Origin of the sequence: Burkholderia sp. Cy-637, assembly GCF_011753175.1 — a bacterium.
In the GTDB taxonomy this organism is placed as follows: domain Bacteria; phylum Pseudomonadota; class Gammaproteobacteria; order Burkholderiales; family Burkholderiaceae; genus Burkholderia; species Burkholderia gladioli.
Genome location: NZ_VWWC01000026.1, coordinates 1 through 55662 on the forward strand (window position 1 = coordinate 1; position 55662 = coordinate 55662).

The following is a 55662-nucleotide window of genomic DNA, read 5'->3' on the forward strand; positions in this document are numbered from 1 at the left end:
TCGGCGCCGGCCGCCACCGTGGCGGCCGCGCGCGGCATCCTGCCGGCCTCGGTGCTGGCCGGCCTGCAGCGCGCCCACGTGCCGGCCTCCAGCATCAGCGTGGTGGTCGAGAAGATCGGCGCGCGCGCGCCGGCGGTGGCCTGGAACGCCGAGCGGCCGATGCTGCCGGCCTCCACCATGAAGCTGGTCACCACCTACTCGGGCCTGTCGCTGCTGGGGGCCGACTACCGCTACCGGACCAGCGCCTATGCCGACGGCACGCTCGATCCGTCCGGCACGCTGCACGGCAACCTCTACATCAAGGGCACCGGCGACCCGAAGCTGGTGCCCGAGGAATTGATCGACCTGGTCAACCGGATCCGGCGCGCCGGCATCGTCAACGTGGACGGCTCGCTGGTGCTCGACAAGAGCTTCTTCGCCAGCGCCACGCGCGACCTGCCCGCCTTCGACGACGAGACCCAGGCGCCCTACAACGTCGGCCCCGACCCGCTGCTCTACGCCTTCAAGTCGCTGTCCTTCACGGTCACGCCGACCGACAGCGGCAACGTCGCGATCGACGTGCTGCCGCCGCTGGCCAACCTGAGCATCGACAACCAGGTAAGCGAGGCCGGCGGCTCCTGCGCGATGGCCTCGGCGGCGGCGCGCCCGCGCCTGTCGACCGACGCCGGCGGCATGCTGACGGCCAGCTTCGTGGGCCGCTTCCCGCCGCAATGCGGGCCGGTCACCAGCAACATCGCCGTGCTCGATCATTCGCAGTTCTTCTCGCAGGGCTTCCTGGCGCTGTGGCGCTCGACGGGCGGCAGCTTCGCGGGACCGATCGTCGAGGGCAAGGTGCCGACCACCGCGCGCCCGGTCGCGACCCATCACGGCCCGGTGCTGTCGAGCATCGTCTACGACATCAACAAGAACAGCAACAACGTGATGGCGCGCAACCTGTTCCTGTCGCTCGGCGCGATCGTCGGCAAGCCGCCGGCCACGCCCGAGCAATCCGCGCAGGTGATCCAGTCCTTCCTCCACAAGAGCGGGATCGCCGCGCCCGAGCTGCAGCTCGACAACGGCTCGGGCCTGTCGCGCGACGAGCACGTCAGCGCGCGCACGCTCGCCGCGCTGCTGCAGGCCGCCAATGCCAGCCCGGTGGCCCAGCCCTTCGTCGAATCGCTGCCGATCGTCGGGGTGGACGGCACCATGGCGCGGCGCCTGACCAACCAGCCCGTGCTCGGCAATGCCCACATCAAGACCGGCACGCTGCGCGACGTGCGCGCCATCGCCGGCTACGTGGCCTCGGCCGACGGCAACAGCTACGTGGTGGTCAGCTTCATCAACGATCCGCGCGCGAGCGCGGCGCGCGCCGCGCACGACGCGCTGCTCGAATGGGTCTACTCGGGCCCGGGGCAAGCCGCCGAGTAAGCCGCCGAATAAGCCTGCCCGCCAAGCCGCCCTTGCGGGCCGCTCCCGCAAGCCGCGGCTAATCCGGGCGGGGCGGCCCAGGCGGCCCCCCGCACCGCACCGCCCGAGCCCGGCCCGGCGGGGCTTGCGGGCAAACCCTCCCCCGAACACTCCCTCTACTGAACTTGTCGCGCCGGGCGCGGCGATTGCGTACTCTTTTCCTCTCCATCCCACCCGGCCGGACCGTGACGAGCCGGGGCGATGGCCGACCAGACTCGAAAGGGGGAGACGCCCATGCAATTCAATGTCGAATTGCTGCTGCTCGCGCTGGCGCCCGTGTTCCTGCTCTGCATCGGTTGGGAAGCGTGGCACCTGGCCCGCACGCGACCGAACGATCACATCTACGCCTGGCGCGACACGCTCTGCAACGCCGCGCTCGCGCTGATGCACCAGGGCGCCGACAAGCTCGCCTGGCTGGTGGTGATCCCGATCTACGCATTCTGTTACGCGCACTACCGGCTGCTGGACTGGCAGGCCGGCTGGCTTTCCTTCGCGGTCCTGTTCATCGCGCAGGACCTGCTCTACTACGTGTTCCACCGCGCCAGCCACCGGGTGCGCTGGCTGTGGGCCGCGCACGTGGTGCATCACTCGTCCGAGCGCCTGAACTTCTCGACCGCGTTCCGCCAGAGCCTGATGTACCCGATCGCCGGCATGTGGCTGTTCTGGCTGCCGCTGGCCTTCCTGGGCTTCCCGCCGCAGCAGATCGTCGGCATCGTGCTGATCAACCTGGCCTTCCAGTTCTTCGTCCACACCCAGGCGATCCCCAAGCTCGGCTGGCTCGAGACCTTCCTCAACACGCCCTCGATCCATCGCTCGCACCACGCGCGCAACCCGCGCTACATCGACCGCAACTACGCCGGCGTGCTGGTGATCTGGGACCGCCTGTTCGGCAGCTACGTCGAGGAGGATCCGCGCGATCCGCCCGTCTACGGCATCGTCGAGCCGCTGAATTCGAACAACCCGCTGGTCGCGACCTTCCACGAATGGCGCTCGATGGCGACCGACGCGATCCGCGTCGACGGCCCGCGCAACAAGTGGCGCGCGATTTTCGGGCCGCCCGAGTGGGCAAGCGCTTATCATGCGCAGGTTACCGGCACGTTGCGACCCGCGACGGCCGCGGCCCGAAGGGGGCCGGACGACATGGGGCGACCTGCCGCCGTGCCGCCGGACATCGGGCACCACGCGTCCGACGACGCATAAACAAACTGGCCATATCTACGAGGAGATGCATGCATGAAGCCGAACCACACCGCCACGCCCCGCCTGCCGAGCCGTCTGAAGCGCAGCGCGCAGCTCGCGATCGCGAGCGCGGCGTTCGCGCTGCTCGCCGCCTGCGGCGGCGGTGACGACAACGCCGCGCCCGCCGCCCCGCCGGCCGGCGTGCAGAAGCAGATCGTCTCGTTCGGCGACAGCCTGTCCGATGCTGGCACCTATTCGCCGCAGATCCTGCTCGGCTTCGGCGGCGGGCGCTTCACCACCAATCCGGGCGAGGTCTGGACCCAGAAGGTGGCCGAATACTTCGGCGACACGCTCAAGCCCGCCTACGAAGGCGGCTTCGGGGTTCCGCTGCAGGCCACCGGCGGCCTGGGCTACGCCCAGGGCGGCTCACGCGTGACGCTGCAGCCGGGCCTCGGCCACGCCGACGCCTCGGTACCGAACGCCGATTTCGCCCAGGCCACCACCACGCCGATCTCCACCCAGGTGCAGCAGTACCTGCAAGCGCACGGCAGCTTCAACGCCAACCAGATCGTGCTGGTCAACGGCGGCGCCAACGACATCCTGTTCCAGGCGCAGGTCGCGGCCGCTGCCGGCAACACCCAGGCCGCCCAGCTCGCGGCGGCGCAGGCGGTCGGCCTGGCGGCCCAGCAATTCGGCCAGATCATCGCGCAGATCGCCAACTCCGGCGCCAGCCACGTGTTCGTCGCCAACATGCCCGACATCGGCACCACGCCGCTGGCGGTGGCCGGCGGCGCCGCCACCCAGGCCGCGCTGACCCAGCTCTCGGGCCTGTTCAACCAGACGCTGAACGCCACGCTCGCCGCGCTGCAGGTCGACACCAGCAAGGTCAAGGTGATGGACGTATTCACCTGGCAGGACGGCATCGGCGCGAACTTCCAGGCCAACGGCTTCACGGTCGGCAATACCGGCACGGCCTGCAACCTGACCGCCATGGCCGCGGCCGCCGCGAAGGCCGGGGTGGCCGATCCGAGCGGCTTCGCCTCCTCGCTGTTCTGCTCGCCGCAGACCTACACGGTGGCCAACGCCGACCAGACCTACATGTTCGCCGACACGGTGCACCCGACCACGCGCCTGCATGCGCTGGTCGCGCAGTTCGTCGAGCAGCAGATCGCGGCGGCCGGCGTCACCAAGTAAGGCCAGCCCGCCCCGGCCGCCCGCTCGCTGCATGCGGGCGGCCCGGCAGCGGAAACAGAACGCCCGGCGCGCGATGCGCCGGGCGTTTTTCCTTGATACGCCGCAATCACGCCGCCGGCCGGCGGAAGCGATCCAGGTTCTCGCGCAGCCAGTCCGTCAGCGAACGCGGCGGACGTCCCGTCAGCTCCTCCACCGTGCGCGTGGTTTCGCCGATGCCCGAGGCGCGCATCAGCCGGTCGAGCCCGACCAGCAGGTCCGCGACGAAGGGCGGCAGGCCGCCGGCCAGCAGCAGCGCGTGCTGCTCGGCCAGCGAGCGCTGCGCATAGACGACCGGGCGATCGAGCAGGCCGGAGAGCTCTCGCGCGATCTCGTCGACGGTCCAGGCCCGCGGCCCGGTCAGGTGATAGGCGAGCTGCGATTCCCCGTCGACTTCCTCGAACAGCGCCGCGCGCGCGGCCGCGGCCACGTCGCGGGTATCGATGAAATTGGTGCGCCCGCTGCCCACCGCGCCGCCCCACTCGCCCGCCGCCACCAGCGGGCCGGCGCGCAGCAGCAGCGAGGTGAAGGCGGACGGCCGCAGCACTGTCGAGGCGATCGGCTGGCGCGCCAGATGCGCCTCGATCGGCATGTGCCAGGCCATCGGATACAGGCGCGTGGCCGGCCCCATCGCCGAGAGCTTCACCACATGGCGCACGCCGGCCGCCACCGCGGCGTCGATCAGCGCGATCTCGTTGGCGACCTGGTTCGGCGAGCTGCCCTGCGCGACGAACAGGCGCTCGACGCCCTGCAAGGTCGCGGACAGGCTGGCCGGTCGCTCGAAATCGACGCCCACGGCACGCACGCCGGCCGGCAGCACGGCGGCTTCGGGACGGCGCGTGAGCGCGAGCAGCTCGACCGGATCCTCGGCCAGCAGGCGCGTCAGCTCGGCGCCGACGCGCCCGGTGGCGCCGGCGATGGCGAAGGTCGGCCGGGCAGCGCCGGAATCGGAACGGATGGACATGACGACTCCTTTCTAAACGATGGGGGAAAGGATCGATCCGGGATCTCGCACATCAGTCGCCGGAACGATCGTTCCACAAATCATGGAATGATCGTTCCGGCGTGTCAAGCATGGAATCGCCGAACCGCGCCAGGCCGCACGCGGGCGTCCGCGAAGGCGGCGGTGGATCGAGCAGGAAGGAATCGGCGCGGCGGCTCGAAGCGAGCCGCATCCGCGCGACGCGGGGAAGAGACGGGAGACCTGCCGGCGCGGCGGGCGAAACCCGCGCGCAACGGCAGCAGCGAGACGAGGCGCTGGCGCGCCCCGAGGCGGAAACTCAGTGCGCCTCGTCGGCGCCCTGCTCGAATGCCGCGGCGGCACGCCCGAGCCGGTCGTTGACGGCGACCCATTCGGCCGTATCCGGCAACTGCTCGATCAGGATGCGCGCGACCTGCGCCCGATCGAGCGCGCGCAGCAGGCTGTACAACTCGCGCGCATAGGCCTGGGGATCCTCGGGCGCGGCGACGAAGTGCACGCCGATCGCGGTGGACCAATCGCGCGCGCTCGAGGCCCGCGCGACCAGCGCGACCGGCTCGCCCGCCTCGGCGGCCGCATCGAGCAGCAGCTCCAGGCGATCGAACGGCAGCAGCGCCAGCGGCGTGCGCGGCGCGTAATGCGCCTTCAGCGTGCCGGAGGCGCGCGGCGCCGTGGCGTCGCTGCCGTCGGGCAGGCGCGGCACGGTGCCGAGCACGGCGGCGATCTGCTGCGGCGTGATATGTCCGGGCCGCAGCAGCGCCGGAAAACCGCGCGACAGGTCGAGAATCGTCGACTCGATGCCGACCTCGGCCGCGCCGCCGTCGAGCACGTGCACGCTGTCGCCGAACTCCTCGCGCACATGCTGCGCGGTGGTCGGGCTGACATGGCCGAAGCGGTTCGCCGAGGGGCCGGCCACGCCGCCGTGGCCGCCGCGCAGCGCGCCGAAGGCGGCCAGCAGGCGCTGCGCGACCGGATGCGAGGGACAGCGCAGCGCCACCGAATCCTGGCCGCCGCTGACCGCGTCGGGGATATGCGCGGCGCGTTTGAGGATCAGCGTGAGCGGCCCCGGCCAGAACGCGTCGATCAGCTTTTGCGCGTCGGCGGGCAGCGATTCGACCCAGTAGCCCGGATCGCCGCCGGGCGGCAGGTGCACGATCACCGGATGATTCGAGGGCCGGCCCTTGGCCGCGTAGATCCGCGCCACCGCCTCGGGGCTCTCGGCATCGGCGCCGAGCCCATAAACGGTTTCGGTCGGGAACGCGACCAGTTGGCCGGCCGCGAGCTTGGCGGCGGCTTCCTCGATCGCGCCGTCGGGCGGCATCGGCCAGGCGGCGGTCGAACGGAGGTCCGGGCTCATGATGGCGGGCTCCTCAGTCGAGCGGGATGCGCAGCAGGCTCGCGCAAGCCTGCGCGGCCTCGAGCGCCTCGTCGAGCGTGGCGGCCGTGAAGTTCACATGGCCCATCTTGCGGCCCACGCGCGCTTCTTCCTTGCCGTACAGGTGCAGATGGGCGGCCGGCATCGCGGCCACCTGGTCCCAGGGCGGCGTGACCGGCTCGCTCTCGCCCGCGGCATCGGCGAACCAGATATCGCCGAGCACGTTGAGCATGACGGCCGGCGAATGCTGGCGCGGGTTGCCCAGCGGCAGCCGCGCCATGGCGCGCACCTGCTGCTCGAACTGGCTGGCCGAGCAGGCATCGACGGTGTAATGCCCCGAGTTGTGCGGGCGCGGCGCCATCTCGTTGGCGACCATCGAGCCGTCCTCGAGGATGAAGAACTCCACGCACAGCACGCCCACGTAGTCGAGCGAATCGGCGATGCGCACCGCCGCCTGCCGGGCCGCGGCCGCGAGCGCGGCATCGGCGGCCGGCGCCGGCACCACGGTGAGCGACAGGATGCCGTGATGATGGGTGTTCTGCGCGAGCGGGAACACGGCCGAGCGGCCGTCGGCGCCGCGCGCGATCAGCGCCGACACCTCGTACTTGAGCGGCAGGCGTTTTTCCAGCACGCAGGGCACGCCGCGCAGCGAGGCGAACGCGGCGCGTGCCTCGGCGGCGTTCGCCACGCGCACCTGGCCCTTGCCGTCGTAGCCCATGCGCGCCGTCTTGAGGATGCCGGGCAGCACCGCGTCCAGCTCGGCGTCGGCCAGCGCGGCGAGCGCCTCGGCCGATTCGATCACCACGTGCGGCGCGACCGGCACGCCCGAGGCGGCGATGAAGCGCTTCTCCGCGATCCGGTCCTGCGCGATCGCCACGCAGCGGCCGGCCGGCGCGACGAAGGTGCTGCGGGCCAGGAAATCGAGGCTGGCGGCCGGCACGTTCTCGAATTCGGTCGACACCGCCTCGCAGAGCCCGGCGAGCTCGGCCAGCGCCGCCTCGTCGTCGTAGGCGGCGCGCAGGTGGCGATCGGCCACCGCGCCGGCGGGGCTGCTCGCGTCGGGGTCGAGCACGGCGACGCGATAGCCCATCGATTGGGCCGCGAAGCAGAACATGCGGCCGAGCTGGCCGCCGCCGACCATGCCGAGCCAGGCGCCGGGCAGGATCGGTGAAACCGGAGTGGAGTGTGCAGTCATGTCAGTGATCGGTCGCGGCGGGCATCGTGGGGTTCGCTGCCCGCCGCCGGGGTGATGCCGGAAAGACTTCGGGGCCGCGCCGCTTACAGCGGCGGCAGCACCATCGCGTGCGCGGCTTCGTTCTGGCGCACGCGGAACGCGGCGAGGCGGTTCGCGTAGTCGGTCGAGGTGCCGGCCAGCAGCGAGACCGCGAACAGGCCCGCGTTGGCCGCGCCGGCCTCGCCGATCGCGAAGGTCGCCACCGGCACGCCCTTGGGCATCTGCACGATCGAGTGCAGCGAATCGACGCCCTTCAGGTACTTGCTGGCGACCGGCACGCCCAGCACCGGCACGGTGGTCTTGGCGGCCAGCATGCCCGGCAGGTGGGCGGCACCGCCCGCGCCGGCGATGATCGCGCGCAGGCCGCGCTCGCGCGCCTTCTCCGCGTAGTCGAACATCTCGTCGGGCATGCGGTGCGCGGACACGACCTTGGCCTCGTAGGGCACGTCGAATTCCTGCAGGATCGCGACGGCATGCTTCATCACGTCCCAATCGGAACTGGAACCCATCAGCACGCCGATCAGGGGCGCGCTGTGCGTGTGGGCGGTCTGGACTTCACTCATCGTGGGACGTTTCCTTCGTTATCGACGAACGGCGCTCGCGGCGCGCTCAGGCCAGCGTCTGGCCGGTGATGCGCTCGAGCGCTTCCTGGTACTTGGCGCTGGTGCGGGCGACCACCTCGTCGGGCAGCTTCGGCGCGGGCGGTTCCTTCTTCCAGTCCTGCGTCTCGAGCCAGTCGCGCACGAACTGCTTGTCGAAGGACGGCGGGTTGGTGCCGACCTGGTATTCGTCGGCCGGCCAGAAGCGCGAGGAATCGGCGGTCAGCGCCTCGTCCATCAGGTACAGCTTGCCGTGCTCGTCGAGGCCGAACTCGAACTTGGTGTCGGCGATGATGATGCCGCGCGTGGCGGCGTAGTCGGCCGCTTCCTTGTACAGGCGAATCGAGATGTCGCGGATGGTGGCGCTCAGCTCGGTGCCGATGCGGCGCTCGCATTCCTCGTAGCTGATGTTCTCGTCGTGGTGGCCCATCTCGGCCTTGGCGGCCGGCGTGAAGATCGGCTCGGGCAGCTTCTGCGCATTCTGCAGGCCCGCCGGCAGCTCGACGCCGCACACCGCGCCGCTCGCCTGGTAGTCCTTCCAGCCGCTGCCGGCCAGGTAGCCGCGCACCACCGCCTCGACCAGGATCGGCTCCAGGCGCTTGACCACCACGCCGCGGCCGGCCACCTGCTCGACCTCGTCGGCCGCCACCACCGATTCCGGGGCGTCGCCCGTCAGGTGGTTCGGGACGATGTGCGAGAGCTTGTCGAACCAGAAATTGGCCATCTGGTTCAGCACGCGACCCTTGTTCGGAATCGGCTCGCCCATGATCACGTCGAACGCCGACAGACGGTCGGTGGTGACGATCAGCAGCTTGTCGGTGCCGACCGCGTAGTTGTCGCGGACCTTGCCGCGACCGAGGAGCGGCAGCGAACGGAGCGTGGATTCGTAAAGGGTAGACATCGTCGTTTCGCAGAAAATGGGGCCAAACAAAAAGGGAAACGCCGTTCCCCGTCGACAGGCGGGAACGGCGGCTGGACTTCCGGCCGGCACCGCCCGGAACCACCGGGCGGCAAACCGATATGTTAGCGCACGAGCTGGGCGAGTTCGCCGGCCTTGTAGCGCTCGGCGATCTTGTCGAGCGAAACTGGCTTGATCTTGCCGGCCTGGCCTTCGCAGCCGAAGGCCTGGTAGCGGGCGATACACACCTTCTTGGCGGCTTCGCGCGCGGGCTTCAGGTAGTCGCGCGGATCGAACTTCGACGGGTTCTCGAACAGGTAGCGACGGATCGCGCCGGTGATCGCCAGGCGCAGGTCGGTGTCGATGTTGATCTTGCGCACGCCGTGCTTGATGCCTTCCTGGATCTCCTCGACCGGCACGCCGTAGGTTTCCTTCATGTCGCCGCCGAATTCGCGGATTTCCGCCAGCAGTTCCTGCGGCACCGACGACGAACCGTGCATCACCAGGTGCGTGTTCGGGATGCGCGCGTGGATTTCCTTGATGCGCTCGATCGACAGGATGTCGCCGGTGGGCTTCTTGGAGAACTTGTAGGCGCCGTGCGAGGTGCCGATCGCGATCGCCAGCGCGTCGCACTGGGTCTGCTTGACGAAGTCGGCGGCCTGCTCCGGATCGGTCAGCAGTTGCTCTCGCGTCATGGTGCCTTCGGCGCCGTGGCCGTCTTCCTTGTCGCCCTTCATGGTCTCGAGCGAACCGAGCACGCCCAGTTCGGCCTCGACCGTCACGCCGATCGAGTGCGCCATCTCGACGACCTTGCGCGACACCTCGACGTTGTACTCGTAGGAGGCGACCGTCTTGCCGTCGGCCTGCAGCGAGCCGTCCATCATCACGCTGGTGAAGCCGCTGCGGATCGCCGCCAGGCAGACCGCCGGCGACTGGCCGTGATCCTGGTGCATCACCACCGGGATATGCGGGTAGGACTCGACCGCCGATTCGATCAGGTGGCGCAGGAAGGCTTCGCCGGCGTACTTCCGGGCGCCGGCCGAGGCCTGCATGATCACCGGCGCGTTGACCTCGTCGGCCGCCGCCATGATCGCCTGCACCTGCTCCAGGTTGTTCACGTTGAATGCCGGCAGGCCATAACCGTGTTCCGCTGCGTGGTCCAGCAGTTGACGCATTGATACGAGAGGCATTGTGGTACTCCATGAATGAAAACCGGTGCGCCCTGGTTGGCGGCGGCGGCCTGTCCCGGGCGAATTCACGGGGCGGCGCCTGCGGCCGAGCGTCGAGTGGGCGACATTTTATCGCGAAGCGCCCTGCGTTTAGTTCCGTTTCCGGGCGGATTCCGCAATTTGTTACGACTTCCGTTTCATGTACCACGAAAAAATGCAAAAAAAAGCCGCGCGGGGGCATCGAGCCCGCCGCGCGGCATTTCCCGTGCCCGGCCAGCCGGGCATTCATACAGGGTCAGGGACGAATCAGAAGCTCTCGCCGACCCGCACGATCTTCAGCGTGTTGGTGCCGCCGGCCTGCCCCATCGGCTCGCCGACGGTCAGCACCACCATGTCGCCGCGCACCACGTAACCCTGGCGGATCACGATCTCCACGGCGGCCTGCATGGCCGAGTCGCGATCGCTGTTGAAGTCGACGTGCAGCGGCGTGACGTTGCGGAACAGCGCCATCGCGCGCTCGCTGCCGACCCGCGGCGTGAGCGCGAAGATCGGCACGTGGGTGATGTGGCGCGACATCCACAGCGCCGTCGAACCCGATTCGGTCAGCGCGATGATCGCCTTGGCGCCCAGGTGGTGGGCCGTGAACAGCGCACCCATCGCGATCGACTGGTCGATGCGGGTGAAGGTGCGGTCGAGGAAATCCTTGTCGAGCTCGACGGTTTCCGACTTCTCGGCCTCGACGCAGATCGCGGCCATGGTCTCGATGGTCACCACCGGGTACTTGCCGGCGGCCGATTCGGCCGACAGCATCACCGCGTCGGTGCCGTCCAGCACGGCATTGGCCACGTCCGAGACCTCGGCGCGAGTGGGCACCGGCGCGTGGATCATCGACTCCATCATCTGGGTGGCGGTGATCACCAGCTTGTTCGACTCGCGCGCCATGCGGATCATGCGCTTCTGCAGCGCCGGCACGGCCGCGTTGCCGACTTCCACGGCCAGGTCGCCGCGCGCCACCATGATGCCGTCCGAGGCGTCGAGGATGTCCTGCAGCGCGGGAATCGCCTCGGCACGCTCGATCTTGGCGATCATCTTCGGCTTGATGCCGTACGGGGCGCCCGCGATGTTGGCGAGCTGGCGCGCCATTTCCATGTCGGTGGCGTTCTTCGGGAAGGACACGGCCACCATGTCCGCGCCCAGCGACATGGCGGTGCGGATGTCCTCCATGTCCTTGGCGGTCAGCGCCGGCGCCGACAGCCCGCCGCCCTGGCGGTTGATGCCCTTGTTGTTCGACAGCTCGCCGCCCACCTTGACGATGGTGTGGATCTCGTCGCCGAGCACGCGCTCGACGGTCAGCACGATCAGGCCGTCGTTGAGCAGCAGCACGTCGCCGGTCTTCAGGTCGCGCGGCAGGTCCTTGTAGTCGAGGCCGACGCGCTGGTCGTTGCCGAGCTCGCAGGTGGCGTCGAGGATGAAGGGCTGGCCCGGGTTCAGCGTGGTCTTGCCTTCCTCGAACTTGCCGACGCGGATCTTCGGACCCTGCAGGTCGGCCATGATCGCGATCTCGCGGCCGACCTTGCGCGCGGCCTCGCGCACCATCTCGGCGCGCTGGCGGTGATCGTCGGCCGTGCCGTGCGAAAAGTTGAGACGCACGACGTCGAGGCCGGCCTGGATCATCTGCAGCAGAATCTCGGGCGAACTGGAAGCCGGGCCGATCGTGGCGACTATCTTGGTGGCGCGAAGCATGAAACTCCTCTTGATGGTCTGGGTGGATGCGCTGGAGATACTGCTGCGAGAGCCGGAGCCGCCGGGCCCAGCGGCCGGTGCTCCGGTATGGGCGCCGGCTTCGTCGGCCGGCGTCGCTTTGTTCTGCATGTCCTTTTCCATCGCGGCCGGGCGGCCGGCCCCGGGGCCTTGCCGCCCGCCGGCGTGGGAGCCGGGGCGTGCCCGCGCCGCCCCGCCCGCCTGCCGGCGCGTCTTCGCGCGACCGTGCGCCGCCATCAGGCCGCGCGCGTTTCCAGCACTTCCACCGCCGGCAGCGTCTTCCCTTCCAGGAACTCGAGGAAGGCGCCGCCGCCCGTCGAGATGTAGCTGACCTTGTCGTGGATGCCGTACTTGGCGATGGCCGCCAGGGTGTCGCCGCCGCCCGCGATCGAGAACGCGGGGGAGTTGGCGATCGCCTCGGCGAGCGTCTTGGTGCCGTTGCCGAACTGGTCGAACTCGAACACGCCCACCGGGCCGTTCCAGACCACCGTGCCGGCCTTCTCGAGCTGGCCGGCCAGCGCGCGCGCCGTGTCCGGGCCGATGTCGAGGATCAGGTCGTCGGCCTCGATCTCGTTGACCTTCTTGACGGTGGCCTTCGCGGTGGGCGCGAATTCCTTGGCCGTCACCACGTCCGAGGGGATCGGCACCGAGGCGCCGCGCTCGCGCGCCGCGTCGATGATGGCCTTGGCCTCGGCCACCAGGTCCGGCTCGGCCAGCGACTTGCCGATCGCCAGGCCCGCGGCCAGCATGAAGGTGTTGGCGATGCCGCCGCCGACGATCAGCTGGTCAACCTTCTCGGCCAGCGACTTCAGGATGGTCAGCTTGGTCGATACCTTGGAGCCGGCCACGATCGCCACCAGCGGGCGCTTCGGGTTGCCCAGCGCCTTGCCCAGCGCGTCGAGCTCGGCGGCCAGCAGCGGGCCCGCGCAGGCGATGCCGGCGTACTTGGCGATGCCGTGGGTGGTGGCTTCCGCGCGGTGCGCGGTGCCGAACGCGTCGTTGACGTAGATATCGCAGAGCGCGGCCATCTTCTGCGCCAGCGCGTCGTCGTTCTTCTTCTCGCCCTTGTTGACGCGGCAGTTCTCGAGCAGCACCACCTCGCCCGGCGCGACCTTCACGCCGTTCTCGACCCAGTTCGCCACCAGCGGCACCTCGCGGCCGAGCAGCTCGCCCAGGCGCTTGGCGACCGGCGCCAGCGAATCCTCGGGCTTGAACTCGCCCTCGGTCGGCCGGCCCAGGTGCGAGGTGACCATCACCGCGGCGCCGGCGTCGAGCGCGGCCCGGATCGCCGGCACCGAGGCGCGCACGCGCGTGTCCTCGGTGATGTTGCCTTGGTCGTCCTGGGGCACGTTCAGATCGGCGCGGATGAAGACGCGTTGGCCGGAGACCTTGCCCTCGGCGATCAGGTCGGTAAGACGCTTAACTTGGCTCATGGGACTGATTGAAGGTTGATGAGGAAGGCGTTGCTGAAAAATCGCGCGCGGGCTGCCGTCGACAGGCGCCTGACGGCCGGGCTGGGCCGTGCGACACGCTCGAGATTTCCGGAAAGGGCCATTCTAGCCGATCCATCCCGCGGCCTGCCCCGCCGCACGGCGAATTCCCCCTATTTGGCCGAAGCCTTTCGATGTTGCTGTGCAGCATCGAAAGGCTTCGAGGCGAAGGGTCAAATGATCAGGCGCAGCGCGGTCGACACCAGCATGCCGACCACGATCGTGCCGATCATGCTGCGCCGCCACAGGAACCAGGCCAGGCCCGCGGCGGCCGCGTAGAAGTCGTGATTGGCCAGCGAGAAGGAGATGCCGGCCGGCGTCTCCAGCACGTCGGGCAGCACCACCGCCACCAGCGCCGCGGCCGGCGCGTAGCGCAGCGCGCGCTGGGCACGCTCGGGCAGCATGGTGCGCTCGCCGCCGATCAGGAACAGCGCGCGGGTGAGCGCGGTGACCACGGTCATGCCGGCGATGGTCCACCAGACCAGGGCGGTGTCGCTCATCGCGCGCCGCCCTCGCCGTCGCGGCCGGCCTCGCTCGCGTCGAGCGCATCGCGGGGCCGCACCTCGGCGCGCAGGCGGCGCCAGTCGGCCCGCTCGATGAAGACGTCGGCCAGCGTGCCGGCGGCCAGCGCGGCCAGCACCGCGAGCGGCAGGCCGAGCCGGTAGGGCAGCTCGATCGCCAGCAGCGCGACGATGCCGGCCACCACCACGGCGGCCAGCGTCGAGCGGTTGGCCACCGCCGAGACCATGATCGGGATCAGCGCGAGCGTGCCGGCCAGCCCCAGCCCCCATTGGTCGGGCACCACGCTGGCCAGCGCGATGCCGGCCAGCGAGGAGGCCTGCCAGGACAGCCAGCTGACGATCGCCATGCCCCAGAAATAGGCTTCCTTGCCCGGCACCTGGCCATTGGCGAAACCCTGGCGGATGAATAGCAGGTAGATGACGTCGCCGTTGAAATAGCCGATCAGCGCGCGCCGCCACATCGGCAGGTAGGAGAAGTGCGGGGCCATGCCGGCGCTGAAGATCACGAAGCGCAGGTTGACCATCGCGGCGGTCAGGAGGAGCGTCCAGAGAGGCAGCTTGGCGGCCAGCAGCGGCAGCACCGCCAGTTGCGAGGAGCCGCCGTAGACCAGCAGCGACATCCAGACCGCCTGGTTGGTGGTCAGCACCGACTTGCTCATCGCGATACCGGTAACGAGACCCCAGGACAGCATCGCGGTGAGCGTCGGCGCGTAGTCGCGCGCCCCCTGGACGAAGGAGAAGCGATCGGAGGCGGACAGGCGAGCGAGCATGGGACGGCGCCGGGCGGCGCGAGGAACCGGGGGCGCGCGCGGCCGCGTTGCCTCCCGTGTTGCTGGTGTTGAATGGTGCCGAGGATTATAGCGCCGGACCCCGCCGAGCAGACCGTTGCCGATGCAAAAGACGTTAAAATGCCGGTCCTGCGCGGCCCGCCACGGCCGGCGATCGACCCGGCTTGCGCGCGAACGCGCCGCGCCGCCGGTTTTTTCGCTATCGTGTCGGGCAACGGCGAGATGCGCGCCGCGCTCGCCCCCTTATTGCAACAAGAGACCGCCCCATGAGTGAAATCAAGGAACGACCGCTCGTCGAACTGTCGGCCAAGGATCTGCCGGCCTACTGCCCGAACCCGGCGATGACGCGCTGGAGCGCGCATCCGCGCGTGTTCATCGACATCACGCACGGCGAGGCGCGCTGCCCCTATTGCGGCACGCGCTACAAGCTGCGCGACGGCGAAGTCGTCCACGGCCACTGAGCGGCCCGCCCTGCGCGGCCGAGCTTGCAGCACGAGCGGCAGGCAACTCGGTACCGCATCGGGCACGAAGCGACGCGCGGCAGCATCGCGCCCGCGCCGCCTGCGCGCCTGGCGCGTCGCTGCCCTGCAGTTAGCGCCGCCCCGCCGCCACCGTTTCCCCCCCGCAACCCGAGCGCGGCGCCCCGGCGCCGCGTTTCAACAAGACACCGGATATCGACCTGATGCGTCGCGCGTTGGTAATCGCACCGAACTGGATCGGTGACGCATTGATGGCGCAGCCGCTTTTCGCGCTGCTGAAGAAACTGCACCCCCGCATCGTGATCGACGCGCTCGCGCCGAGCTGGGTCGCGCCCGTGCTCGAGCGCATGCCCGAGATCCACGAGGTGCACGCCACCGACCTGGCCCACGGCAAGCTGCAGATGCTGCGCCGCTGGCAACTGGCCAGCGACCTGCGCGAGGTCGGCTACGACGCCGCCTACGTGCTGCCGAATTCGCTGAAATCGGCGCTGATCCCCTGGCTGGCCGGGATCCCGCTGCGCATCGGCTACACCGGCGAGTCGCGCTACGCCCTGCTCAACGTGCGCCACGCGAACCCGCCCAAGGCACGCGATTCGCGTCCGCCGATGGTGCCGTTCTACGCCGCGCTGGCCTACGCGCCCGGCGCGAAGCTCGACGAGGCGCTCAAGTCCCTGCCGATGCCGCGCCTGGAGGCCGACCTCAACGAGAGCGCGCGCGTCTCGACGCGCTTCCACCTGGACACGCGCAAGCCGCTGATCGTGTTCTGCCCCGGCGCCGAGTACGGCCCGGCCAAGCGCTGGCCGCCCGAGCATTTCGCGGCGCTGGCGAGGATCGTCGGCCAATCCTTCCCCTATACGCAGATGATCGCGCTGGGCTCGCCCAAGGATGCGCCGGCCGCCCAGGCGATCGCCGATCAGGCCCCCGGCGTGCGCAACCTGTGCGGGCAGACCTCGCTGTCCGAGGCCTGCGCGCTGATCGCGCGCGCCAACGCGGTGGTCACCAACGATTCGGGCCTGATGCACGTGGCCGCCGCGCTGCGACGCCCGCTGGTCGCGCTTTATGGCTCGACCGATCCGCGCCACACTCCGCCGCTCTCGGATCTGGCAAAGGTACAATGGCTGCAGCTCGAATGCAGCCCCTGCTTCCAGCGCGAATGCCCGCTCGGCCACCTGAACTGCCTGCGCGAGCTGAGCCCGGAGCAGGTCTTCGCCGACCTGCGCGGCATGCTGGTCGGCCAGCGCTGAGGGGAGCCGGGCCGCGGCCCGGCCCGGCGCGCGTTCGAGACAGTCATTGCGGTACTTGCGAAGGCGGCCTCGCGGCCGCTGCCTTGTAATAGCGCGCCTTGCGCGAGAGATAAACCCGATGCCACGTTTTGCCCGCCTCTTCGAAGCCGCCGCCGACACGCTGAACGCCTACTACCAGTCGGTCGCCGACGCGAACCTCGACGCCCTGATGGTCCTGTGGATCGACGAGGATTTCGCGAGCTGCATCTGGTCCGACGGCGCGCACCTGCACGGCCTCGAGCAGATCCGCAGCGGCTTCGCGCAGCGCATGACGGCACGCCCGGTGACCATCGAGCCGCTCGACATCCGCGTCTACGACAGCCTCGGCACGGTGGTCTACACGGTCGCGGAAGCCCATCAGTACGCCGATGGCGGCAGCGAGCCCGACATGGTGTTCGCCACCTACGTGATGATCCACGAGCGCGGCGAATGGCGGATCGCCCATATCCACGCCAGCCCGATCCCGGACCAGGCCGCCAGCCAGTTCGCCGCCAAGATCCGCCACGGCCAGGGCCCGCTGCACTGAGGCCGGCACGCGCGCGATGAGTACCGATACACCGCCGTCGCCGCTCACCGGGCTCGCGCAGCCCGCCGCCGAGCTGCTGCGCTACGTGGCCCCGCGCTGGCTGCCCTCCAATCACGCCCAGACGATCTTCCCGGCGCTGTTCGGCCGCCGCCCCGAGGTGAGCTACCGGCGCGAGCGCTGGGACACGCCCGACGGCGACTTCATCGATCTCGACTGGGTCACCCACCCGCCCAGCGGCCTCGCCGGCGGCGAGCCCTCGCCCGAGGCGCCGCTGGTGGTGATGTTCCACGGGCTCGAGGGCAATTCCGATTCCCGCTACGCGCGCCTGCTGATGGCGGCCGCGCGCGACCTGGGCTGGCACGGCGTGGTGCCGCATTTCCGCAGTTGCAGCGGCGAGCTGAACCGCCTGCCGCGCTTCTACCACCTGGCCGACGCCGACGAGGTCGACTGGATCCTGCGCCGGCTCGCCGCCCGGCATCGCGGCCCGCTGTTCGCGGTGGGCGTCTCGCTCGGCGGCAACGTGCTGCTGCACTGGCTCGGCGAGCGGCGCGGCAACCGCTCGCTGGTGGCGGCCGCCGCCGCGGTGTCGACCCCGCTCGACGTGCACGCCGGCGGCCGGGCCATCTCGCAGGGCTTCTCGATGGTCTACACGCGCTCCTTCCTGAAGACGCTGAAGCTCAAGGGGCTCGCCAAGCTCGCCCAGCATCCCGGCATCTTCGATCGGCGCGCGATGCTGGCCGCGCGCACCATGCACGAGTTCGACGACATCGTCACCGCGCCGCTGCACGGCTTCGCGGGCGCCGACGACTACTGGACGCGCGCCACGGTGCGGGCCAAGCTGCCCGGCATCGAGATTCCCACCCTGATCCTCAACGCCCGCAACGACCCGTTCCTGCCGGCCACCGCGCTGCCCGGCCCGGCCGACGTGTCGCGCGCGGTCGAGTTGGACCAGCCCGAGCACGGCGGCCACGTCGGCTTCATGACCGGGCCCTTCCCGGGCCAGGCCGACTGGCTGCCGCTGCGCGTCTTCGGCTTCGTTTCCCGCTTCCTAGACCATGGATGACATCGTTCGCCAGGCACTGGCCAAATGGCCCAACGTCCCGCATTGCACGGGCTGGCTGCTGCTCGACCGCCGCGGCGACTGGCGCATGCGCGACGAGGCCGCCCAGGCCGCCGGCGCGCCCGGCACCGCGATCCGCCATGCCGCGCTGATCGCCTTCATCGCGCGCAACTACGAGCGCGACGAAGCAGGGCAATGGTTCTTCCAGAACGGGCCGCAGCGCGTCTACGTCGAGCTGGCCTACACGCCCTGGATCGTGCGCCTGGCGACCGACGAGCACGGGGTGCCGGGACTGACCGACCAGACCGGCCAGGCCTTCGAGCCGGCCGGCGCCTGGCTGGACGACCAGGGCGGCGTGCTGTTCTCCGACGCGTCGACGCCGCCGCGCGTGGCCGCCCTGCACGACCACGACCTCGGCCTGTTCGCCGATCACGCCACGCTCGACGAGCAAGGCACGGGCGGCCGCTTCCACTGGCGGCCCGGCGTCGATCTCTCGCTGGCCTCGATCGGCCGCGACGAGGTGCCGGCCCGCTTCGCCTTCGTCGCGAGCCCGGCCGCGCGCGCCGCCGGCTGAGCCGAAACCCGCCTCGAGCGCGGCACGTCTAGCCGCGCTCGTCCTCCTTGTCGTTCTGCTCTTCCTTGTAGCGCTGCTCGAAGTCGTGCAGCCGCGCCGTGATGATCGACTGCTCGTAGAAGCTCACCGCCTTGTCGTCGCGCGCATCGCGCAGTTGGCGGATCGCCGAGGGCCAGGCGCCGTCGAGCGCGAGCTTTTCCGCCAGCGCGCGCCGCCGCGTGATCGCGTCGCCGCTGCCCTGCGCCGCCTGGGCCAGGTAGCTCCACCAGTCGGGCTGGCGCGGATCCGATTCGGCCTGCGTGCGCGCCATGCGCTGCGCCTCGCGGAATCGCCCGGCCGCCAGCAGCGCCTGCAGATGCGCGATGATCGCCGCGTGCGAACCCGGCCAGCGCTGCTGCGCCAGTTGCGCGAGCCGCAGCGCCTCGTCGGTGCGGCCGGCGCGGCGCGCGATCTCGGCGCCCAGCACGTCCAGGCTCGGCGTGCTCGACGCGGTCGTGCCCTCGTCCTGCTGGATGCGGGCGAAACGCTCGCGCGCGCTCGCCAGCGCCGCGTCCGCCTCGCCGAAGTTGCCGAGCTGCAGTTGCCCCAGCGCGATGCCGTACCAGTTCGCCGCCACGCTCGGCGCGATCCGGTCGTCGATCTCGCTGCGCATGCGGCGCACCTCGTTGGCGACGTCGGACGGCGAGCGGTTCTGCAGGATCCGCAGCCGCGCCCGCGCAAACACGTATTCCGGCGCCTGGCGCGGCTGGCGATAGGGTACGCGACGCGCGCGGTCGTCCATGTCGGCGAGCCGGTCGATGGTGAGCGGATGGGTGCGCACGTACTCGGGCACGCCGGCGTCGCCCAGGGTCGAGCGATCGAGGCGCTCGAAGAAGCCCGGCATGCCGTAGGGATCGTAGCCGGCCGCCGTCAGCAACTGGAAGCCGACGCGATCGGCCTCGCGTTCGGCGCCGCGCGAGAAGCGCAGCTGGTTGTCGACCACGTAGGCTTGCCCGCCCAGCGCGATCGCGCTGCCGAGATCGCCGCTGCGCGCCAGCACGCCGGCCAGCACGCCGATCAGCATCGAGGCCAGCGCCGCGTAGCCGGTCTTCTCGCTGGCGCCGAGCATGCGCGCGATATGCCGTTGCAGCACGTGGCCCATTTCATGGCCCAGCACCGAGGCGAGTTCGGATTCGGTGCGCGTCATGATCACCAGCCCGCTGTTCACGCCGATGAAACCGCCGGGCAGCGAGAACGCGTTGATCTGCGCGTCGCGCATCGGGAACAGGTCGAAGTCGGGACGATCGCCGCCGATGAACTGGGCCGCGGCGGCGGCCGAGAGCCGGGCCGCGACCGAGTTCAGGTAGTCGCGCACCAGCCAGTCGTCGAGATAGTCGGGATCGCGCCGCACCTCGCGCATCACGCGCTCGCCGAGCCGGCGTTCGGCCTGCGGAGTCAGCGCGCCGCCGGAGCCGTCGCCGAGGTTGGGCAGTTGCTGGCTCTGCAGCGGGCTGCGCAGGCTGGGCGCCGGCGCGCCGGGCGTGCCCGCCAGCCGTGCGCGCTCGCCGCCGTAGGTGCCGAATACGCCCGGCGCGATTTCATCGGGGATGGCGGGCGCCGTGGAAATGCCGTCGAGCACGCCCGGCAGGCGCGCGGCGCCGGCCGCGGGCGAGGCGGCCACGACCGGCGACGAAGCCGCCTGGGCAGGCCGCGACGATTGCGCGTGACTGCCCGGCGGCAGGGCGAGCACGGCCGACAGCGAGACGGCGAGCAGGGATCGGACACGCGGCATGGACGGCATCGAACGCGGCGGACTCGGGCGTGGGTTCGGGTCTGAATCCCGGAATCTGGGTTGGCGATATCGGCTGACATTGTACTGGCGCCCAGGCCTCGCGGCGCGCGCTGCTATGATGGGCGCCCAGCTCAGGAGCGACTCATGCCAGGACTCACCCACTTCGACGCGGCCGGCCATGCGCACATGGTCGATGTCGGCGACAAACAGGAAACGCGACGCATCGCGATCGCGCGCGGCGCGATCCGGATGCTGCCCGACACGCTCGCGCTGATCCGCGACGGCCGCGCGAAAAAAGGCGACGTGATCGGCGTGGCGCGCATCGCGGCGATCCAGGGCGCCAAGCGCACGTCGGACCTGATTCCGCTGTGCCACCCGCTGGCGCTCACGCGCGTGGCGGTCGACTTCGAATTCGACGAGGCCCTGCCCGGCGTGCGCTGCACGGCCCAGGTCGAGACGCTCGGGCGCACCGGCGTGGAGATGGAAGCGCTGACCGCCGTGCAGGTCGGCCTGCTCACCGTCTACGACATGTGCAAGGCGGTCGATCGCGGGATGGTGATCGGCGAGGTGGGGGTGGTCGAGAAGAAAGGCGGGAAGTCGGGGGATTGGAAGGTGGAGGGCTGACAGGCCGTTGATGGACGAATGGCGCCGCAAGCGGCGCCATTCGTTCGTCCAGCCCGGCGATCAGAACGCCGTGCGGATGCCCACGCGCGCCACCGTCTGGTTGCGCGAGGAAGAGTCGGTGAGGTCGGCGATCGACGCGGGCTGGTTCCCCGAGGTGTGCTGATACAGCCCCTGCACATAGACCTCGGTGCGCCGCGAGAGGTGATACCCCGCCGTCGCGCCGATCTCGTTGAGGTGCGGATGGTTGTTGCTGCGCAGCACCTCGATCGATGCATTCGTGTACAGGTACATCATCGCCACGTACCAGGCCGAGCTGAAGTCATACTTCGCGTTGAATTCCACGTTGTCGAACCTGATGTCACGCAGCAGGCCGTCGCGCGGCGCCGCGTAGAGATTCGTGTGCGTATACACCAGGCCCAGCGTGGCCGCGCCGAACACATAGCTGGCGCCCGCGGCGGCCACCCGCTGCGTGCCCGCGTGGTAGATCGAGCCCACCACCGCGCCCGACGCATTCAGGTCTTCCCCGTCGACGTTCATGTAGGCCGCCGCCGCCGTGAGCGGGCCGCCGCTATAGCGCGCGCCGACGCTCCAGGCGCGATTGCCTGCGAACTGGCCGGCCTGGTTGCTGAAGCCGTACAGGCCGCCGAACTGCACGCCCGAATACTCGGCGCTGGTGTACTTGACCGCATTGTTGATACTGAAGCTCTGGTCGAGGTTGTCGGCGTCGAAGGGATGCCCGAACAGGCCGCCGCCCCAACTGCCGGCCGCGCTCAGCGGCGCGACGTAATCGACCACGGAATCGTACTGCCGGCCCAGCGTGATCGTGCCGAGTCGATCCGATGAAAGGCCGACATAGGCCTGCCGGCCGAATATCACGCCGCTCTGGACCAGGGCGCCATTATTGAGGCCGAAATCGTTCTCGAGCCGAAACACCGCATGCAGGCCGCCGCCGAGATCCTCGCTGCCCTTCACCCCCCAGCGATTGCCGAGTTGCCGGATATTGCTCGACAGCGTGTAATTCGAATGACCCGCTTCGTTGCTGATGTAATCGAAGCCCTCGTCGATCGTGCCATACAGCGTGACACTGCTCTGTGCATATGCCGCGCCTGCCGACATGGCCAGCAATGCCGGGACGAGCGTCCTTGCTATTTTCATGTATTCCCCGAATGGAGCGCTGATGCTTGGTGGAGTGGTAATGCGCTTCTCTTTCTGCTTCGGGGGCGATTCTAAAGATCGGAACTTTCGAGACGATTACCGATGTCGCCGCGCTACAACGCATTAGCGGCTTCATCGATCCGACTTGATTACAGGTTTAATAATCGGCGGCAACGATTTTCGAATTTCCATGCAATCGCTTTCCATCGACTTTCAGGAATGCGATTGCCCATTCAATTTTCCCGATCTCGATTTCGAGGACGATCGTCGGAATCGCGATGTGCGCCCGGGCCGCCTCGCCCTACTTCGGCTGCCCCACGTCGGGCTCGAATACGAACGGCTGCGTCAGCGTGAAGGGCGAGGGCTTGCCGCCATAGGCGGCCTTCTGCGTGCAACGCGCGCGCGACATGGCCGCCACGGCGGCGCGATCGGCGGCGGCATTGCGGCTGCTGGTGGTAATGGTGACGTTCTCGGGTTCGCCCGAGGCGGTGATCAGCGCGCGCACCAGCACCGTCACCTCGCGGTCGATGGGACGCGCATCGTCGGGATAGACGGCGACGGGAATCGTGCAGGACAGCGTATTGTCGTGCGGCAGGAACATCGCGCAGCCGGCCAGTTGCAGGGCAACGAGCGGCACGGCGAGCGTCTTCGCGTGGCGGATCATGGCGTGGCTTCCCCGGGTATTTGCGTCGCGTTGGTCGGTCGCGATCGGCAGAGCGGCGCCGATGCACGCGAGGCTGCCCGAGTTGCCGGACCGGCTCGCGCGCATCGGCGCCGCGTGGTCTGTTCGTGGCGGCGTGATGCCTTGCCGCGCCTGTCGAGCTTACAGCATCGACTTGGCTTGCGTCAGCACCTTGTCGCAGATCTGTTTGGTCAACTGCTGCTTGAGGCCGCCGCCGCTCAGGTCCAGCGTCTTGCCGTTGCCGCCGTCGAGGATGCCGTTGCTGCCGCTTGTGAAGCCGCTATCCGACTGCGGATTGCCGCCGAGCTTGCCCAGCAACTGGTCCTTCACCGAGCTCGCGCCGCCGCTGCCCAGATACTGGTTCTGGATGCAGAACTGCAGCACGCCGGCCACGTTGCCGAGGCTGGACGGCATCAGCGACGAACCACCGCCGCCGAGTGCCCCGCCCAGGCCACCGAGATTGCCGGCCAGGCCGCCGGAATTCTGCGTGGCCGAACCGCCGGCCTGCTTGAGCATGTCGCCCAGTTGCGCGTAAGCGCCCGTCGCCGTCAGCGACAGGCCGATCAGGATGCCGGCTGCCACGGCACGGCCAGTACGAATCTTCATCGTGATCCTCCCAGGTTATGAATGTCGGCGCTGCGAATTGCCGATCGTCAGCATAACCGAAGCGAAGCGACAGCTTCGGCCGAGGGGACCGAATCGGCGGCCAAGTTGACGATGTTTGTAGGAATCGTGCCGGAAAGCGGTGCAATGCGCTTCGATGTCTCGGCAACGGAAGGTTTCGCGATGGCGCTCGCCGGCGGAAACGAAGCGGCCCGCACCTGTCACCGCCGGGGTGATGGGTGCGGGCCGCTTCGGCTTGCCCTGGGTCGATTGGAGCGTCGCGCGCCACCTTCGACCGCCAGCCATGGACTCAGTCGTCGGAATCGTCGCTGTCGTCCTCGTCCTCGCTGGCCGTGCCGGCCGGCTTGCCGTAGCGCGACACCAGCGATTGCCGGAACCCGGTGAGCGACGGCTGCGCGTCGACGAGCTTGTAGAGCGCCGCCAGTTGCGCCGGCCAGTCGTGCAGTTCCTCCGCGAAGATCTTCAGGCGCGCGACGGTGTCGAGCGCATCGCCCTCGCGGCCGTCCAGCGCCTCGAGCACCGCGTAGCGGCGCAGCACCGTCTCGCCCGGCAGCAGCGCGAGCGCGCGTTGATGCGCGGCCAGCTTCGCGGGAAGGTCGTCGCGCGAGATCGGCATCAGCGTGGCCGCGCCGTATTCGCCCCAGGCGCCGAACAGGAAGGACGGCGCGGCGCGATACTGCTCGGCCGGATTCGAGCCGTAGTACAGCACCTCGGCACGCTGGTAGTCGCGCAGCACCGGGTACAGCGCCAGCAAGGCAGCCACCGACACGATCGCGAACACGCCATGCGCGATGCGCCCCGGCAGCATGCGCAGCGGCTGCGTCTCGAGCAGCCCGATCACGAACATCGCCGGCAGCGTGAAGAAGGTGTATTGCTGCGGATACTCGACCAGCGCATGCATCAGCAGCACGCCGATCAGGGCGAGCCCGTAGATCCGCTCGACCGTGTGCGGCACGCGCAGCGCGCGCACCAGCCACAGCAGCAGCGCGACCAGCAGCACGCCGAGCCCGAGTACGCCCGACTTGGCCAGCAGGTCGATGAAGATGTCGTGCGAATTGTTCGCGATCTCGACGCCGCCGAGCGTGCGCACCAGCTCGAACTGGTGCAGCGGGAACTCGCCCCAGCCCACGCCGAGCCAGGGATGCTCGCGGAACATGGTCAGCCCGTATTTCCACAGTGCCAGGCGCGGCGCGATCTGTCCGGCATCGCGCATGCGCTCGGCCGCCGATTCGGCGAGTCCGAGGTGATAGTGGACGTTGGCCCAGCGCACCACGATATTGACGATCACGAACACGGCCGCCAGCGCGAGCGGATAAAGCCAGGCCGCGCCGCGCCCCTGCCCGCGCCGGGCGGCGGCGAGCGCCGCCCACAGCCCCGCAACCACCATCACCGCCACCTGCAGCCAGGGCCCGCGCGAAACGGTGAAGGCCAGCCCCGCCGACAACAGGATCGACAGCGGCAGCCAACCCCAGGCCGGCAGCCGCCGCGACTGCGCGAGGTAGAGCGTGCTGGCCAGCGCGAAGGCGATATAGGTGGCGAGATGGTTCGCCTGGGCCATGTTGCCGTAGGGCCGGCGATCGGCGAGCACGCCGTAGCTGACCACGAAGGGCGAGAACGTGTGCTCGAGGTGCAGCAACTGGACCACCTGGCAGCCGACCGCGAACACGCCGCCCACGATCAGCGCGCCGGCCATCATGCGCGTGACGGTCTCGACCGAGTGGATCCGGCCGAGCAGGTAACCCGATTGCATCGCGACCAGCGCCGCCAGCAGGTAACCGAGCGCGAGCCAGTTCATCGACGGCTGCGACAGCGGCAGCAGCACGGTCTGCGCGATCAGCACCGCGCCGAACGCGAGCGGCGCGCTCCAGGCGCGCGGCGCGGCGAACGGCCGGACCGCTCGCTCGCCGCGCAGCATCAGCGTGACGATCACGCCGAGCAGCGCGTACAGGCCGAACGCCGTGAATTCGGAATAGAACGTCGGGATCGGATAGGTATGGTTGGTGACCGCGTACGGCAGGATCAGGGCAACGGCTAGCGCAATCAGCGATAAAGAACGCAGGACGGAAGAAGGCATGAGCGAACCGGATGTCAGCAACCGGCGCACTATACAAAAAATTTCCCCCGCTGAGTCGCCCGCGTGCGGATCTGTCGATACATCGACAGCCGGCGGCGGGCGGAACGCAGGTCCGCCCCCATTTCCCGGCCGCCGGCGCGCTCAGGGCAAGCCGCTCAAACAACCCTTCAGGCCAGCCATTCAGGCACGACACTCGGGCGGCGCGAACTTGCCGGCCAGCGTCGGCGCCTCGGCCGGTACCGGCCCCGAACCCGGCGCCGGCAGGGACGAGGCGCCCTTGCCCGCGGCGAAACACTCCCAGGTGATCGAGCCGGCCTGCACCGTGCCCTGCGCGAGTTCCACGCGTCCCGTGGGCGCCTCGGCATTGTCGGGCGCCGAAGGCACCAGCACCAGCGTATTCGAGCCGGCCGGGGCGACGCGCGTGGAGTAGGCGATGCGGATCTGGCCGGACGTGTCGTCCACCTCGATCGATTCGACATTGCGCGTGGCGGGCGGCGAGGCGTAACCGCCCGAGAAGGCCGTGCCGCTCGCCGCGTTCTCGGCCACCGCCAGCCGCGCCGAGGCGGCCAGCGCGATGCCCTCGCCCACACGGCTGCGGGCCAGGTAATCCTGGTACGCGGGAATCGCATAGGCGGCCACCACGCCGACGATGGCCAGCACGATCATCAATTCGATCAGCGTGAAGCCGCCCGGGCCCTCTCTCGTTCGTGCAAGGCCACGCGAGCGCGGGCGGATCCGCCTGGCGCAGAGGCGCCGCGACAACTGCTGGAACAGGGCAAGGGACAAGGCTTCGAACATGAATGAGAGGCTCCGGAAACGAAACAGGCCTGCCGCTTGGGCAGACCTGTCGATCCTAGCCAGCACGTCGCGCGCCGGGCAGTCGGCCGGAAGACCTATGCCGGATGGCTGCGGCAGCGCCACGCATGCGGCGCGCGAGGGCTCGCGCTCAGTGCGCCTTGGCGGCGCGGCGCCGCTTCCACCAGAGCCCGATCGCCACCACCAGCAGCGCGCCGGCGATGCTCGCGCCATGCACCAGGGCCGGCGCGTCGAGCTGCGGCCAGCGGTCGAGCGCGGGATCGCCGATGATGAGCCCGCCGCCGATCCAGCCGAGCAGCGCGGCGCCGAGGATCACGATGACGGGGAAGCGGTCGAGCAACTTCAGTACCAGGGTGCTGCCCCAGACGATCACCGGGATGCTGACCACCAGCCCGAAGATCACCAGCGCGAGCCGGTGCTGCGGATCGGCGCGTTCGGCCGCGCCGGCGATCGCGATCACGTTGTCGATGCTCATCACCGCGTCGGCCACGATGATGGTGCGCACCGCCGCCCACAGCCGGTCGGCGCCCTGGATGCCGTCGTGCCCTTCCTCGGCCGGCGCGATCAGCTTGGCGCCGATCCAGAGCAGCAGCAGGCCGCCCGCGAGCTTCAGGAACGGGATGTCGAGCAGCAGCACCGCGAAGCTGATCAGCACCACGCGCAGCACGATCGCGCCGACGGTGCCCCAGATCACGCCGCGCAGGCGCTGGTTGTCGGGCAGGTTGCGGCAGGCGAGCGCGATCACGACCGCGTTGTCGCCGCCGAGCAGCAGATCGATGATGACGATCTGCACGACGGCGGCCCAGTTGAGCGTGGCGAGGAATTCGAACATGGATGAAGGCTGGAGACAGAGGGCCCGCGAGGGCGAGGAGCGTACCGGGTGCGAACCGGCGGCACGCGCGACGACGCGGGCCATCGCCGGGCCGGTCATGCGAGGGCCCCACGCGCCGCGTCCAAATTACACAAGCCTTGCAGACTAACAAAAAAAACGCCGGCGCGAGGCCGGCGTTTCGACACGGCGGGACGAATCCCGCGTGCTCGCTTAGATCGCTGCCTTGAGCAGGCGACCCATTTCCGACGGATTGCGCGTGACCTTGATGCCGCACGCATCCATGATTTCCAGCTTGGCTTCGGCCGTATCGGCACCGCCCGAGATCAGCGCGCCGGCGTGGCCCATGCGCTTGCCCGGAGGCGCCGTGACGCCGGCGATGAAGCCGACCACCGGCTTCTTCATGTTGTCCTTGATCCACTCGGCTGCCGTCGCTTCGTCCGGGCCGCCGATTTCGCCGATCATGACGACCGCATCCGTGTCCGGATCGTCGTTGAACATGCGCATCACGTCGATGTGCTTCAGGCCGTTGATCGGATCGCCGCCGATACCGACCGCCGACGACTGGCCGAGGCCCAGTGCCGTGAGCTGGGCAACCGCTTCATAGGTCAGCGTGCCCGAACGCGACACGACGCCGATGCGGCCCTTGCGGTGGATGTGACCCGGCATGATGCCGATCTTCAGTTCGTCCGGCGTGATCGTGCCCGGGCAGTTCGGCCCGAGCAGCAGCGTCTTGCGGCCTTCGCGACGCATGCGGTCCTTCACTTCGATCATGTCGCGAACCGGAATGCCTTCGGTGATGCAGATCGCCAGATCGAGGTCGGCCTCGACGGCTTCCCAGATCGCAGCGGCCGCGCCTGCCGGCGGCACGTAGATGACCGAGACGGTCGCGCCGGTTTCCTGCTTCGCTTCCTTGACGCTCGCGTAGATCGGAATGCCTTCGAAATCCTCGCCGGCCTTCTTCGGGTTCACGCCCGCGACGAACGCCTCACGGCCGTTCGCGTACTCGCGGCAGGCGCGCGTGTGGAACTGGCCAGTCTTGCCGGTAATGCCCTGCGTGATGACCTTGGTGTCTTTGTTGATCAGAATCGACATGTATTGACCTCTGTTCGATAGGCGTCGCGTTTGATCGCGCCGCCATGCGTGTTCAATGCAACGATGCTTACTTGCCGGCGGCTGCCGCGACGACCTTCTGCGCGGCTTCTTCCATGCTGTCCGCCGAGATGATCGGCAGGCCCGACTCGGCCAGCATCTTCTTGCCCAGGTCTTCGTTGGTGCCCTTCATGCGCACCACCAGCGGCACGCCGAGGTTCACGGCCTTCGAGCCGGCGATCACGCCTTCGGCGATCACGTCGCAGCGCATGATGCCGCCGAAGATGTTGACCAGGATTGCCTTCAGGTCCGGGTTCTTCAGCATCAGCTTGAACGCTTCCGTGACCTTCTCGGTCGTCGCGCCACCGCCGACGTCCAGGAAGTTCGCCGGTTCGCCGCCGAACAGCTTGATGGTGTCCATGGTGGCCATCGCCAGGCCGGCGCCGTTCACCAGGCAGCCGATGTTGCCGTCCAGCGAGATGTAGGCGAGATCGAACTTCGAGGCTTCGATTTCAGCCGGATCTTCTTCGTCCAGATCGCGGTAGGCGACGATTTCCGGGTGACGGAACAGCGCGTTCGAGTCGAAGTTGAACTTCGCGTCGAGGGCGGTGACCTTGCCGTCGCTGGAAACGTTCAGCGGGTTGATTTCGGCCAGCGATGCGTCGGTTTCCCAGAACGCCTTGTACAGGCCTTGCAGGATCGCGCGCGCTTGCGGAATCGAGGCAGCCGGCACGCCGATCTTCGCGGCGAGGTCGTCGGCCTGTGCATCGAGCAGACCGGTCGACGGCTCGACGATGACCTGGTGGATCAGCTCCGGATGCTTTTCTGCCACTTCCTCGATGTCCATGCCGCCTTCGCTCGAACCCATCAGGACGATCTTTTGCGAGACGCGATCGACGACGAGGCTGACATACAGTTCCTGCTTGATGTCGGCGCCTTCCTCGACCATCAGGCGGTTGACCTTCTGGCCTTCCGGGCCGGTCTGGTGCGTGACGAGCTGCATGCCGAGGATCTGGCTCGCGTACTCGCGAACCTGCTCGATCGACTTCGCCACCTTCACGCCGCCGCCCTTGCCACGGCCACCCGCGTGAATCTGAGCCTTCACGACCCACACCGGGCCGCCCAGCTCTTCTGCCACCTTGACGGCATCTTCAACCGAGAACGCCGGCTTGCCGCGCGGGACCGCGACTCCGAATTTCCGCAGGATTTCCTTACCCTGGTACTCGTGAATCTTCATGCGTGATTCCTTCAGTCTGAGAGTTGGATTAAAAGTCGATTGACAGTCGCTTCTTTCTACTGATGTTTCCGATCATTCGTGCGCGCTACCCGCGCCGTCGGGCACGGGTGGGCTCGCGCCGAGCCATGTCGGGATGAACGGCCGGCCCGCCGTGCGTCGCGCGCCGCCTCGTGAGCACCGCGCCACGCCGCTTCGCGCCGCATCACGGCCGGCCGCCCGCGCAGCACGCGAGCCGACGGCGAGCACGCGATCCGGGGATCGGGGCGTGATGCGCGGGAAAAAAACGGGGGAGAGGTGAGCGAGGTGGGCTCGGCAGGCGGGAATGGCGGCTTCGCTGCGACCGGAACAGAATGCCCGGCCGGACGACGCGGCGGCGTCGACGACATGGGGTTCGCGATCGGAGGTCATGCTGGGCCTGGGTTCATGGATCGGCTGTCCGCCCGGCTGCGTGACCTTCATCGAACCCGCCGCGCAATGCGGCCGACACGATGGAACGGTGACGACACCTCGCCGGCCGCCGCGCTGGTCGGTGATCGCCGGGACTGCGCCTGGCTGGCGCAACTGGCGTGACACGGGCTCGAATGACGGCATGCGGAAGGTTGAAGCCGAGTTGGAAAACCGGAGGATTTTAGCATATTGGGTATTTGTCGCGATGCCACGAATATCCGGTGTGACCCGCATTGGCAAGCGGATGCAGTGCAGCATCACGGGTCGGACCCGCGTGAGCGCGGCGCCCCGGCGAGCCTCAGAACTCGCCGAATTCGTCCTCGCCGCCCTTGAGCAGCTTGACGATGGTGGCGCTCGTGAAGCCGCGCGCGGCCAGGAAGCGCGCCTGTTTGGCGCGCTCGGCCGGCGTGCCCGGCAGGCTGCCGAACTTCTTGCGCCAAACCGCCTGGGCCCGGCCGAACTCGGTTTCGCGCAACTGCTCGCTGACCGATTCGACCAGTTCCGAATCGACGGCATGGCGCTTGAGCTCGCCGAGGATTCGCGCGGTACCGAGGCGCGAGGCGCGCCGGTGCACCAGGCTTTCGGTGAAACGCGCGTCGGACAGCCAGCCCTCGCGCTCGAGCGCGTCGAGCAGCGCCTCGGGATCGTCGCCCTCCTCCACATAGGGAGCGAGCTTGCGCGCGAGTTCGCTGCGGCTGTACTCGCGTCGCGACAGATAACCGAGCGCGCGGCCCTTCAGTGAGCGGGTCGGGCGCTCCCGTTCGGTGCGGCGCGATTCGCCTGCCGATTCGCCGGCCGGTTCGGTTGCCTGGCCGGAGGAAGCCGTCGAGGCATCGCGCTCGTCGAACGGGCCGCGCGGGCGGCGCCGGTTGCGGCGCGTGGCGTGCTCGCTGGTGCGGGAATACTGGTCGCCGTCGGCGTTTTCGAAGTGGGTGGGCGCGGTGGGCGCCTCGAAGGGATCGGGGGCGGCGCGGCGACGGCTCGACGATGCCGGGCGGCCGCCGGTAACGGGGGCTTGCGAAGCCGCGGGCCGCGGGCCGGCGGCTGCGTCTACCCGGCCGGCCGTCGGCTGTCGACGAGGCGACGATGAGGCGCCGGCATCAGCCGGAAAAACAGCCGGCGCTGCCCTGCTCGCCTCCCCGCGCACGGCACGCACGCTGCGGGCACGGATGCCGCGCGCAACGTCATGCGCATCGAAGGATTCGTCGGCATCGACCGAGTCGCTCGCGTACACGGGATCGGCCGCTGCCCGCCGCGGGCGCTGAAACGAAACGAGGGCATCGTCCGATGCCCTCGTTTCCGGGCGACCTGCCGGCCGCCCTTCGCGCGAAACCGGCGCCGGCCCGGGTCGATCGGCCTGCCCGCCGTCGCCCGCGCGAGGCTCGCGCGGCGAGGAGGCTGGCGAATCGTCCGGGCGGCCCCGGCTTCGACGCATCACTCTTCTTCGTCCAGGATCTCGGCTTCCGACTGGCCGGCGGCGCCTTCCTGCGGCATGGCCGCCACGCCGAGCGATTCGCGGATGCGGTTCTCGATCTCGAGCGCGATGTCCGGATTCTCGCGCAGGAATTCACGCGCGTTGTCCTTGCCCTGGCCGATCTTGTCGCCGTTGTAGCTGTACCAGGCGCCGGCCTTGTCGACGATCTTGGCTTGCACGCCCAGATCGATGATTTCGCCCTGGCGCGAGATGCCCTCTCCGTAGAGGATGTCGAAGATCGATTCGCGGAACGGCGGCGAGACCTTGTTCTTGACGACCTTGACGCGGGTTTCGTTGCCAATCACCTCGTCGTTCTTCTTGATCGAGCCGATCCGGCGGATATCGAGGCGCACCGAGGCGTAGAACTTCAGCGCATTGCCGCCCGTGGTGGTTTCCGGGTTGCCGAACATGACGCCGATCTTCATGCGGATCTGGTTGATGAAGATCACCAGGCAGTTCGTGCGCTTGATCGTGCCCGTCAGCTTGCGCAGCGCCTGCGACATCAGGCGAGCCTGCAGGCCCGGCAGCGAATCGCCCATTTCGCCTTCGATTTCGGCCTTCGGCACCAGGGCCGCGACCGAGTCGATCACGATCATGTCGATCGAGCCCGAGCGCACCAGCGCGTCGGTGATTTCGAGCGCCTGCTCGCCCGTGTCCGGCTGCGAGATCAGCAGCTCCGGCACGTTCACGCCGAGCTTGGATGCATATTGGACGTCGAGCGCGTGTTCCGCGTCGATGAAGGCCGCCGTGCCGCCGAGCTTCTGCATCTCGGCGATCACCTGCAGCGTGAGGGTGGTCTTGCCCGACGATTCCGGACCGTAGATTTCGACGACACGGCCGCGCGGCAGGCCGCCGACGCCGAGCGCGATATCGAGGCCGAGCGAGCCGGTGGAGACCACCTGGATATCTTCCTTGGCCTCGGCATCGCCGAGCTTCATGATCGAGCCCTTGCCGAACTGCTTCTCGATCTGGGCCAGCGCTGCCGCCAGCGCCTTGCTCTTTTCCGCGGTCATCCCGGCGCCTTTCTTGCTATCTTCCATGAATCGTCCTTTGCTATGATGAGCAGCGTCTGATTGGGGGGCACCGGGCCTAACTAGCCGTTAGGTGCACGAATGCAGACACTGTATAAAAAAACAGTGGTTTGTGCAAGCCCGAGTTGCGGGTTCCGCACAAGCCCACCCAGACCTTCCGGAGACACCCGCGCCGGCGCCTCTCCAGCGCGCCGCCGGCCGACGGCCACGCACCATGCGAATCCTGATTGCCGAAGATGACAGCATACTCGCGGACGGCCTGACCCGATCACTCCGCCAATCGGGCTATGCCGTCGATCACGTCAAGAGCGGCGTCGAGGCCGACACCGCCTTGTCGATGCAGACTTTCGACCTGTTGATCCTCGACCTCGGCCTGCCGAAGATGCCCGGTCTCGACGTGCTGCGGCGCCTGCGCGCACGCAACTCGGTGCTGCCGGTACTGATCCTGACCGCCGCCGACAGCGTCGACGAGCGCGTCAAGGGGCTCGACCTGGGCGCCGACGACTACATGGCCAAGCCCTTCGCCCTGAACGAACTCGAGGCGCGCGTGCGGGCGCTCACCCGGCGCGGCGCCGGCGGCGGCCCGACCGTGATCCGCCACGGCTCGCTGAGCTTCGACCAGGTCGGCCGGCTCGCCTACGCCAACGAGCGCGTGCTGGACCTGTCGGCGCGCGAGCTCGGCCTGCTCGAGGTGCTGCTGCAGCGCGTCGGCCGGCTGGTCTCGAAGGAGCAATTGGTCGACCATCTCTGCGAGTGGGGCGAGGAAGTCAGCAACAACGCGATCGAGGTCTACGTGCACCGGCTGCGCAAGAAGATCGAGCCGAGCGGCGTGCGGATCCTGACCGTGCGCGGCCTCGGCTACTGCCTGGAGAAGGCGGTGGCCGAATCGGGCGCCGCGGTCGCGCCCGAGGTGCCGGCCGCGCCGGAGCATCAGGCGCCCTCCTCGCCGCTGCGCTGAGGGGCCGCGCGAGCGCGCCGCCATGGCCACGCCGCTTCGTTCCGCCCGCACCAGCAAGCACGCCGCGCGCCGCCCGGCCGACGTGCGCGACGCGGAACGCGACGCCCGCTACGAAAACCCGTTTGCCCCGCCCGACGAGGGCGAATCCGCCGACACGGCGCGCCCGCGCTCGCTGTTCGGCGAGATCCTCGACTGGATGCTCGCGCCGCTGCTGCTGCTCTGGCCGATGAGCATCGCCGTCACCTACCTGGTCGCCAAGACCATCGCCAACGGCCCCTTCGACCGCGCGCTGGAAACCGATGCCTATGTGCTCGCGCGGCAGATCACGCCCGTCAACGGGGTGGCCGAGCTGGTGCTGCCCAAGGCCACGCTCGACCTGCTGCGCGCCGACAATGTCGACAGCGTCTATTACCAGGTGCTCGGCACGCGCGGCGAGCTGGTGGCCGGCGAGGCCGACCTGCCGCTGCCGCGCGACGACGACCGGCCGCCGCCCGGCGTGGTGCTGTTCCGCGACGACCTCCTTCGCGGCAACGACATCCGCGTCGCCTACACCACCGTCGCGCTGGGCGGCTCGAGCGGCTCGCAGCCGGTGCTGGTACAGGTCGGCGAAACGCTGGACAAGCGCAACGCACTGGCCAACGACATCATCAAGGGCGTGATCCTGCCGCAGTTCGTGATCCTGCCGCTGGCCATCGTGCTGGTCTGGTTCGGGCTATCGCGCGGGCTCGCGCCGCTGACCGCGCTGCAGGCCCATATCCGCAACCGCCGCCCCGACGATCTCTCGCCCGTCGATCCGCAGCGCGCGCCGCCCGAGATCGAGCCGCTGGTCACCTCGTTCAACGACCTGCTCGGCCGGCTCGAACAGAACATCGCGCTGCAGAAGCGCTTCATCGCCGATGCCGCGCACCAGATGAAGACGCCGCTGGCCGGGCTGCGCACCCAGGCCGAATTCGCGCTGCGTCACGAGGTGCCGGACGAAGTCGCGCGCTCGCTGGAGCAGATCGCCACCAGCTCCGGGCAGGCCGCGCGCCTGGTCACCCAGTTGCTGGCGCTGGCGCGCGCCGAGAACCGCGCGAGCGGCCTGAGCTTCGAGCCGGTCGATCTCGCCGCGCTGGCGCGCGTGACCGTGCGCGACTGGGTGCAGGCCGCCTTCGCCAGGCGCATGGACCTCGGCTACGAAGGGCCGGACGACCAGGACGTTCAAGCGCCGGCGCCCATCATCGACGGCCATGCCGTGATGCTGCGCGAGATGCTCGGCAACCTGATCGACAACGCGATCCGCTATACGCCCGAGGGCGGCCGGATCACCGTGCGCCTGCATGTCGAGCCCGGCGTGCGGCTCGACGCGACGGGCGCCGTGGTGCGCGCCTTCGACAATGCCGGCGCCGGCCAGGCGGGCGTCGCGCATATCGAGGTGGAAGACACCGGCCCCGGCATTCCGGCCCACGAACGCGGCCGCGTGCTCGAACGCTTCTACCGGATCCTCGGCCGCGACGGCGAGGGCAGCGGGCTGGGCCTGGCCATCGTGCGCGAGATCGTCACCCAGCACGGCGGCGCGCTGGCGATCGACGATCACGTCTACCAGGACACGCCGCACCTGGCCGGTACGCTGGTGCGCGTCAGCTTCGCGCTGCGCGAGGCCGCCCCGGAATAACCCTGAGGCGAGCGCCGCCGGCCAGGCCTGCAAGGCGCCGTCTGCGATGTTTCCGGAACATCGCCTATCGATCGCCGACGTTCACCAAATTTTCGCCGAACAAGCGGGAATCACTCCCGACAAACCCTGATCCCCGCTCCAGTCAGACCTCCGTAAGTTTGCCCGCCAATAATCGACGCCAGTTCGTCAGGATGGCGAACCGACACCGATATCAAGATTCAGGAGACGACTCATGGCGACTGTAGGCGGGCACATCTCGCACTCGCCGATGACGAGCGACGAAAAACGCGTGATCTTCGCGTCCTCGCTCGGCACCGTGTTCGAGTGGTACGACTTCTATCTGGCCGGCTCGCTCGCGGCCTACATCAGCAAGAGCTTCTTCTCCGGCGTCAATCCGACCGCCGCCTTCATCTTCACCCTGCTCGGCTTCGCCGCCGGTTTCGCGGTGCGCCCGTTCGGTGCGATCGTGTTCGGCCGGCTCGGCGACATGGTGGGCCGCAAGTACACCTTCCTGATGACGATCGTGATCATGGGCATCTCGACCTTCGTGGTCGGGTTCCTGCCCGGCTACGCCACCATCGGCATCGCCGCGCCGGTGATCTTCATCGCCATGCGGCTGCTGCAGGGGCTCGCGCTGGGCGGCGAATACGGCGGCGCGGCCACCTACGTGGCCGAGCATGCACCGGCCAACCGCCGCGGCTTCTACACCGCCTGGATCCAGACCACCGCGACGCTCGGCCTGTTCCTGTCGTTGCTGGTGATCGTCGGCGTGCGCACCCTGGTGGGCGAGGAGAGCTTCGGCGCCTGGGCCTGGCGCATCCCGTTCATCGCCTCGATCCTGCTGCTGGCCGTGTCGGTCTGGATTCGCATGCAGCTGAACGAATCGCCGGTGTTCATGCGCATCAAGGCCGAGGGCAAGACCTCGAAGGCACCGCTCACGGAAGCCTTCGGCCAATGGCGCAACCTGAAGATCGTGATCCTCGCGCTGGTCGGGCTGACCGCCGGCCAGGCGGTGGTCTGGTACACGGGCCAGTTCTACGCGCTGTTCTTCCTGACGCAGACGCTGAAGGTGGACGGCACCACGGCCAATATCCTGATCGCCGTGGCGCTCTTGATCGGCACGCCCTTCTTCCTGTTCTTCGGCTCGCTGTCGGACCGGATCGGCCGCAAGCCGATCATCCTGGCCGGCTGCCTGATCGCCGCGCTGACCTACTTCCCGCTGTTCAAGGCGCTCACGCACTACACGAATCCGGCGCTGGAAACGGCCACGCAGAAGGCGCCGATCACCGTGATCGCGAACCCGGACGAATGCTCGTTCCAGTTCAACCCGGTCGGCACGGCGAAGTTCACGACCTCCTGCGACGTCGCCAAGGCGGCCCTGTCGAAGGCGGGCCTGAACTACGAGAACGTGGCGGCGCCGGCGGGCACGCTCGCGCAGATCAAGGTGGGCGACATCGCGGTGGACACCTACGACGGCAAGGCCGCGGACGCCAAGGCGAAGGCCGGCGCGTTCGACAAGACGCTGGCCGCGACGCTCAAGGGCGCCGGCTACCCGGCCAAGGCCGATCCCTCGCAGATCAACTGGCCGATGGCGATCGTGGTGCTGACCATCCTGGTGATCTTCGTGACCATGGTGTACGGGCCGATCGCGGCGATGCTGGTGGAGATGTTCCCGACGCGGATCCGCTATACCTCGATGTCGCTGCCCTATCACATCGGCAACGGCTGGTTCGGCGGCTTCCTGCCGGCCACCGCGTTCGCGATCGTGGCGGCCAAGGGCAATATCTACTCGGGGCTCTGGTATCCGATCGTGATCGCGCTGGTGACCTTCGTGATCGGGCTGCTGTTCGTCAAGGAGACGAAGGGCTCCAACATCTACTCGCAGGACTGAGGCTGGGCCGGGCGGGCGTCCCGGCCGCTTCGTGAAAATTCTTCGACAAAGTTGTTGACAGGGTTCTGAGCCTTCTGCATAATCTTTCTTCTGTTGGCGAATTAGCTCAGTCGGTTAGAGCGACGGAATCATAATCCGCAGGTCCGGGGTTCGAATCCCTGATTCGCCACCAAATGCGAAACCCCGGTAGATCTCTGATCTACCGGGGTTTTTCACTAAGGGCTCTGCGGCTTCGCTGCGAGCCCTTTTTCTTTTACCGGCCCCTCGCGGTGCAAATTCGGTGCAATACGCGGTGCAGACCTCAAGGAAGGAGCACCATGGCAGCACTGACAAAAACCCCCTCTGGTACCTGGAAAGCAACCATCCGCCGCGTTGGTTGGCCGACCGTCGCCAAGACGTTCCGCACGAAGCGCGATGCCGAGGATTGGGCCCGACGCACCGAGGACGAGATGGTGCGCGGCGTGTTCATTCAACGCGCGCCCTCGGAAAAGACCACCGTAGCCGATGCGCTCGACCGCTACGAGCGAGAAATCGTTCCCACCAAGAAAGCCAGCACGCAACGCCGCGAAGGCGCGCGGATTCGCGAGCTTAAGGAGCACTTCGGCAAGTATTCGCTTGCGGCGGTCACGCCGGACCTCGTGGGCCGGTATCGAGACGACCGATTGGTTCAGGGCAAGGCGAACAACACTGTCCGCCTCGAACTCGCCCTGCTCGGCCACCTATTCAACGTGGCGATCAAAGAATGGCACATCGGGTTGATCTTCAACCCTGTCTCGAACATCCGTAAGCCCAGCCCCGGCGAGGGGCGAAATCGCCGTCTGTCGGGCCGCGAACAAGCAACGTTGCTTGCAGCCGTCGATGAGCACACCAACCCGATGCTGGGCTGGATCGTGCGCCTGGCGATCGAAACCGGCATGCGGCAATCCGAGATACTTGGCTTGCGCCGTGGTCAGGTCGATTTGGAACGCCGCGTCGTGCGGCTCACGGACACCAAGAACAATGCAGCTCGCACAGTGCCGCTGACCAGGCTCGCGGCATCAGTCCTGCAAAACGCTCTCGCCAACCCCGTCCGGCCAATCGACACCGACCTGGTGTTTTTTGGAGAACCAGGCCGCGACAAGAAACGGCGCGCGTACCAGTTCACGAAGGTCTGGAACGGGATCAAGAAGCGTACAGGGCTGATCGATTTCCGTTTTCACGATCTGCGTCACGAGGCCGTTAGCCGGCTTGTTGAAGCCGGCCTGAGCGACCAGGAAGTGGCCTCGATCAGCGGGCACAAATCGATGCAGATGCTCCGGCGATATACACACCTACGCGCGGAAGACCTTGTTGCAAGGCTAGACAAGCTTCAAGCGATAAGATGACAGTGCAACCAGCCATGCCATGTGGCGAGCCATCCATGGCTCGCCCTCAACTGAATTCAACATCGCGAGAAACGGGTTTTCTACGTAACCCTGCACATCGAAGGGCTGCCCAGCCGAATACTGCGCCTCTATAGCGCTTACATAGTCGGGCTCTGACCAGACCCGATCAAGCTCGATGCCTATCACGTAAGTCGCCAGATCGTCCCAAATATCAATGGATCGGAACCATGGCGACAATTCGGCCATGGCCAACCTAATGCACTGATAAAGCGCGATACCGTCAGCCGGCTCTCCGGCGATGCCAGCCCGCTCAAGCCGATAAAGCGCAATGGCGCGACCGAGGTCCTCCGCTTCAATCCCCGCATCGCAGCGCGAATCGCACCATACCTTCATTTCGAGCTCGGCGACCACCTCGGCAAAGTTCGCATTCGGTCCCCATGTGCGCCCATCCATCGGGTAGAGGTCCCATAGCTTCAGCAACGCTCCTTCATGGCCCCATAAAGCTTGCCATAGTCTGGCTGGGCCATCCGCGAACAATTCGCTCACGCTCTGGCGACAGTCAGATCGCCGTTCCGGGTACTCAACCTGAATCTCTCGGCCACGCCGAGGATGGTCGACAACGCTGTAATAGCGGTCGTCTGGAAACAGTTCTTCCAGATGAGCAACTGCCTCCGCAGCCAGCGCGACACTGCCAGCGAAATTCTTCCGCCACTTGCCGGATTCCTCAGTCTCCCAAGGCCGCAAGGGATGCCGCTGCCGCATGGTCCCATCGAACCAGCGAGAAAACTGATTTGCGTTCACCGCACAAGAGACACGCACCAGCAGCTCGTTCAACGCTGCAACGGTACGGACACGGTCGCGCACGCGTGCCTGACTGTCTTTGACTGATCCACGCGGCCGGCCACGTCTTGGCCGGACAGGCACAGCACTCAACGTTGTCGAAAAAGCGATGGGCATCGGCGAACTCGCGGCGAATTTCTTTTACCGCCCAATATAGCTGAGTTCAGCGAAAACTAGCGATACCAAACGTAACTTGCATATGCATCCGGAGCTACCGTGACAACGACGCTTGACGCATTGAAGGAGCGATATTCCGTATTGCTAACGCTGGATCAGCTCGCGGAAATTCTCGACCGCAGCCCTGAAGGCCTGCGCATCAGCTTGAGCACGTCGCGCGCCGATTGGGCACGTCACATCAACGCGACGAAGGTGCACATCGGACGCCGGATCTACTTCCGTACCGAAGCGATCGCGAAGTTAATCGACGAGCAGTTCTCGGTGCAGCCATGAAAACCAACGTCATGCACGAGCAAGGCGACCTGTTCCGCGCGGAGACGACGTGGTTCCACGTGTTCCACTCGATGATCGAAACCGGCGACATCGCTCGCATGGGACCGTATGCAGTAACGGTCTACCTCGTTATCAAGGCCCACACCAACTTCAACACCGGGCGGTCATTCCCAGCAATCGACACCATTTCCGACGAATCCGGAATCAGCCGAAGCCAAGTCATCCGCGAGCTAAAGACGCTTGAGGCATTCGGCTACATCACCAAGACCCGCGACGGCCGACGCAACGAATATCGGCTGCGCGAGAAGGTATGTATCCGTCAAGAGGGAGCCGATCGGCCGATCGCCGTGGCGACATGGGATTACCTCCCCTCGTCGGTTCAAGCCGCACGGGCCGACCTGCAAAACGTATTGCTCTCGGGTGACTTCGCTGGATCGAGGATCGTTCAAATCGAACGACTACAGGTCAACGTCACGCACGCGAGCGGCAACGCCGTCGTGTTCAACGCTCAGGACATCGCCTGCCTGCCGCAGGACATGCGAGACATCCTGATGTCGCTGCGAACGAAGATCGAGGCTCGACGGCACGAGGAAGTTACACACAGCTCAGGCTGATACGTGTCTGCCTGACACCCGACATATCCACATTGGTGTCCGGCAGATACCGATTGGCAGCGAATCAGTGTCAGCCGGACACCCTAACAAGATAGATAAATCTATTTAACAAGAAGCGCAGCAGCCAGCAGCAGGCTGTGGACAACCTGCGAAACCTGAATTGAGGGGCGCACATGAAACGACTCACCGTCACCGTGAGTGACAAGACGGCCACCGAACTCGACGAGCTCGCGAAGCTACTCAACGATCACCATGAATCCGTCGACCGGTATAGCAGTCACGGACGCCTCACCCGAGCGAGCCTTCTTGCCATGCTCGCTGAAGATGCCAGCCTGGTAGTCAGTCGGCCGGGAAGCTGGGAAGGGGCCAACATGGCCGATGTTCTGTCGTCTCACGGTTACACGGTCTGATGCCATGAAAACACTATCCGAGCGCATAGCAGAGAGGGCGCTGAAGCGCGCCGTTGGTCGCAATGCAAGGAACCGCGCAGCGTTTCTTCTCATGCGCACTGAAATTCAGGCAGCCATCGATGACGGACATTCGCTGATGAGCATCTGGGAGGCACTGGTGGAGGAAGGACACATCCACTACGGCTACCAGGCTTTCCGAAGATACGCCGACGAGCTGACGCGCAGTCAGGAAGTGGCCCGGTAATGGTCAGCAACCTTGCTGCATTCGGCCATTGCCTTCTTGGAGTCGAACAAAACAGGTCTTCTTTCGACCAATGCGGCATTCGCACGTTGTTCTTTCGATTGATCGAAAGGGATATGGCAAATCAACACCGACATGTCAATCGCGGAAAGGTCCGGTCTCATTTCGAAAGCGGTCGCATACCGGGCAGGATAGGTGAAGTTAGCTAACCGGCAAGCCGGCTATCTATCTTCACTCCCCTTATTCGCGCCCTCGGCGCTCAACGGGAATCCTGCTCTGCGAGGCAGCGGCTACCGCCGCTCAGTGCCGGGTCACACCGGCTTGGAGAAGCGATGAACGACGAGAAAAAGATGACAACGCGCAAGCATGGTCGTCACCTCCGCGTGCCCGTCTTGCCCGACGAAGAGGCGGCGATAAAGCGCAACGCGGCGGCCACTGGCTTGAGCATCGCCGCCTACTTGCGCAACGTGGGTGTGGGCTATGAGGTTCGCGGCATCCTCGATCTCGTTCACGTTCAGGATTTGGCCCGAGTCAATGGCGACCTCGGTCGCCTCGGCGGCCTGTTGAAGCTCTGGCTGACGAACGATGAGCGGACGGCCGGATTCACGCCAGCGACCATCCGCGCCCTGTTGGCGAAGATCGAGACCACGCAGGACGAATTGCGGGCCGTCATGAGCCGGATAGTACGCGGATGAATTTTTAGCCGCTAAAACGGGCTGCCGCATCGCTACTGATGTTCGGCTCACGGCGCGGCGTCTCATCAATCGAAGGAGAAGCAAGATGCGTAGAGCAACACGCCCGGCCAAGTTGGTATTGGCTATCGGAATCGCAGCAGCATTCGGTGGTCCGGTGCATGCCGGCATTCCAGTGATCGACGCGACGAACGTTGTGCAAACGACGATCAGTGCCATGCAAAACGTGGCGGCGGTCGCGAAACAGATTCAGCAGTACGAGACGCAGTTGCAGCAATACCAAAACATGCTGCAAAACACACTCGCGCCGGCTGCCTACGTGTGGGATCAGGCGAACCAGACCATCGGCAAGCTCCTGCAAGCACAGGACACGCTGAACTACTACAAGAACCAGGCCGGGAGCATCGACGGCTATCTGTCGCGTTACCAAGACGTGGCCTATTACCGCTCGTCGCCGTGCTTCACCTCGACTGGCTGCACAGACGCGCAGCGGCAAGCCTTGCTTGATGCGCAAGCGAACGGCTCTGAGGCGCAAAAAAAGGCGAACGATGCCGTGTTGAAGGGCGTCGATCAGCAGCAACAAACGCTTTCGACAGACGCCGCGAACCTTCGCTCGCTGCAATCGCAGGCGACGAGCGCCCAAGGTCAGATGCAGGCGCTGCAGGCAGCGAACCAGCTCGCTAGCGCGCAGACAAACCAGCTCCTGCAAATCCGGGGCATGCTGACAGCGCAGGCAACAGCGGCCGCCACCCGCGCACAGGTTATTGCAGATCGAGAGGCCCAGCAGGCGGCATCGGCAAAGCAGCTTCGTGATGGCAGCAACATCACCACCCCGACACCGAAAAACTGGAGCTTTCAATAAGGGGGCGACGATGAAATTCATTATCTCGCTCTCACTGATCGGACTCCTTGCAGGCTGCAATGACAAGAGCACCCAGACCGATTCCCAGCGGGCTGCCGCAGCGAAACAACTGCATGATGGCAGCAACATCGTCACCCCTTCTCCAAAAAACTGGTCATGGGGCGATACACCGTCACAACCGCAGAAAAACGATCAATGACGAAGGACAGCGCTATGAAAACGATGTTTTCCAACGGCGGCAAACTCTCAGTGCTCGGCTTGATGGCCGTCGCGTACTCGGCGACTGTGACGGCCGCGCCGATGAATGCCGATGTGGTCGATTCGGTGATGGGGAAATACCAGGCCGCGGCCAGCGCCTGGGGCAGCGTCATGGTCAATTACGCATCGTGGCTCTTTTGGGGCCTCGCGCTGATAAGCATGGTGTGGACCTTCGGAATGATGGCGTTGCGAAACGCCGGCATTCAGGAGGCGTTTGCCGAAATCGTTCGCTTCTTCGCCGTGCTCGGCTTCTTCTGGTGGATTCTGTTCAATGGCCCCGCGATTGCCGACTCAATCGTCAAGTCGATGTGGATGATCGGTGCCAAGGCCATCGGCCAGTCAACCGATTTTACGCCAGGAGGTATCGTGCAAATCGGCTATGACATCTTTACCAAGGCGTTCGATCAGTCGTCGGTCTGGTCGCCAACGGACAGCGTGGTAGGCCTTCTCATGGCGTTGGTCGTGATGATTGTTCTCACGATTGTCGGTGTGAACCTGCTGCTGGTCTTCGTGTCGGCCTGGATCATGATCTACGGCGGAGTGTTCTTCCTGGGCTTTGGCGGGGCGCGCTGGACGTCGGACATCGCAATCAGCTACTACAAGCATGTCCTGGCCATCGGTGCCGAGCTGATGGTGATGCTGCTGCTCGTTGGCATCGGCAGAACGTTCATCAACGAGTACTACGCCAGCATGAGAGCCGGTATCGACCTCAAAGAAATGGCGATCATGCTCATCGCCGCATTCGTGCTGATGTATCTCACGAACAAGGTGCCCCCGCGGATCGCAGGCATCGTCGGGGTTGGCGGCGCTGGGTCCATAGGTGGCGTAGGGGTTGGTTCGGTGATGGGTGCAGCCGCCATGACTGCGAGCGCGGCGGCTTCGGTCGGTTCTGCTGCGATGGCTGGCGCGACAAGCGCGGCCGGTGGGGCGTCGGCGCTCAAGGCAGCGTTTCAGTCAGCGCAGCAGAACATGGCCGAGGGTCGCGGCATGTTCTCGGACGGCGGCGGCAGCTCGAGCGGTATCAGCGGTGGTTCGGGCGGTGCTTCGCTTGGTGGTTCGAGTGGCAGCGGTGGCTTCGCATCGGCGATGAGCACGGCCGGTCGATTCGCGGCTGACATGGGTGGGAATCTCGCCAAGGGTGCAGGCGAAATCGCCAAGGGCAAAGCCGCGAACATCGCGGGTACCGCCAAGGAACGAATCGCGGAGACGACGGGCGGCAAAATCGCGTCGGCAATTTCGAGCAAGAGCGGCGCCGGCATCGATGCCGGACCGAGTTTCGCCGGCGACAGTCTCGGTGGGGGTCAGCAAAATGCGACGGCCGGCACCACCACGAACGACGAGGTAGCCGCGTTCGTGAACAGGCAACGCCCAACGCAAGACGATGCTTAGAAAGCGCACCGGCCGGCGGCAACCGGCCGGCACTTCCACGGATCAACACCTGCTAGAGAGGTGAAGCATGGCAACTACGCATAATACCGAAGCGCAGCAAGTTATCCATCATGCCGCAACGCAACTCGCTGACCTGGACTTCATGGACCAGCGCACCGCTCGGGAGCTATCAAAAATGGCCGAGGCAGTTGCGAACTTGTTCATGGTCGTTTTCTACCAGGCCGAAACTGGACGAGCGACGCGCCTGGATTTCAGTGAGGCAATGGCTGCTGTACGCGAAACTTTGCAGCACCATTGAGTCGCTGGCGAGCGGCATCTATCGGCACAAGGAGTTTCCATGAACCACACCGACTTTCATATCGGCTTGGTCTTCATGGATTGCACCGGATGGTGGCGTTGCAGCGATGTCGGGGCGCGAACCATCCTGGCGATCCGGTTGGACCACGACGATCCGCACTGGTATGAAGGCCCGCCCTATATCGTCAAAGAAGAGGTGTTCGATGAGGAGGACATTGCACGTTGTCACCTTGCAGTCGAGGAATCGATTCGTGCGGCGGTCCACGCCGCACGTACTTCCGCGCATCCGGGCTTTCCCCATGAAGTCGTCACACGGATGATGGAGATTCGGCACGCACACCCGTATCCGCACGAAGGAGTTCTGCGATTTGACCGCAAGCGTCCCGATGGCGAAGTTCTTCACCCTTTTGCAGGGCGGAAAGAAGCTGATTCGTGGGTTGTGGAGGTCTACCTACCCTTTCGAGGCACCTACGAGACAATGGCCGAGCGCGACTTCATTTCGTTACCGAGAGCTACGCCGGATGACCTCCGCGCAAGAGCAAGCCGTTCGACCAACACGTAACGCGGGTGGGTCGGTAAGAAGAATAGGAATATTATTATTCTTACCGGCACGCGCGGACGAGTGCTACGTCGCAGCCGGCAGAAGAGAGCCGATTGGAGCCGTGATGAGTGACGCCCTCAAAGGAGTCGATGCCCTTATAGGCATCCTGAAAGGCAGGACGAACGGCGCTCGGTTGAGCATCGAGGAGATCAACGACGCGATTGCCGAAGCCGGGGCTGAAGCAAGCATGGCTGGTATCACCCCAGAAGCAGACCAGGCCAATCTGTCGCCGGCCGATCAGATACAGCAATCGAACCTCAATGTCACGACCGAATCGAGAGACGAATCGCCAAAGCCAACCTTCTTGGACAACGAAGGCCCTAGCCTCGACGTTCCCCTGTTCATTACGAGAACCAACGCCCGCGAACTCTTCGGCTTACGTCCCGGTGAGACGGTAGCCCAGGCAGCAGCGCGCAAAGCGACAGAAGGTTAGACGTGCCACGGTTACGTCGCGCCCCCCCCGGTCCGCGGACTTACCCCCGCGTAACGGACACGCGGTGAGCGCCGTAGAACTCCATGTTGACGACGACGACCTCCTGTACCTCATTGATCTGGTACGCGAAAATCTCCTGATGGGCCCCATGCTTGGGCAGCTTCTCGAAATCCAAGCCTGTCGATGCCCGGACCTTGCGCACTGCCGATGCCAGTTCAGGGGCGGCGTCTGGATCGACGGGGATGAACAGCGGCCAGACCTGCAAGTCGCCCAAGAGCTTTCGTCCGCCCTGGTGATGATGAAAATAGAGCGCACGCGCGACTTTTTGCAGGCACGCGCTCAGAAGTTCGAAGTCGAGCTGAAACGGGTCGTTAATCACCAGCGTCTTCCTGTCCCACCGAAAACCATACCGGTGCAGGTTGCCGGCGCGCATCTGCGCAAGCCTAACGACGCTTCTAGCCGCGCTGCTCGTGATCGCGTTGGGAATGTTCGAAGCAATCGCGCCCAATACGAACTTCAGATATTCGTCCGCTTTCGAGTTGGCGTTGTTGTGCGCCACGCAGGAGGGCACCGTCATCAATCGCGACCAGTCGCTTCCCTTCGGGAATAGACATTTGGGCGGGACATGCTCTCGCCCGGTACCTTCGGCGTCGCAGTGGTAGCACGTAGTGGTCTGAAAAGTCGTCATGGCGCCGTCTACGCGATACGCGTGCCGCACAGCAAGCGTCCCAACGGCCGTAGCCGTTTTCGAAATATCTCTCCAACGAACTTCGAATTCGGGACGCCAGGTGCGTAGTTGATTGACACTTGAGGGATCAGGCTCTCTTCGTAGCATCCGTGTAGGCTCGCCCTGTCCAACCCACGACTCGCCGCAGGCGGCCAGCAGACGCTTAGCGTCCCCCATCTGTCAACGAGCTGACCCATAGGTCGCACCGTCGCTCACTCAGACCCTTGGTCGCCGGCAACCATCAAGAACGCATGGTGCAAGTCAATGGGGTCCGACGGCTCCGCCCGAGCATGTCGGCTGTGCCACGTCTCAGAGTCAATAACGGTAACTGGGGCGAGATGATCCGCAGCGCGTGAGACGCGGGAGAGGTAAGAATTGACGCCTTGCGCCGCTGCCGCAGAGGTACCGGAGAGCACATAACCCACCATGAAGCCGATCGAATGATTTTCGCCGTACTTCCCACTGGCGAATCTATCGACGCCTTCGACAATGTATTCGCGACACAAATGCGTATCCGATCCGGTGATCCGCTTGCATTCGATGATTGCATGAGGGTCATGCTCCTGCGTTCGCAAGAAGACCTCAATCATCATCAGCGGAATGTCGGTGCGTCCATCCGGTAGCAATACGCTGCTCTTCGAGCGCGATTCGGTGCCCGGCAGCACGATCAACTTCAATGGCGAGTTCTTCAATGCGCTGCGCATCCCGTCGCGCAAACGCTCCGTCATGAGCACTTCGCCCGCGTCAGCATTTACGTCCGCAGCCGCACACGCTTGCTGCCAACCTGCGGCCAAAGTCAGCAGAATTGCGGCCACGACCTCGGGGGCAAGTTCGATGAACTCCCTGCCGACGGCCGGGGATGTCTCGTAGGGAATCCTCAAGCGCTGCTCCCCACAAAGCTCTCGGCCACGACCGCATCAGCGTCCTCAAGCGCCGCGATGCCCATCCAATGGCGTCGGGCAGCGGGCTTGATGATGACCACTTCGTTTCGTCCATGGACGCGCAGTTCTCGCTCGGCACTGACGGCGGTCGCGATCTTGACCTTCAGGCGTTTGCCGATCCGGGCAAGAACATCCCGCAACTCGCCGTCCGGATTCGTGACGGTGACGCTGCTCTGCCCTGGCCCATCCTCTAAAACGAAGCGCACGACGCGAAGGGCCGCTGCCTTCGGAAGATCAATAATTTCCGCTCGCATGTGCCGCTTTTTGCGCACGGAAAACCACGCATCCATCACCGACAGAAATGTGTTGGCATACGATACGACCTCCACCTTGCTATCCGATGGAACTATGGAAGCTTCGCGGCCATCCTTCCATTGCCAACCAGCACGCAAAAGTCCGTCCCTTACAACCACGCGGTCAGAGTCATTGAGCCCGTACAAATCGAAAACCGCTTCATCCAAAGCATCCCAGTCTTCGGCTTCGAGCTCTCGTTGGCGCAGCGTCTGCTCCAGCGCCACCAAACGCTGGCCTGCCGCCGAACCCTCGGCGGTCGAGAAATCAGGCACCGGTAGCATCTCAACGTCACGAATCAGCAGCTTTCGCTTGTAGATACCGAATTCGGACGCGGTTAAACCGAAGAACCACGACGCCAGTGCAGAGCTCAAAACCATGGCAAGCAGATGTGCTATCTGCTTCTGATCCAAAGGCAATGACGCAGCGAAGTACGAATCGGTAAAAATGAGATCTTGGTCAGCCACTGCCACTATCGCCCTTGGCTGACCGAGCAACATCTCTTTGACGATCAACAGAGGAGCGCGATAGATTTCGCGTGACCGTGGCCGCTGCGCCTGTGAATGGCTATATATCGAAAGACCCTCTGGGATCTGGAAGTGCCGCATATCACGGGTCTGCAACAATGCCAACCCCTTCAACTCACGGGCATCAAGTTCCCAGTTTTCTGGTTCACCTTGGGTTAATCCATCACGGAACTTCGTATTCAGAGAGGCAAGCTGCTCACCCAACTTGCGGTACGTCGTCGTCAATTCGTCCAACAGCATCAGATCGCGGCGGCGACCGACCGCAGCCGCCTTCAGCTTCAGTGGTTGCCTTTCGATCTCTCCGAGGCTCAATTTGATGATGTCGCTTGGTGCTACCTCGAACGAATGGGTTTTGGCGCCGTTGGGCGTCCACGGAATCTGGACGACCGTGATTTGATCCGACCTCTGCTTTGGCCGATGACGTGCAAAGAGAACGACTGCTGGCATCGTTGCGGTCGCAAATAGCCAACTGCACAAGTTCGAAAGATTTACGAGCGTCACCGGGGCCAGTTCACGCATGACATGTTGGGCCGCCTTCATTCCCGTGCCGCTGCGACTAAAGAACGGCGTCGCGCTGAGAATGACGCCGAAACGTGTCTTCTCATGCGAAAACTCCGCGGCCCGCAAAACGAAGTCCAAACCTTCTCCGCGAGGCTGCGCGGGAACACCTGCCGCCATCGCCTTGCGTCGTGCCTCCGTACCTGACTGCCCTTTGAAGCTCCAAGGAGGGTTGCCTACGATCAGGTCGAATTGTTTCGGCCCTGTCGGCGTTGTCAGCGCCGCCTTGCCATCACCTTGCTGTTCGATGGTCCGTGCATCGCCAACGAGCAACGTTCTCCCAATCAGTGGCTCAAACTTCAGGGACTGTGGCGGCTGCGGATTCGGATCGAGTTCAAGCGCCGCCAGGTACAAGCTGAATGCGGCTACGCGGATGGCGGCTTCGCTGATGTCCACTCCATGCACTTGCTCATAGAGCGTCGAGCGAATTACATCACGCGTGGGGACCTCGCCCTGCGTGCGTAGGTACACCAAGCGCCTCAGTGCCTCGACCAGGAAGACCCCGGAGCCGCAAGTCAGATCGAGCACTGCCTCCCGTCCCGACAGGCCATCCATCACCTCGTCGAGAACCAAGGACACGACGGACAGGCGCGTGTAGTGCACGCCGTTTCGCAGCGCCTCCGATCTCTGCCCAGTTACACGCGGCTCGGCGTGCGCAAACTGCTCATAGATGGAGCTGATCAGTTCAACCGGAATCACGTCAAACTGATATGGGAAAAAGCTAAGCTGCCCACTTTGCGGATCGACCGCTTCGAGAAACTCGGCCACACGCTTCAGATGATGGGCGGCCGGTGTCGTCTTCACTGATGACGGAGGAAACATGTCACCATTGAAAGTCTGCGCCAGCCACTGAAACAGATCGGCCGTCGCAGATCGGTCCCGCAGGATCGCCGGTAAAGCTGTGTAACCGCACACTCGTTTCAGTCGCGTGGCGCTGACGATTTCTCGGTCGATCAGGTACTGAGTGAAGATCACCCGGCCGATGAGAGCCTGTGCCGCGCCGCGCGCCAAATTGCCTGCGACGAGATCACGTTCGAGAAAAGCCAGGTCGGACAGGAGCCTCTGATCCACACTCGTCTTGCGGTCAACGGTCGGAACTTGAGCCCAGAACTGGCCAGTCTCGATCGCCAATCGGCCGGCGAGTTCATCTAGGCGATGAAGCGACGCCTCGATGGTCTCGAAGCGCCCAATCAGGTGCTTTTGGGCGTCGCCTTCCTTAGCGGGAGTGCCGAAGCCGTTGTACAGGTCGATGCGCTGGGGGGAAATGACCCACAGTAGCGGTGCGAAACCTTCGTTCCAAACTTCCCGCCGCCACTGGCTGACGAGGTCATCGGCCGGCGGGGTCTCCTCAAACTTGAAGTAGACAGTCAGCGCCGACGCACTGCGCCACAACGCATCCGGCGTGAAGGCGCGGCCGCGGCGGGAAGCCTGCGCATCGTTCCCGAGTCGGAGACCGGCCGCAGGCTGCCCGTCCGGAAGAAACCCGGTCGCAGCAAGAACTTGCTCTAATGTTGCAGCAGTCACGCCCTACTCCGAACAGCTTCAGGCGGAAATGGAAGCGTGGCTTGGGCTGGCGCTGACATCACAGGCAGCATATGTTGTTGTAACCGCGCGATCAAAGGATCAAGCGGAATAGCAAGTGTCGGTTGCATGAGTACGCCCTTAGCGCTCCAAGAATCGGACTCGTACAGGCTCGCCGTGGTCGGAGTGACGAGCACGATAGCGCCTTCCACTACAGGTGTGCTCGCAGCCAGGAGGTTGAACAACGCATCGACGCCGTAACTCACCGACCCAATGTGGACCCCCAGCGCACTTACCAACTCATTCGTGACGGACAATCCCAGCAAGTCGGCGAAACTGAAGCGTGCAGCCTTCCCAGCCTTGGAGGCCAGGTAGGGAACGGTCTTGCGCCAATGCCGGACTGTCTCCACGGACACGCCGGTGAGAGTACGCATCTGATCCTGCGTGAACTGGATGGCGGTGACGGTTGGCATTCTCGTTGTCGGCAACAGAAAAACATGGGGATTGTCACATGTACCCCCGTTTTGAGCAACAAGAACGAGGCCTCTGTCGGACGCCCGCTGCGCTGATTTTCAAGGTGGACACGAATGCTGCCCGGCACGGGTCGCGCAGGGGCCTTTTCGGTGCACGTGGAGTGCATCTCTCAGCTTTTCTAGACCGCTCAAAATTACGGTAAACTACTGACGCTAAACAACTTTTGATTTCGCTCGTTTACGGTCGAATTCTCTTAGTTTTCAGTAACTTACCGCGACACACGCCGAATCATAATCCGCAGGTCCGGGGTTCGAATCCCTGATTCGCCACCATCATTACGCGAAGGCCCGCTCTCAAAAGAGACGCGGGCCTTTGTCTTTGCGCGCGCGGTGAGCCATCTTGTGGGCCACCGCCCGCGTGCATAAGCTGCCCCACCTGTTCAAGTCGCGCCACGGCGTGTTTTACTTCCGGCTAGTTCGCGCCGGCAAACCGTCTCTTTCCCCAGCTCTAGAGCATCCGCGACTCGAATCTGCGTGTAGCCGGCAGCCTTGCACTGCTTCTCTATCGCCGATCCTACCCTCTTCGCAAGCTCTTCCCCGATCCCATCGCCTTTCCTGTCGCCTCCTCGCGTCTACGCGCGGCAAAAAACGACCCATTTGCGCAACTGTTTTGCGTTCACTCCGGCCTCGAGGGCAAAGCCCGACAGCGATGCACCGGGTTGGAAGCACGCCTCGACCAGGCGACGTTTGCCGTCTGGGTCAAATGATCGTTTGCCGTTCGGGAAGACATGCGTCGCCGTCAGAGGCAGGAGGTCGAGGTCAATCGCGTCTAGTGTCATCGTGGCTGCGTTCGCAAGTGTGGAGGTTGCGGACGCAAGCGTGATGTTTCTCAGGCTGGGGCACTATGTGCGTAGAATTTCGCGGTTACTGCCATACTCCGACCATCCGGAGAGATTCAGGCCTGCGGTTGCGGATCCACATAGTGCCAAATGACCATGCCCCATGAGGTGTGCTGAGGGCCTGGCATCGGCTCTCCCGCTTCGACATGAACCGAATCCTTCACAGCCGGACTTTGCCAACGACCAGTACGCGGACACGCTTCCCCGGGCAAGGCGCGCAAACTCGTCTGCGCGACGGATTGGGGGAAGTAGGTCGACTCTTCCTCAGGGATGCTACCGTCCCGATAGCGGGTATCTTCCCATAGCAAGCGCCAGCGTACCTCGTACTCGTCGTTCGTGCCTTCCAATAAATACGTGTGGGCGACACTGCCCTTAAGGAAGTAATTCGGGCAGCCAACCTTGCCAGCCGGAAACCATGGCTCCCAGATTCCCTCGATGGGGATTTCCTCGCCGCTCGCGACTTCGCCGACCCGGGATTCGTTCTTGGCGGGGCATGCGGGAAGATCGGCTGGATACTTACGCCCCGGCGGCCAATACTTCCAAGCTGGAAGCGGTACATCCTGAAACAGGGATTCATAGGTCCAATACTCGAACACGCGAGTTCCGGTAGCCGTGTCTGTTTCGTAGGCCATCAGCCCTTCAAAACCAAAGGCGATCGAGCAATCCAGTGCGTAGCACATCAATTGCTGGATCCAGACACCGTGTACCAACCCTTTGGCAAATTCTGGGTCGCTGTAGGTGTTGTTCTTCAAGCCCAAGGCCAGAAAAAACGGATCGTATTTTCTGCCAACTTCATCTGCAGTTCGCCCAAACAAGACATCGCCGACTTCCGCGCTCCCGGCAATCAACGCGCCGTAGGCCGATCGCTTGTCCAAGCCTCGGCGCAAGATATCAATACCTTGATCCATCTGCACCAACGCGCCGAGAAAGTCATATGTGTAAGCTTTCTCGAGTTCGTCCTGATTGGGGCTCGGCGAGTCCATCCGTTTGGCGTAGGCGTCGAGAAAATCCCGATACAACTGGACGGCGTGCTCCAGGTAGGTGAGGCTCGTCCACTTCTTGATCAGATAGAACGCCTTGGCGCGCGCGTCCTGCTCTTGTGCCTCGGTCATCGTTAACGTGTTCAACATCATTGCGCTCGTCCATCCATTGATTGTTTGCCCGTGACGGCGGCCGCGCGACGGGCGTAGCCCTCTTGCCTGATCTTGGCCGATCGCTCGCGCTCTTCCAGCATCAGCGCGTGGGCCTCCGCCTCACCGGGCAGCGTGACGTCATTCCAGTTCGTTTTACGAACCTTGAGCAAGCCGGCCGCCAATTGCTTCTCTATCCATTCTTTTACGGGCGCGTTGTGCGAGTGACTGAAATCCACGAAATACTGGAGATCGCCGCCAACCAGCAGGCGCATGGTGCCCACCTCTTTATCGATGTCCACTGTTCGAGGCCTGTCCGTAATTTTGTGTTCGAGGCATATTCCTGTCCCAAGGAGAACATATGCCTCGCAAACCGAAAGCCACGCCGGCCGAGTTGCCGGCGATTCCCGCCGAGCTGCTGGAGCAGTTCGGCAATGGCCCGATGACGGCCGATGCCATCAACGCCGCCACGCTGGCACTCAAGAAAGCGCTGATCGAGCGCGCGCTGGGTGGTGAAATGAATCACCACCTAGGCTACGCGTCGGGCGCGGCCAAGCCAGCTGAGGTGAGCAATCAACGCAATGGCAAAAGCGCCAAGACGGTCCTGACCGAAGACGGCCCGATCCGTATCGAGGTGCCTCGTGATCACGAAGCCGTTTTCGAGATCACCTGAGAATTCCACCGCTTGCTGACAGCAACCTGATGAAGCATCGCCAGCGTGATCGGTTCGCGTTTGCGAGTGTGGGGTTTTCGCAAGATCCACCGTCGAAAAGCCGAATACAACAGCCCCTCACCCTCCATGAGGAAATAGCGATGGAAATCAAAGTCGCCGGCATCGACTTCAAAATGCTTGAAAAAATTTTCAATGAAGTCATTGGCTTCGTCACCGGTCTGGCCGAGGTCTTCGCATAGCCTCGTAGCGGGTGTCAGGACTGCAGTCGGGCCGAGGCCCACCTCTGCCCGAACAAACATCGTTACAGCATCCCAAGACGCATCTTTTATCACGGCACCTGGTCCTCCCTCTCGACCAGTGAATTGTATTTGATGACTGTGTTGCGAACGATCGCAAACGCATCGCGTGCAAGCAAAATCCAGCCGAGCCCTGGCACGGCGCGACCGACGAACACGCTCAATTTACGAGTCAGAATGATCCGCAAGGACTTGATACTTTCGAGTGTCATCGTGGGAAGAACACGTCGCTTGAATTCGAAACGAAAAAGTGAGCGCGCCATGACAGATGCAACGGAGGTACCCTTCGTTGCCCCTGCAAATTTCCCTCGCGTCGGCAGGATCGGCCAACCGGACAGAATCAGAACAACTCCCTCGATGTCGTCAATTCCAACCTGCTTGGAGGTTTCCTGAACCGCGATGAAGAAAAACAATTCGGCCGGCGTCATATCTGGATGACCGGCATATACGTAGGTGTTCGCCATTTCCGCTTCGCATGGAAGAAATGACGAGCGATTCTAAGCAGGTAGGCCATCAGCAGCGATGTGTGATTGCGACGCATATCCAAGCTTGAAGATAACTCCAGTGGAAAAAATCCGCGTACCGCATCTTGCGGCCTCGCATGCGCCCCACACCAACTTGCGGCATTTTCCCGCGCCCCTCCCCTATCTCGCTATTAATCAAACAATCGAGCGTAGAGTTGCGGCGTTCCATAACCGGAAAATGCCATGAGCGCTTTTATTCGCGAGGGCGACACCACCGATCACGGCGGCCGGGTCCTTGACTGTTCCCAAGCTCAACTCATCGACGGCAAGCCCGTCGCGAGGCTTGGCGACATGGTGTTCTGTCCCATGTGCGATGGCGTCTATCCCATCGTCCACATTCTGCCGCGCGGCATGGACATGGACGGGAAACCGCCCGCCTTCGAAGGCGACAGGACCGCTTGCGGCGCGCGTTTGATCGCATCCCAGGCAAGCGCCACGGCGGAGCCCACGCAAAAGCCGTGGCGCGTCAAAAGCCCCGCGGTGAGCCACCAAACGGTGAACGACAACCCCGGGCTATACCAGGGCCGATTCCATGTCATGGACGAGGCAACCGGCCGATCGATTGCAAACCATCCATACACACTGCACGCATCCGACGGCAGCGTGATCTCGGGACGAACAGACGAAAACGGTTATACCCAATGGCATGAAGCAGAATCGCCGGCCTCGTTACGTTTCGCGTCCCCATCGACACAAGTCAGAGGAGGAGCAGGCGACCAATGAGCGGAAGCGCATATGGAATCGGCTCCGCCTCAGGATCGACAGCGCAAGGCGGTCGAACAACATTGGTCCAGCTTCGCACGGTGGGACTCGATCCGATAGACAAGAAAGTGGTATGCAAAGCGATCTGTGTCTGTTCGCGCGAGCCAGACAGAGGCGCATCCGGTCAGCACCTCAAACAGCAATGCGTGTCTCGCAATCTCCGCGATGTCGATCGAAGCATGGACTGGCAAAGTCCGTATAAGGCCGAGGTCAATTACGACATGTCGCAGGTACCGCCCGCTCCCATCATGCGCTCCCACCCTCCTCTCGAAGCCCATCCCTACCTTCCCGGCTGGATCGCGAAATACTGGCTCGGCGGGCAGAAGGCTTATCGGGCAGGCTCCGGTGCCATCCGTCGACCGGACGTCGTGATCGTGCAGAATGGCTCATTGCCGCCTACGCAGGACAATATAAAAAGCCTCGTCGAAGTAAAGTTTCCACCACAGGCTCCCGATCTCGGGCAGGCCGAAGATTACGCCACGATCGCCGGATCACCAGACAAGCTTGTCGTCCTAGGGCCACAAAACTGCGACTGCTCCAACGACGACGAAGGCGAAAATCCGATCAGGGCAGTCGTGTCAGACGCACTTTCCGAACTTGGACGCTCACTTCGGGCGCTCCTCAATTCGAGGCCGCCAACGCAGAGGTTGTTCGGCATGCCGCCGGTAACTCCGCCACTTCCCGCGCCTCTATAACCGGATTCGAGCCCTTTCCTCATGGCAAACCCGACACAGGATTTTCTGAAATGGGCCAAGGCGAACCAATCCCGCGCATTGGTCGCCAACGCCCTCCTCGAACCTCGCTATCCGCATGACGGCATTGGCGCAGCCTTCGTAGTCCGCGCATGCCTCTATTTCGAACATGCATTCGACCCGGCCATCCGCGAAGCGCTCGCCCGAACATTCGACGAGTTCGTGATATCGATGGGCAGCGAGAAGC

The 55662-nt window shown here is 65.4% G+C and carries 58 protein-coding genes, 2 tRNA genes and 2 pseudogenes (1 of these 62 only partly in view); 30 read left to right on the forward strand and 32 right to left on the reverse strand.

The annotated features are described in order from the left end of the window. From dacB to F3J10_RS10260, 3 genes are all read left to right on the forward strand, one after another. Positions 1-1407 (forward strand): D-alanyl-D-alanine carboxypeptidase/D-alanyl-D-alanine-endopeptidase (gene dacB / locus F3J10_RS10250; RefSeq protein ID WP_167241999.1); only part of this gene is annotated, 1407 nt, incomplete at its 5' end. Positions 1408-1680: 273 nt separating this feature from the next. Next, entirely contained in the window at positions 1681-2646 is a 966-nt protein-coding gene (locus F3J10_RS10255; RefSeq protein ID WP_025096969.1) for a sterol desaturase family protein, read from the forward strand. 33 nt (positions 2647-2679) lie between these two features. Then, positions 2680-3819, forward strand: coding sequence for an SGNH/GDSL hydrolase family protein (locus F3J10_RS10260; protein ID WP_025096968.1), 1140 nt, complete (start codon positions 2680-2682; stop codon positions 3817-3819). Positions 3820-3925: 106 nt separating this feature from the next. Here the strand turns inward: F3J10_RS10260 and F3J10_RS10265 are convergent, their stop codons facing one another. The 10 genes from F3J10_RS10265 to F3J10_RS10310 all read right to left on the reverse strand — a co-directional run bounded on the left by F3J10_RS10265 (position 3926) and on the right by F3J10_RS10310 (position 14651). Continuing rightward, entirely contained in the window at positions 3926-4819 is an 894-nt protein-coding gene (locus F3J10_RS10265) for an NAD(P)H-binding protein (protein WP_167242000.1), read from the reverse strand. 316 nt (positions 4820-5135) lie between these two features. Continuing rightward, a complete protein-coding gene (locus F3J10_RS10270) occupies positions 5136-6191 on the reverse strand; it encodes an L-threonylcarbamoyladenylate synthase (RefSeq protein ID WP_167242001.1) in 1056 nt (351 codons plus the stop codon). A gap of 13 nt (positions 6192-6204) precedes the next feature. Continuing rightward, positions 6205-7404, reverse strand: a complete 1200-nt coding sequence (locus tag F3J10_RS10275; RefSeq protein ID WP_025096965.1) for a 5-(carboxyamino)imidazole ribonucleotide synthase — start codon at positions 7402-7404, stop codon at positions 6205-6207. Between the two features lie 83 nt (positions 7405-7487). Beyond that, positions 7488-8006 carry a 5-(carboxyamino)imidazole ribonucleotide mutase gene (gene purE, locus F3J10_RS10280; RefSeq protein WP_025096964.1) on the reverse strand — a complete coding sequence of 173 codons (519 nt, stop codon included), beginning with the start codon at positions 8004-8006 and terminating at the stop codon, positions 7488-7490. A 46-nt stretch (positions 8007-8052) separates the two neighbouring features. After that, complete coding sequence (locus F3J10_RS10285; RefSeq protein WP_167233815.1) at positions 8053-8943, reverse strand: phosphoribosylaminoimidazolesuccinocarboxamide synthase; 891 nt, start codon at positions 8941-8943, stop codon at positions 8053-8055. Between the two features lie 122 nt (positions 8944-9065). After that, the gene (gene fba, locus F3J10_RS10290; RefSeq protein ID WP_013699245.1) at positions 9066-10130 is read right to left on the reverse strand and encodes a class II fructose-bisphosphate aldolase; all 1065 of its coding nucleotides are present in this window, start codon (positions 10128-10130) and stop codon (positions 9066-9068) included. Positions 10131-10415: 285 nt separating this feature from the next. Then, complete coding sequence (pyk, locus tag F3J10_RS10295; protein WP_166913281.1) at positions 10416-11852, reverse strand: pyruvate kinase; 1437 nt, start codon at positions 11850-11852, stop codon at positions 10416-10418. Between the two features lie 254 nt (positions 11853-12106). Beyond that, the gene (locus tag F3J10_RS10300) at positions 12107-13303 is read right to left on the reverse strand and encodes a phosphoglycerate kinase (protein WP_025096961.1); all 1197 of its coding nucleotides are present in this window, start codon (positions 13301-13303) and stop codon (positions 12107-12109) included. Positions 13304-13533: 230 nt separating this feature from the next. Further along, entirely contained in the window at positions 13534-13860 is a 327-nt protein-coding gene (locus tag F3J10_RS10305; protein ID WP_013699248.1) for an AzlD domain-containing protein, read from the reverse strand. Next, a complete protein-coding gene (locus F3J10_RS10310; protein ID WP_166913279.1) occupies positions 13857-14651 on the reverse strand; it encodes an AzlC family ABC transporter permease in 795 nt (264 codons plus the stop codon). Before F3J10_RS10310 ends, F3J10_RS10305 begins: the two co-directional genes overlap by 4 nt. A gap of 284 nt (positions 14652-14935) precedes the next feature. Here F3J10_RS10310 and F3J10_RS10315 point away from each other — a divergent pair, with 284 nt between their 5' ends. The 5 genes from F3J10_RS10315 (at position 14936) to F3J10_RS10335 (ending at position 18591) form a co-directional block, all read left to right on the forward strand. Beyond that, positions 14936-15130, forward strand: a complete 195-nt coding sequence (locus F3J10_RS10315; protein WP_013699250.1) for a zinc-finger domain-containing protein — start codon at positions 14936-14938, stop codon at positions 15128-15130. Between the two features lie 221 nt (positions 15131-15351). Beyond that, the gene (gene waaF, locus F3J10_RS10320) at positions 15352-16392 is read left to right on the forward strand and encodes a lipopolysaccharide heptosyltransferase II (RefSeq protein WP_166913278.1); all 1041 of its coding nucleotides are present in this window, start codon (positions 15352-15354) and stop codon (positions 16390-16392) included. 118 nt (positions 16393-16510) lie between these two features. Continuing rightward, on the forward strand, positions 16511-16957 hold the full coding sequence (locus F3J10_RS10325; RefSeq protein WP_013699252.1) for a nuclear transport factor 2 family protein: 447 nt from the start codon (positions 16511-16513) through the stop codon (positions 16955-16957). 16 nt (positions 16958-16973) lie between these two features. Next, positions 16974-18020 (forward strand): alpha/beta fold hydrolase, encoded by a 1047-nt coding sequence (locus tag F3J10_RS10330; RefSeq protein ID WP_167242002.1) that lies wholly within the window; start codon positions 16974-16976, stop codon positions 18018-18020. Then, positions 18013-18591, forward strand: coding sequence for a DUF2946 family protein (locus F3J10_RS10335; RefSeq protein WP_025096957.1), 579 nt, complete (start codon positions 18013-18015; stop codon positions 18589-18591). The genes F3J10_RS10330 and F3J10_RS10335 overlap by 8 nt, the downstream gene beginning before the upstream one ends. Before the next feature lie 28 nt (positions 18592-18619). Here F3J10_RS10335 and F3J10_RS10340 read toward each other — a convergent pair whose 3' ends face one another. Then, complete coding sequence (locus F3J10_RS10340; RefSeq protein ID WP_167242003.1) at positions 18620-20362, reverse strand: M48 family metalloprotease; 1743 nt, start codon at positions 20360-20362, stop codon at positions 18620-18622. A 144-nt stretch (positions 20363-20506) separates the two neighbouring features. On the opposite strand from F3J10_RS10340, the gene moaC reads away from it, so the two are divergent. Further along, positions 20507-20986 carry a cyclic pyranopterin monophosphate synthase MoaC gene (gene moaC / locus F3J10_RS10345; RefSeq protein ID WP_013699256.1) on the forward strand — a complete coding sequence of 160 codons (480 nt, stop codon included), beginning with the start codon at positions 20507-20509 and terminating at the stop codon, positions 20984-20986. Positions 20987-21046: 60 nt separating this feature from the next. Here the strand turns inward: moaC and F3J10_RS10350 are convergent, their stop codons facing one another. The 11 genes from F3J10_RS10350 to recA form a co-directional block, all read right to left on the reverse strand. Further along, positions 21047-22141 (reverse strand): porin, encoded by a 1095-nt coding sequence (locus tag F3J10_RS10350; protein WP_167242004.1) that lies wholly within the window; start codon positions 22139-22141, stop codon positions 21047-21049. A gap of 301 nt (positions 22142-22442) precedes the next feature. Then, a complete protein-coding gene (locus tag F3J10_RS10355; protein ID WP_167242005.1) occupies positions 22443-22805 on the reverse strand; it encodes a TonB family protein in 363 nt (120 codons plus the stop codon). Positions 22806-22964: 159 nt separating this feature from the next. Then, complete coding sequence (locus F3J10_RS10360; RefSeq protein WP_025096953.1) at positions 22965-23429, reverse strand: DUF2501 domain-containing protein; 465 nt, start codon at positions 23427-23429, stop codon at positions 22965-22967. Positions 23430-23736: 307 nt separating this feature from the next. Next, entirely contained in the window at positions 23737-25521 is a 1785-nt protein-coding gene (locus tag F3J10_RS10365) for a Wzy polymerase domain-containing protein (RefSeq protein ID WP_167242006.1), read from the reverse strand. A gap of 180 nt (positions 25522-25701) precedes the next feature. Then, a complete protein-coding gene (locus tag F3J10_RS10370) occupies positions 25702-26319 on the reverse strand; it encodes a pilin (protein ID WP_025096951.1) in 618 nt (205 codons plus the stop codon). A 148-nt stretch (positions 26320-26467) separates the two neighbouring features. After that, complete coding sequence (locus F3J10_RS10375) at positions 26468-27169, reverse strand: TerC family protein (RefSeq protein ID WP_025096950.1); 702 nt, start codon at positions 27167-27169, stop codon at positions 26468-26470. Between the two features lie 210 nt (positions 27170-27379). Continuing rightward, positions 27380-28261 (reverse strand): succinate--CoA ligase subunit alpha, encoded by an 882-nt coding sequence (gene sucD, locus F3J10_RS10380; protein WP_013699263.1) that lies wholly within the window; start codon positions 28259-28261, stop codon positions 27380-27382. Positions 28262-28328: 67 nt separating this feature from the next. Then, a complete protein-coding gene (gene sucC, locus F3J10_RS10385) occupies positions 28329-29510 on the reverse strand; it encodes an ADP-forming succinate--CoA ligase subunit beta (RefSeq protein WP_308015976.1) in 1182 nt (393 codons plus the stop codon). Between the two features lie 57 nt (positions 29511-29567). Beyond that, a complete protein-coding gene (locus F3J10_RS10390) occupies positions 29568-30200 on the reverse strand; it encodes a hypothetical protein (RefSeq protein WP_161783257.1) in 633 nt (210 codons plus the stop codon). Between the two features lie 40 nt (positions 30201-30240). Continuing rightward, positions 30241-31377 carry a recombination regulator RecX gene (recX, locus tag F3J10_RS10395; protein WP_167242007.1) on the reverse strand — a complete coding sequence of 379 codons (1137 nt, stop codon included), beginning with the start codon at positions 31375-31377 and terminating at the stop codon, positions 30241-30243. Then, complete coding sequence (recA, locus tag F3J10_RS10400) at positions 31377-32456, reverse strand: recombinase RecA (RefSeq protein ID WP_013699267.1); 1080 nt, start codon at positions 32454-32456, stop codon at positions 31377-31379. The genes recX and recA overlap by 1 nt, the downstream gene beginning before the upstream one ends. Before the next feature lie 205 nt (positions 32457-32661). Here recA and F3J10_RS10405 point away from each other — a divergent pair, with 205 nt between their 5' ends. The 5 genes from F3J10_RS10405 to F3J10_RS10425 all read left to right on the forward strand — a co-directional run bounded on the left by F3J10_RS10405 (position 32662) and on the right by F3J10_RS10425 (position 38314). Then, positions 32662-33405 carry a response regulator transcription factor gene (locus F3J10_RS10405; protein ID WP_013699268.1) on the forward strand — a complete coding sequence of 248 codons (744 nt, stop codon included), beginning with the start codon at positions 32662-32664 and terminating at the stop codon, positions 33403-33405. A gap of 22 nt (positions 33406-33427) precedes the next feature. After that, complete coding sequence (locus F3J10_RS10410; RefSeq protein ID WP_025096948.1) at positions 33428-35059, forward strand: sensor histidine kinase; 1632 nt, start codon at positions 33428-33430, stop codon at positions 35057-35059. Positions 35060-35291: 232 nt separating this feature from the next. Next, a complete protein-coding gene (locus F3J10_RS10415; protein ID WP_166913271.1) occupies positions 35292-36950 on the forward strand; it encodes an MFS transporter in 1659 nt (552 codons plus the stop codon). Positions 36951-37045: 95 nt separating this feature from the next. Then, positions 37046-37122, forward strand: a tRNA-Met gene (locus F3J10_RS10420). 145 nt (positions 37123-37267) lie between these two features. Further along, positions 37268-38314 (forward strand): site-specific integrase, encoded by a 1047-nt coding sequence (locus F3J10_RS10425; RefSeq protein WP_167242008.1) that lies wholly within the window; start codon positions 37268-37270, stop codon positions 38312-38314. On the opposite strand, the gene F3J10_RS10430 is transcribed toward F3J10_RS10425, so the two are convergent. Further along, the gene (locus F3J10_RS10430) at positions 38288-39148 is read right to left on the reverse strand and encodes a hypothetical protein (protein ID WP_240155503.1); all 861 of its coding nucleotides are present in this window, start codon (positions 39146-39148) and stop codon (positions 38288-38290) included. The two genes, F3J10_RS10425 and F3J10_RS10430, sit on opposite strands and share 27 nt — an antisense overlap. A gap of 222 nt (positions 39149-39370) precedes the next feature. On the opposite strand from F3J10_RS10430, the gene F3J10_RS10435 reads away from it, so the two are divergent. The 11 genes from F3J10_RS10435 to F3J10_RS36635 all read left to right on the forward strand — a co-directional run bounded on the left by F3J10_RS10435 (position 39371) and on the right by F3J10_RS36635 (position 45401). Then, entirely contained in the window at positions 39371-39604 is a 234-nt protein-coding gene (locus tag F3J10_RS10435; protein WP_167242009.1) for a hypothetical protein, read from the forward strand. After that, entirely contained in the window at positions 39601-40218 is a 618-nt protein-coding gene (locus F3J10_RS10440) for a helix-turn-helix domain-containing protein (protein ID WP_167242010.1), read from the forward strand. The genes F3J10_RS10435 and F3J10_RS10440 overlap by 4 nt, the downstream gene beginning before the upstream one ends. A gap of 173 nt (positions 40219-40391) precedes the next feature. Beyond that, complete coding sequence (locus F3J10_RS10445) at positions 40392-40628, forward strand: hypothetical protein (RefSeq protein WP_167242011.1); 237 nt, start codon at positions 40392-40394, stop codon at positions 40626-40628. A gap of 4 nt (positions 40629-40632) precedes the next feature. Further along, positions 40633-40872, forward strand: a complete 240-nt coding sequence (locus tag F3J10_RS10450) for a TraK family protein (protein WP_161935148.1) — start codon at positions 40633-40635, stop codon at positions 40870-40872. 329 nt (positions 40873-41201) lie between these two features. Further along, positions 41202-41564 (forward strand): conjugal transfer transcriptional regulator TraJ, encoded by a 363-nt coding sequence (traJ, locus tag F3J10_RS10455; RefSeq protein WP_167242012.1) that lies wholly within the window; start codon positions 41202-41204, stop codon positions 41562-41564. Between the two features lie 85 nt (positions 41565-41649). Continuing rightward, positions 41650-42423, forward strand: a complete 774-nt coding sequence (gene trbJ, locus F3J10_RS10460) for a P-type conjugative transfer protein TrbJ (protein WP_205200238.1) — start codon at positions 41650-41652, stop codon at positions 42421-42423. Between the two features lie 10 nt (positions 42424-42433). Continuing rightward, complete coding sequence (locus tag F3J10_RS10465) at positions 42434-42622, forward strand: hypothetical protein (RefSeq protein WP_086005399.1); 189 nt, start codon at positions 42434-42436, stop codon at positions 42620-42622. Next, positions 42619-44070, forward strand: a complete 1452-nt coding sequence (gene trbL / locus F3J10_RS10470; RefSeq protein ID WP_167242013.1) for a P-type conjugative transfer protein TrbL — start codon at positions 42619-42621, stop codon at positions 44068-44070. Before F3J10_RS10465 ends, trbL begins: the two co-directional genes overlap by 4 nt. A gap of 67 nt (positions 44071-44137) precedes the next feature. Then, positions 44138-44368, forward strand: coding sequence for a type I toxin-antitoxin system ptaRNA1 family toxin (locus tag F3J10_RS10475; protein WP_060342185.1), 231 nt, complete (start codon positions 44138-44140; stop codon positions 44366-44368). A gap of 39 nt (positions 44369-44407) precedes the next feature. After that, the gene (locus F3J10_RS10480; RefSeq protein ID WP_167242014.1) at positions 44408-44929 is read left to right on the forward strand and encodes a hypothetical protein; all 522 of its coding nucleotides are present in this window, start codon (positions 44408-44410) and stop codon (positions 44927-44929) included. Between the two features lie 103 nt (positions 44930-45032). After that, complete coding sequence (locus F3J10_RS36635) at positions 45033-45401, forward strand: conjugal transfer protein TraD (protein ID WP_345791199.1); 369 nt, start codon at positions 45033-45035, stop codon at positions 45399-45401. Positions 45402-45441: 40 nt separating this feature from the next. Here F3J10_RS36635 and F3J10_RS10490 read toward each other — a convergent pair whose 3' ends face one another. From F3J10_RS10490 to F3J10_RS10505, 4 genes are all read right to left on the reverse strand, one after another. Next, positions 45442-45978, reverse strand: a complete 537-nt coding sequence (locus F3J10_RS10490; RefSeq protein WP_167242015.1) for a hypothetical protein — start codon at positions 45976-45978, stop codon at positions 45442-45444. A gap of 362 nt (positions 45979-46340) precedes the next feature. Then, positions 46341-47009, reverse strand: a complete 669-nt coding sequence (locus tag F3J10_RS10495) for a hypothetical protein (RefSeq protein WP_232339012.1) — start codon at positions 47007-47009, stop codon at positions 46341-46343. After that, entirely contained in the window at positions 47006-49969 is a 2964-nt protein-coding gene (locus tag F3J10_RS10500; RefSeq protein WP_167242016.1) for an N-6 DNA methylase, read from the reverse strand. Before F3J10_RS10500 ends, F3J10_RS10495 begins: the two co-directional genes overlap by 4 nt. Next, positions 49966-50439, reverse strand: a complete 474-nt coding sequence (locus F3J10_RS10505; RefSeq protein ID WP_167242017.1) for a hypothetical protein — start codon at positions 50437-50439, stop codon at positions 49966-49968. Before F3J10_RS10505 ends, F3J10_RS10500 begins: the two co-directional genes overlap by 4 nt. Positions 50440-50682: 243 nt before the next feature. On the opposite strand from F3J10_RS10505, the gene F3J10_RS10510 reads away from it, so the two are divergent. Further along, positions 50683-50772 (forward strand) — tRNA-Met (locus F3J10_RS10510). A gap of 317 nt (positions 50773-51089) precedes the next feature. Here F3J10_RS10510 and F3J10_RS10515 read toward each other — a convergent pair. From F3J10_RS10515 to F3J10_RS10525, 3 genes and pseudogenes are all read right to left on the reverse strand, one after another. Beyond that, a pseudogene (locus F3J10_RS10515) lies at positions 51090-51278 on the reverse strand (transposase); the annotation flags it as partial. A 116-nt stretch (positions 51279-51394) separates the two neighbouring features. After that, entirely contained in the window at positions 51395-52471 is a 1077-nt protein-coding gene (locus F3J10_RS10520; RefSeq protein ID WP_167242018.1) for an Imm72 family immunity protein, read from the reverse strand. Next, a complete protein-coding gene (locus tag F3J10_RS10525; protein ID WP_205200241.1) occupies positions 52468-52770 on the reverse strand; it encodes a hypothetical protein in 303 nt (100 codons plus the stop codon). The genes F3J10_RS10520 and F3J10_RS10525 overlap by 4 nt, the downstream gene beginning before the upstream one ends. Before the next feature lie 59 nt (positions 52771-52829). Here F3J10_RS10525 and F3J10_RS10530 point away from each other — a divergent pair. Next, positions 52830-53132 (forward strand): annotated as a pseudogene (locus F3J10_RS10530) (transposase); the annotation flags it as partial. Here the strand turns inward: F3J10_RS10530 and F3J10_RS10535 are convergent. After that, positions 53114-53473, reverse strand: coding sequence for a DUF1493 family protein (locus F3J10_RS10535; protein WP_345791200.1), 360 nt, complete (start codon positions 53471-53473; stop codon positions 53114-53116). The pseudogene F3J10_RS10530 and the gene F3J10_RS10535 sit on opposite strands and share 19 nt — an antisense overlap. Continuing rightward, a complete protein-coding gene (locus F3J10_RS10540; RefSeq protein ID WP_167242019.1) occupies positions 53470-53901 on the reverse strand; it encodes an STM2901 family protein in 432 nt (143 codons plus the stop codon). The genes F3J10_RS10535 and F3J10_RS10540 overlap by 4 nt, the downstream gene beginning before the upstream one ends. A 243-nt stretch (positions 53902-54144) precedes the next feature. Between F3J10_RS10540 and F3J10_RS10545 the strand changes: the two genes are divergently transcribed. From F3J10_RS10545 to F3J10_RS10555, 3 genes are all read left to right on the forward strand, one after another. Continuing rightward, positions 54145-54684 (forward strand): PAAR domain-containing protein, encoded by a 540-nt coding sequence (locus tag F3J10_RS10545; protein WP_166913269.1) that lies wholly within the window; start codon positions 54145-54147, stop codon positions 54682-54684. Between the two features lie 218 nt (positions 54685-54902). Then, the gene (locus F3J10_RS10550) at positions 54903-55418 is read left to right on the forward strand and encodes a VRR-NUC domain-containing protein (protein WP_345791201.1); all 516 of its coding nucleotides are present in this window, start codon (positions 54903-54905) and stop codon (positions 55416-55418) included. A gap of 21 nt (positions 55419-55439) precedes the next feature. Continuing rightward, positions 55440-55662: the start of a type VI immunity family protein gene (locus F3J10_RS10555; RefSeq protein WP_167242021.1), read on the forward strand. It continues 872 nt past the right edge of the window; the window shows 223 of its 1095 coding nt (coding positions 1-223); the start codon lies at positions 55440-55442; the stop codon falls past the right edge of the window.

Bases quoted from the DNA above. Each gene is read 5' to 3' on its own strand.
- F3J10_RS10350 (WP_167242004.1), bottom strand. From the start codon at position 22,141: ATGAAAATAGCAAGGACGCTCGTCCCGGCATTGCTGGCCATGTCGGCA.
- F3J10_RS10415 (WP_166913271.1), top strand. From the start codon at position 35,292: ATGGCGACTGTAGGCGGGCACATCTCGCACTCGCCGATGACGAGCGAC.
- F3J10_RS10335 (WP_025096957.1), top strand. From the start codon at position 18,013: ATGGATGACATCGTTCGCCAGGCACTGGCCAAATGGCCCAACGTCCCG.
- F3J10_RS10315 (WP_013699250.1), top strand. From the start codon at position 14,936: ATGAGTGAAATCAAGGAACGACCGCTCGTCGAACTGTCGGCCAAGGAT.
- recA (WP_013699267.1), bottom strand. From the start codon at position 32,456: ATGGAAGATAGCAAGAAAGGCGCCGGGATGACCGCGGAAAAGAGCAAG.
- F3J10_RS10310 (WP_166913279.1), bottom strand. From the start codon at position 14,651: ATGCTCGCTCGCCTGTCCGCCTCCGATCGCTTCTCCTTCGTCCAGGGG.
- recX (WP_167242007.1), bottom strand. From the start codon at position 31,377: ATGCGTCGAAGCCGGGGCCGCCCGGACGATTCGCCAGCCTCCTCGCCG.
- F3J10_RS10355 (WP_167242005.1), bottom strand. From the start codon at position 22,805: ATGATCCGCCACGCGAAGACGCTCGCCGTGCCGCTCGTTGCCCTGCAA.
- F3J10_RS10425 (WP_167242008.1), top strand. From the start codon at position 37,268: ATGGCAGCACTGACAAAAACCCCCTCTGGTACCTGGAAAGCAACCATC.
- F3J10_RS10325 (WP_013699252.1), top strand. From the start codon at position 16,511: ATGCCACGTTTTGCCCGCCTCTTCGAAGCCGCCGCCGACACGCTGAAC.
- F3J10_RS10445 (WP_167242011.1), top strand. From the start codon at position 40,392: ATGAAACGACTCACCGTCACCGTGAGTGACAAGACGGCCACCGAACTC.
- F3J10_RS10490 (WP_167242015.1), bottom strand. From the start codon at position 45,978: ATGACGGTGCCCTCCTGCGTGGCGCACAACAACGCCAACTCGAAAGCG.
- F3J10_RS10465 (WP_086005399.1), top strand. From the start codon at position 42,434: ATGAAATTCATTATCTCGCTCTCACTGATCGGACTCCTTGCAGGCTGC.
- F3J10_RS10265 (WP_167242000.1), bottom strand. From the start codon at position 4,819: ATGTCCATCCGTTCCGATTCCGGCGCTGCCCGGCCGACCTTCGCCATC.
- fba (WP_013699245.1), bottom strand. From the start codon at position 10,130: ATGCCTCTCGTATCAATGCGTCAACTGCTGGACCACGCAGCGGAACAC.
- F3J10_RS10410 (WP_025096948.1), top strand. From the start codon at position 33,428: ATGGCCACGCCGCTTCGTTCCGCCCGCACCAGCAAGCACGCCGCGCGC.
- pyk (WP_166913281.1), bottom strand. From the start codon at position 11,852: ATGCTTCGCGCCACCAAGATAGTCGCCACGATCGGCCCGGCTTCCAGT.
- F3J10_RS10300 (WP_025096961.1), bottom strand. From the start codon at position 13,303: ATGAGCCAAGTTAAGCGTCTTACCGACCTGATCGCCGAGGGCAAGGTC.
- F3J10_RS10365 (WP_167242006.1), bottom strand. From the start codon at position 25,521: ATGCCTTCTTCCGTCCTGCGTTCTTTATCGCTGATTGCGCTAGCCGTT.
- F3J10_RS10520 (WP_167242018.1), bottom strand. From the start codon at position 52,471: ATGATGTTGAACACGTTAACGATGACCGAGGCACAAGAGCAGGACGCG.
- sucD (WP_013699263.1), bottom strand. From the start codon at position 28,261: ATGTCGATTCTGATCAACAAAGACACCAAGGTCATCACGCAGGGCATT.
- F3J10_RS10260 (WP_025096968.1), top strand. From the start codon at position 2,680: ATGAAGCCGAACCACACCGCCACGCCCCGCCTGCCGAGCCGTCTGAAG.
- F3J10_RS10340 (WP_167242003.1), bottom strand. From the start codon at position 20,362: ATGCCGCGTGTCCGATCCCTGCTCGCCGTCTCGCTGTCGGCCGTGCTC.
- F3J10_RS10440 (WP_167242010.1), top strand. From the start codon at position 39,601: ATGAAAACCAACGTCATGCACGAGCAAGGCGACCTGTTCCGCGCGGAG.
- F3J10_RS10360 (WP_025096953.1), bottom strand. From the start codon at position 23,429: ATGAAGATTCGTACTGGCCGTGCCGTGGCAGCCGGCATCCTGATCGGC.
- F3J10_RS10275 (WP_025096965.1), bottom strand. From the start codon at position 7,404: ATGACTGCACACTCCACTCCGGTTTCACCGATCCTGCCCGGCGCCTGG.
- F3J10_RS10545 (WP_166913269.1), top strand. From the start codon at position 54,145: ATGAGCGCTTTTATTCGCGAGGGCGACACCACCGATCACGGCGGCCGG.
- F3J10_RS10475 (WP_060342185.1), top strand. From the start codon at position 44,138: ATGGCAACTACGCATAATACCGAAGCGCAGCAAGTTATCCATCATGCC.
- trbJ (WP_205200238.1), top strand. From the start codon at position 41,650: ATGCGTAGAGCAACACGCCCGGCCAAGTTGGTATTGGCTATCGGAATC.
- F3J10_RS10330 (WP_167242002.1), top strand. From the start codon at position 16,974: ATGAGTACCGATACACCGCCGTCGCCGCTCACCGGGCTCGCGCAGCCC.
- F3J10_RS10550 (WP_345791201.1), top strand. From the start codon at position 54,903: ATGGACTGGCAAAGTCCGTATAAGGCCGAGGTCAATTACGACATGTCG.
- traJ (WP_167242012.1), top strand. From the start codon at position 41,202: ATGAACGACGAGAAAAAGATGACAACGCGCAAGCATGGTCGTCACCTC.
- F3J10_RS10450 (WP_161935148.1), top strand. From the start codon at position 40,633: ATGAAAACACTATCCGAGCGCATAGCAGAGAGGGCGCTGAAGCGCGCC.
- purE (WP_025096964.1), bottom strand. From the start codon at position 8,006: ATGAGTGAAGTCCAGACCGCCCACACGCACAGCGCGCCCCTGATCGGC.
- F3J10_RS10285 (WP_167233815.1), bottom strand. From the start codon at position 8,943: ATGTCTACCCTTTACGAATCCACGCTCCGTTCGCTGCCGCTCCTCGGT.
- F3J10_RS10270 (WP_167242001.1), bottom strand. From the start codon at position 6,191: ATGAGCCCGGACCTCCGTTCGACCGCCGCCTGGCCGATGCCGCCCGAC.
- F3J10_RS10375 (WP_025096950.1), bottom strand. From the start codon at position 27,169: ATGTTCGAATTCCTCGCCACGCTCAACTGGGCCGCCGTCGTGCAGATC.
- F3J10_RS10390 (WP_161783257.1), bottom strand. From the start codon at position 30,200: ATGCTGCACTGCATCCGCTTGCCAATGCGGGTCACACCGGATATTCGT.
- F3J10_RS10255 (WP_025096969.1), top strand. From the start codon at position 1,681: ATGCAATTCAATGTCGAATTGCTGCTGCTCGCGCTGGCGCCCGTGTTC.
- F3J10_RS10405 (WP_013699268.1), top strand. From the start codon at position 32,662: ATGCGAATCCTGATTGCCGAAGATGACAGCATACTCGCGGACGGCCTG.
- F3J10_RS10370 (WP_025096951.1), bottom strand. From the start codon at position 26,319: ATGTTCGAAGCCTTGTCCCTTGCCCTGTTCCAGCAGTTGTCGCGGCGC.
- F3J10_RS10480 (WP_167242014.1), top strand. From the start codon at position 44,408: ATGAACCACACCGACTTTCATATCGGCTTGGTCTTCATGGATTGCACC.
- trbL (WP_167242013.1), top strand. From the start codon at position 42,619: ATGACGAAGGACAGCGCTATGAAAACGATGTTTTCCAACGGCGGCAAA.
- F3J10_RS36635 (WP_345791199.1), top strand. From the start codon at position 45,033: ATGAGTGACGCCCTCAAAGGAGTCGATGCCCTTATAGGCATCCTGAAA.
- F3J10_RS10305 (WP_013699248.1), bottom strand. From the start codon at position 13,860: ATGAGCGACACCGCCCTGGTCTGGTGGACCATCGCCGGCATGACCGTG.
- moaC (WP_013699256.1), top strand. From the start codon at position 20,507: ATGCCAGGACTCACCCACTTCGACGCGGCCGGCCATGCGCACATGGTC.
- F3J10_RS10505 (WP_167242017.1), bottom strand. From the start codon at position 50,439: ATGCCAACCGTCACCGCCATCCAGTTCACGCAGGATCAGATGCGTACT.
- waaF (WP_166913278.1), top strand. From the start codon at position 15,352: ATGCGTCGCGCGTTGGTAATCGCACCGAACTGGATCGGTGACGCATTG.
- F3J10_RS10540 (WP_167242019.1), bottom strand. From the start codon at position 53,901: ATGGCGAACACCTACGTATATGCCGGTCATCCAGATATGACGCCGGCC.